This is a genomic window from Kitasatospora sp. NPDC036993 (assembly GCF_055607525.1).
This window is the reverse complement of sequence record NZ_JBVJRP010000009.1, coordinates 159,834-215,899: the sequence shown is the minus strand read 5'-3', so window position 1 is coordinate 215,899 and position 56,066 is coordinate 159,834. Positions and strand designations below refer to the sequence as shown.

Below are 56,066 nucleotides of genomic sequence, written 5' to 3'. Positions count from 1 at the left end.
TCCTGGTAGCCGCCGATCACGCCCACCACCGTGCCGTCCGTCGCGACCCACGGGCTGCCGCTGGTGCCGTCGGTGTAGCCGCCGCAGTCGAAGCGCTCCTGGGTGGTGCTCTGCTCGCGGGTCCGGACCGCGCAGGTGATCGGCTCGTCGCTCTCGTTCGGGTAGCCGGTCACCGAGACGGACAGCCCGAAGCCCTGGCCGGTGCCGAGCGGGTTGCCGCCGACCGCGTCCTCGACCTGCCGGCCGTCGACCGGCCCCACGGTGACGAACGCCACGTCGTACTCGGGGTCGTCGCCGGCCGCCCAGCGCGGGTCGACGGTGATCGCCTGTACCGGCCAAGTCCCGTACGGGGTTGATCCGTTGCGGTAGCCGGGGGTGAACACCAGGCCGTCCAGCAGACCGATCCGGCGGGTCTGCACGCAGTGCGCCGCGGTGACCAGCAGATTGCGCCGGGGGCTGTGCACCACGCTCGCGGTGCAGGCCCGGGGGCCCTGCGCGGTGTGGATGGAGAGGGTGCCGATCCGGTCCCGGGCGGGGCTCTGCTGCGCGACCTCGGCCGTGGGCGCCCCGTCCTGGCCGCCGCACGCGGTGCCGACGGCCAGCAGCAGGGCGGTCAGCGCGACCGTTCGTACCGTGCGCGCGGGCCGTGCCGGGCGGGAGGCCATCGGGTCTCCGTCTCGTTCCTCGGGGCGGGCACCGGGGCCGTGCGTTCCGCCGTTCGTGAGGAAGATCTACCAGGCCGTGCCCGGCGGCGCCACCGCCGGGTGCCCGGCAGGCCGGTGGTGTCGCCGCCGGTGTCCCACACGCCGTCATCCGCCCAGGCTGCCCGGGCGGGGAGCTCCGCCCGCCACCCGGGCTGCGCCGCCCGGAGCGGAGCGGACCGTCGCCCCGGCTGCGCCCCCGGCGCGCACCGCGGGTGATCGACCGGCTATGCTGCCCGGGACGGCCTCGCTGGGGCCGTCTGCTGCTGCCGTGCCGACGACCGGCGCGTGCGGCGAACCGGGGCGGTAGCTCAGCCGGTTAGAGCAGGGGACTCATAATCCCTTGGTCGTGGGTTCGAGTCCCACCCGCCCCACCTTCCTGCCCCCGGCTGTTGTCGGCCGCCTTCGAGAAGGCCCCTGACCAGCCCGAACGCCCGTTTCCGCCGAGTGGAACTGTAGGCCAGGATCTCGTCCGCCGGAGTTTGCCACGCCGCGTTTCACCCGGCCCGGGGACATCCGGCGAGGCCGGGCGACGGAGCCGGGCCAGGACTGTGGGGCCGTCACCGGCGAACGGTGACGGCCCCACAGTCGTCGGTGCGGCTCAGCGGAGGGCGACCGGCCGGATGCTCACGTCGCCGTTCTCGTAGTGCAGCGCGGAGACGGCCAGGTCCGGGAGCCTGCCCGCGGCTGCCAGCGCCTTCAGGTCGGCGATCAGCGGCGAGCCCTCGTCGACGTAGAAGCGGAGCGGGGTCGACGGCCGGGAGGCGGCGAAGTCCGCCATCTCCTGGGCGCTGCGGTGGCCGATCGCCCAGGCCCACAGCTCCCAGGTGCTGCCCTGGTTGCGGTTGAGCACGCTCAGCCAGAGGTTGTCCTCGACGCCGCTCCAGTCCGGGCTGGCCTCGCCCCAGGCGCGGGCGCCGGCGAGCGAGACCGGCAGCCGGCCGTCCTGAGGGTGGTCGGTGTTGAGGACGGCGATCCGCTGGGCCAGCTTGAAGTGGGCGCCGGCGCCGTTCAGCTGGAACCGCCCGGGGCTGCCCTCCCAGCCGGCCTTGCCGGAGTCGGGCTGGGCGTTGCTGAGGACGGCGAAGGCCAGGCAGCCCGCGACGGCGACCACGGGCACCCCCGAGCGGAAGCGGGACCGCACGCTCCGGCGCGCGCCGGGGGCCGGTGCGGTGCCCGGCCCGGCGAACACGCGGCGGCCGAACGCGGGCAGCAGGGCGGCGGCGAAGCAGATCACCCCGACGACCATCAGCTGATGGATCATCTTCTCGTAGAAGTACGAGGTGGTGCCCGCCGTGCGGAGCTGGTACTCCATCACGCCGTAGCAGAGCAGCGAGACCGTGGCGAGCGAGGCCAGCGCGACCCGGCGCGAGCGGTTGGCGCGCGCGCTGCGGGTCAGCAGGGCCAGGAACGCGGCCACCACGAGGGGGAGCAGCAGGTGCCGGCCGACCGGGCTGATGCTGCCGGGAAGGGTCAGCACGTCCGCCGAACCGGCCGACTTGGCGTTGCTGTACGGCGGGAACAGCGCGAGGAGGCCGGTCACCGCGGCGGTGGCCAGCACGGTCGGCCAGTGCCGGAAGCAGTTCCGCCGGTGCATGACGGCCCAGGCGAGCACCACGGCTCCGACGGCCGGCAGCAGCAGGTAGTGGCCGAAGGAGATGCCGACCGTCAGTGCGCCGAGTGCCACGACCTGCTCGTGGAAGCGGCTGAGCGGCCTGATCGCCAGGGCGAGCAGCAGGGCGAACAGCCCGAGCGCGAAGATCTCGCTCAGGAAGCCGCGGGCCTGTAGCTGCGGCACCTCGGCGACGACCAGGTAGACGGCGGTGGGCAGGGCGAGGGCCAGGCCGCGCCAGCCGCGCAGCGCGCGGCCGGCGACCCGCTGCACCGCCCACAGGACGGCGACCGCCAGGCCGGCCGCGGTCAGGGCGGACAGCAGGATGAAGAGCGACATCTGGGCGAGCGCCGGGCCCTGGGTGGTACCGCCCCGCAGGAAGTCGGTGATCACGGCCAGCGTCAGGTGACTGCCCTGCGGGTAGGTGTCGAGGCCCGTCGTGACGGAGACGGCGGCCTCGCTCTTGTGCAGGGAGGTCAGGCCGCCCACGCGCAGGATGGTGTCGTACAGCGCCGCGTGCCGGGCGAGGTCCTCGAAGGAGATGATCAGGCCCAGCCGCTCGGTGGCGTTCCGGATGACGACCGGGTACATCGTGAACGCGACGGCCGCGGCCGCCGGCAGCAGCAGCGCGAGGTCCCGGGTGGGGACCAGCCGGCGCAGCCGCACCCACGGCCGCTGGGCCCGCCCGGCGGGCCGGGGGCCCTGGAGGAGCAGGACCGCGGTCAGCGGCACCGCGGTGGCCTCGGCGAGCGCCACCGGGTGCAGGCCCCACGGCCAGTAGCCGGCGAGCAGGCTGAGGGCGCAGGTCCAGCCGATCAGGACGCCGCCGGAGACCATCAGCCGGTCGAAGGCGGTGGCCCGGGAGCGGATGAGGGTCGCGGCGGCGTACCAGATCAGTGCGAAGGTCAGCAGGTCGGCCGAGACCAGGTGGAACAGCGGCGGGAGGACCAGGAGGGCCGCGGCGAGCCGGAGCTGTGCCGCGTTCGGCCGTTCGAACCCGGTCCCCGGGCGGTGCCGCTCGGTCCCCGCGCCCGGGTTCGTTCTGTCCGGTATGTCGACAGATCCGGCAAGCGCTGTCATGGATGCGATTCCCCCACAAACGATGCTGAGTGTGCAGATGTCGGGTGGCACTTATGAACATTCGTACGGGTCGACAAGTCTGCCGCATCGGTGGCGGGTGGCCGGTGCCGGGGGTCGCCCCGTACGGCCGGATGGCGGCGGGTGGGAAAAAGTGATATCACTTTGCCATCGGATGAGAGTGCCTGCCGAAGGAGCCGCCCCATGACCACGCCGCGTACGACCGTCGAGGACGGCCCCGCCCTGGACCTCCCGGTCCCCAAGATCACCGAGAAGGTCATCACCGGAGCGGCCGGCCTGCCGGTGCTCGGCGGCACGCTGCTCGGGCTGCTCGCCGGGATCGGTTCCTTCGTCGGCGGTGCGGTCCAGCTGTCCGGCGGCAGCAAGGGGGCGGGCGTCGCGCTGATGGTCGTCGGGCCGCTGCTGCTGCTCGGCTCGCTGCTGCTGATGTTCGGGCTGACGGTGGTCTCGCCGGGCCAGGCCAGGGTGGTCCAGCTGCTCGGGCGCTACCGGGGCACCATCCGGGCCGAGGGGATGACCTGGCTGAACCCGTTCACCAGCCGTCGGCACATCTCGCTGCGGATCCGCAACCACGAGACCGAGACCAGCAAGGTCAACGACGCGGACGGCAACCCGATCGAGATCGCCGCCGTGGTGGTCTGGCAGGTCGAGGACACCGCGATGGCGGTGTTCGAGGTGGACGACTACGCCGACTTCGTCGCCATCCAGACCGAGACGGCCGTGCGGCACATCGCCACCAGCTACCCCTACGACGCCCACCACGAGGGCCAGTTGTCGCTGCGCGACGGCGCGGAGGAGATCGCCCGCAAGCTCTCCGCCGAGATCTCCGCCCGGGTCGCCGCGGCCGGTGTGCGGGTCGTCGAGTCGCGGATCACCAGGCTCGCGTACGCTCCGGAGGTCGCCCAGGTGATGCTCCAGCGCCAGCAGGCCGGGGCCGTGGTCGCGGCGCGCAGACTGATCGTCGAGGGCGCCGTCGGCATGGTCGAGGAGGCGCTGGACCGGCTCGCCGAACGCGATGTCGTGGATCTGGACGAGGAGCGAAAGGCCGCCATGGTGAGCAACCTCCTGGTGGTGCTCTGCGGCGAGCGCGGCACCCAGCCCGTCGTGAACACGGGTTCCCTCTACCAGTAAGGCGAGGCCTTGGCGACGGAACGGAAGAAGCTCCTGTTGCGACTGGACCCTTCAGTTCACGACGCACTCGCCCGATGGGCCGCGGACGACCTGCGCAGCACCAACGCGCAGATCGAGTTCCTGCTCCGCCGCGCCCTCGGCGACGCGGGCCGGATGCCCACCGGCGCGGCCCGGCTTCCCAGGCGCGGCCGCCCGCCCAAGGAGAGCCCGGAGAGCGTCGGTCCCGGCGAGGACTGACCGCGGGGCCGGGCGCTCAGAAGACCTTCGGAGACCGACATGGAACTGCCCGCCACCCTCCCCGAGAAGCTGTACCTGCTCGCCTACGACCCGCGGCGCGGGCGGACCACCCAGCACTCCTCGCTCAACCTGCTGCTCCAGGCGGCGGCGCTGACCGAACTGCTGCGCCGGGGCCTGTTGTACGAGGAGGGCCGCAAGGCCGTCGCCCGGGTCCGGGCCGGCGCCGCCGAGACGGGCCTCGACCCTTACAGCGCCCGCCTGTTGGGCCAGATCAGGGAGACCCGGCCGCACAGCTGGAGCTGGTGGGTCGGCCGTGCCAGGAGCTACGGGCACGACCAGCCGATCCGCCGGGTCAGGGACGGCCTGGCGGACTCCGGCCGGATCACCCTCCGGCCGCACCGGGTGGCCGGGCTGTTCCCGGTGACCCTGGTCGCCCCGGACGGCCCGGGGGCCCGCGAGGCGCTGGTGGCCTCCGTCACCGGGGCGCTCAAGGGACCGCTCAGCCGGGTCGACCCGGTCGACGCGGCGCTGACCGCCCTGGTCGCGGCGGGGAAGCTCCGTTCGGTCCTGAGCTCCGGGCAGCGCAGGGAGTACCGGGGCCGGATCGGGAAGCTGGCCCTGGCGGCCGGCCCGGTCCCGCGCGCGCTCGGCACGGCGCTGGCCTGGCGGATGGCGGGCCAGGCGGCGGAGAGCGCCTCGGTGGGCTGACGGGCCGTCCACGGGGGAGACGGCCCGGACAGGGGGCTGGAGCCCGGTCGCCGATCCGGCGGCCGGGCTCCACGCACACCCGTAAGCTGGCCGGGTGCTCGAACCCGCCCTGCTGCCGACCCCGCTGGTGGACTGCGCCGACGAGGCCTTCGCCCGGGCCGGGGTGGCGCTGCGGCTGAAGCGCGACGACCTGCTGCACCCCACCGTCCCCGGCAACAAGTGGCGCAAGCTGGCGCCCAACCTGGCCGCCGCCGTGGAGCGGGGCCACACCCGGCTGCTGACCTTCGGCGGCGCGTACTCGACCCATCTGCGGGCCGTGGCGGCGGCCGCCGGGGCGCTCGGGCTGGAGAGCGTCGGGCTGGTCCGCGGCGAGGAGCTGGCCGGCCGGCCGCGCAACTGGTCGCTGCGGGCCGCCGAGGCCTCCGGGATGCGGCTGGAGTTCCTGACCCGCGCCGAGTACCGGGAGGCCACCGGCCGGGCCGAGGGGGAGCACGGCACGGACGCCCTGCTCCGCCGCTGGGGCCGCTGCCTGGTGCTCCCCGAGGGCGGCTCCAACGCGCTGGCCGCCGTCGGCGCGGCCGCGATCCCGGCCGAACTGCCCGGGCTCGGCGAGCGGGACGTGGTCTGCTGCCCGGTCGGCACCGGCGGCACCCTGGCGGGCATCGCGGCGGGCCTGCCGCCGGGTGCCCGGGCGCTCGGGGTGGCCGTGCTGCGCGGCGGCGAGGGCTACCTGGAGGCGGAGGTCGCCCGGCTGCACCGGGCCGCCTACGGACGCGAGTTCGGCAACTGGCGGATCGACCACGGGCACCACGGTGGCGGGTACGGCAAGGTCCCGGCCGAACTGGACGGCTTCGCCGAGCGGTTCGAGCGCCGGCACGGCGTCCCGCTGGAGCGCCGCTACGTCGCCAAGCTGCTCGCCGCGCTGGCCGACCTGGCGGCGGCGGGCGCCTTCCCCCGGGGCACCCGCCTCACCGCCGTCGTCACCGGGCTGCCGGACCCGCGGTAGCGGGCGGTCAGCCGAAGGACAGCTTGGCGCACGGGTCGGTGTCGGCGTTGCGGGTGTTCTCCGCTATCCCGGTGGGAATGCCGCCCGGGGTGGCACCGGGGCCGGCGCCCGGGGTGGTGCCGGCCGGCGCGCCGGGTGCCGGGCTCGGGGCGGTGACCGAGTCGATCCGGGTGCCCGCCGTGGGGTAGTCGGGGCCGAGGGTGACGGTGATCGCCTCCGAGCCGGGCTCCTCGACGGCCTTGGCGCCGGGGAAGAGCGCCACCACCTGGTCGGCGGTGGCCTTCAGCGCGGGGTCGTAGGAGACCCGGGTGGCCTGCTGCCCGGGGGAGTTGGGGCCGAGCGTGATGTTCCGGAAGCCGCGCGCCTTGAGCGTCTCGGCGCCGGAGCCGGCCAGGCCGGGCGTGCCGACCCCGTTGACCACGGTGATCGGCGCCGCGGTCTGCTCCGGGGTGAGCGGGGTGCCCGGCGCGGGCGCGCCGCTCGGGTCGGCGCCGGGGGAGGAGGTCACCTGGCCGGTCCCCGCGGTGCTCTGGCCGTCCAGGGTGCGGTCCTCGCGCAGCAGCTTCCAGAGGGTGTCGGCGTCCGGCTGGACCAGCCGCACCCGGTCGCCGGCGTAGCGCCAGGGCGCGGTGACGAAGGAGACGTCGGAGAGCTTGATGTCCTGCACCGACCGGGCGAAGTCCACCAGCTTCATCGCGGTGCCCAGCCCCTCGTCCACGGTGAGCGACTTGGTGGCGGCGTCGGCCAGCGGCAGCAGGGTGGGCAGCGAGAAGCCCTGGCTCTGCACCTTCCTGATCATCGAGGAGAGGAAGGCCTGCTGGCGCATCATCCGGCCTATGTCGGAGTTGTCGCCGAAGCCGTGGCGGGCCCGCAGGTAGTCCACCGCGGACTGCCCGGAGAGCTTCTGGAGGCCCTTCTTGAGGTGTATGCCGTACTCGTCGACGTCGTTGGGCACACAGGCCTCGACGCCGCCCACCGCGTCGGACATCGCGGCCGCGCCCTTGAAGTCGACCACCATGGTGTGGTCGATCCTCAGCCCGGTGAGCTTCTCGACGGTGTTCTGGGTGCAGGCCGGGTTGCCCTGGGCCGCCAGGCCCACGGTGAACGCGGAGTTGAACATCTGGTCGGTCTTCGCCGTCGTCCAGTTGCCGTTCGGCAGCCGGCAGGACGGGATGGTGACCAGGGTGTCGCGGGGGATGGAGACGCCGACGGCGTGCTTGTGGTCGGCGTAGATGTGCACCAGGATCGCGGTGTCCGAGTGGCCGACGCCCTCGTCGCCGCCGCCCAGGACGTCGTTGCCGCCGTCGCGGGTGTCCGAGCCGAGCAGCAGCACGTTGACCGGGACGGAGGCGCCCGGGGTGGCCGGAACGGGGGCCGGCGGGCGCTCGGTGGCGACGCCGCCCGCGTCGAAGGTGGTGATGTTGTTGTCCAGCCGGTGGTAGAACCAGGCTCCCGCGCCCACGACCGACAGCACCAGTACGGCGGCCAGGCCGATGGCGGTCCGCAGGTAGCGGCGCCGGCGCGTGCTGCTGCTCATCCTCCGTGCCCCCCGTTTCAGATCTCTCGCGTTCGATGTTCGAACGTTAGACGTTCCGGAAGGCGGTTCGGTTACCTCCCCGGGACGGACGAATATCCCCCCGGGCCTGTGATGCTGGTCACGCGCCGGGCCCCGAGGCGCCCGCGAGCATCCGCCGGAGCAGGTCGCGCAGGGCGGTCCGCTCGGCCGGGTCGAGCGCGGCCAGTGGTTCGCGGGCGAAGTTCAGCGACTCGCGCAGTTCCGTGGAGGCGGCCGAGCCGGTGTCGGTGGCCGCGACCAGCTTGACCCTGCGGTCCTGCCGGTCGGCCTCGCGGGTGACGAAGCCGCGGGATTCGAGCCGGTCGACGATGCCGGTGATGTTGGACGGCTCGCAGCTGAGCGTCTGGGCGATCTGGCGCATCGGCATCGGCCCGCGCCGCAGCAGGGCGAGCACCTTGGCCTGGGCGCCGGTGAGCGAGCGCGCGGCGGCGGCGTCCTCGTACTCGCGGTGGAACAGCGCGACCAGGTTGGCCATCAGGTCGACGACCTCGCGGGTGATCTCGTCGGGCTGCGACGTGGCGTCCTGGATCGGCTCGGTGTCCATGGATCGAAGTCTACCTGAAAAGTTGACAAGGTGAACCTTTCATGTCCATCGTTACTTAAGTTGCTCAACCTTTCATGTGTCGAGCCGCACCCGAACCGCATCGCATCCGCACCGCACCGCACCCGAACCGCAAGGAGCGCCCGATGGCAGAGCAGACCGTCCCCGTGACCGCCCGCGAATGGCACCTCGCCGCCCGCCCCCAGGGCTGGCCGGTGCCGGCCGACTTCGCCCTGGTCGAGGCCCCGGTCCTGGCCCCGGGCCCGGGCGAGATCCTGGTCCGCAACGCCTACCTCTCGGTGGACCCGTACATGCGCGGCCGGATGAACGACGTGAAGTCGTACGCCCCGCCGTTCCAGCTGGGCCGGGCCATGGACGGCGGCGCCGTCGGCTACGTCGTCGCCTCCGGGGCCGAGGGCTTCGCCCCGGGCGACGCGGTGCTGCACGGGCTCGGCTGGCGCGAGTACGCGACCCTGGACGCCGGGCACGCGGTCAGGGTCGACCCGGCCGCGGCCCCGCTCTCCGCCTACCTCGGCGTGCTCGGCATGCCGGGCCTGACCGCCTACGCCGGACTGCTGGCCGTCGGCGGCCTCAAGGAGGGCGACCGGGTCTTCGTCTCCGGCGCGGCCGGCGCGGTCGGCTCCCTGGTCGGCCAGATCGCCAGGCTCAAGGGCGCCTCGCTGGTGGTCGGTTCGGCCGGCTCGGCGGAGAAGGTGGCCAAGCTGGTGGACGAGTACGGCTTCGACGCGGCCTTCAACTACAAGGACGCCCCGGTCGCCCAGCAGCTCGCCGAGGCCGCCCCGGAGGGCATCGACCTCTACTTCGACAACGTCGGCGGCGACCACCTGGAGGCCGCGATCGGAGCGCTGGACGTGCACGGCCGCGCGGTGCTCTGCGGCGCGATCGCCCAGTACAACGACACCACCGCGCCCGCCGCCCCGCGCAACCTCGCGCTCGCCATCGGCAAGCGGCTGCGCCTGGAGGGCATGCTGGTCCGCGACCACGCCGCGCTGCAGCCGCAGTTCGTCGCCGAGGTGGCCGGCTGGCTGACGTCCGGTGAACTGCGCACCGAGGAGACCGTGGTGGACGGTTTCGAGAACGCCGCCGAGGCCTTCCTCGACCTGCTGCGCGGCGTCAACACCGGCAAGATGGTCGTCCGCCTGGGCGACTGACGCCACGTCAGGAACGCCCACAGGAACGCCGACCGCCCCGCCGCCCCGACCGGGCGGCGGGGCGGTCCGTCGTCGGCGGTCCGGGGTCGGGTGCGGGGGTCCGGGGCGCACTACCGCATTCCGGCCCGATCCGAAAGTGCGTCATCCGCGCTGTGGCGACGCGCGGTACGGTGGTTCCGCCAGGCGATGGGGCCGTTCGGGGGAGAGATCCGGCCGAGGGGTGGACCTCGTTGAGGATTCGACTAGCATTGAGCGAAAGCCTGTCCGTTTTGCTCAATTTAGTAGCTTAATGTCGGCTAACGTGGGTAACTGCGGATCAACTGTAGGCACGAGGCAGCTGGGGAAGGCGACCCTCGTCCACAGCCTGGAGGTCCCGGTGACGACACGTGGAGTTCTGTACATCCACTCCGCGCCCCGCGCGCTGTGCCCGCACGTCGAGTGGGCCGTCGCGGGGGTGCTCGGTGTACGGGTGAGCCTGGACTGGATCCGCCAGCCGGCCGCACCCGGGCACTGGCGTGCCGAGCTCTCCTGGCAGGGGGAGCCCGGTACGGCTTCGAAGCTCGCCTCCGCGCTGCGCGGCTGGCAGCTGATGCGGTACGAGGTGACCAGCGAGCCCTGCGCCACGGCGGAGGGGGAGCGGTACAGCAGCACGCCCTCGCTCGGCATCTTCCACGCCGTCACCGGCATCCACGGAGACATCCTGATCCCCGAGGACCGGCTGCGCGCCGTCCTGCTGCGCGCCCGCAGCGAGGGGGCCGACCTGGAGGCCGAGATCGCCAGGCTGCTCGGCAAGCCCTGGGACGACGAGCTGGAGCCCTTCCGGTACGCGGGCGAGGGCGCTCCGGTGCGCTGGCTGCACCAGGTGGTCTGAGGCCGGCCCGGAGAAGTCCGACGGGCACCACGAAGGGGCCGGCGCTCGCGGAGAGCGCCGGCCCCTTCGTGCTGGGCGTCAGCGGCTGCGGAAGGCCAGCACCACGTTGTGGCCGCCGAAGCCGAACGAGTTGTTCAGCGCCGCGATCCGGCCCTCGGGCAGCGGGCGGGCCACGTCGCGGACGATGTCCGCCTCCACGTCGTCGTCCAGCTCGTCCACGTTGATGGTCGGCGGGGCGATCCGGTGGTGCAGGGCCAGCACGGTGGCGACGGTCTCGATGCCGCCGGCGCCGCCCAGCAGGTGGCCGGTCATCGACTTGGTGGCCGAGATGGCGATGTGGTCGAGGTCGTCGCCCAGCTCCTTGCGCAGCGCCTTCAGCTCGGCGGTGTCGCCCTGCGGGGTCGAGGTGGCGTGCGCGTTGACGTGCACGATCTCGGCCTTGTCCAGGTCGTTGCGCTCGAACAGGTCGGCCAGCGCGCGGGCCACGCCGGCGCCGGTCGGCTCGGGCTGGGCGATGTGGTGGGCGTCCGAGGACAGGCCCTGGCCCACGGCCTCGCAGTAGATCCGGGCACCGCGCGCCTCGGCGTGCTCGATCGACTCCAGCACGACCACGCCGGCGCCCTCGCCCAGCACGAAGCCGTCGCGGCCCTTGTCGTACGGCCGGGAGGCGCGCTGGGGGTCGTCGTTGTTCTTGGACATCGCCATCATGTTGGCGAACGCGGCGATCGGCAGCGGGTGGATCGCGGCCTCGGTGCCGCCGGCCACCACGACGTCGGCGCGGCCGGTGCGGATCATCTCGATCGCGTAGCCGATCGCCTCGGCGCCGGAGGCACAGGCGGAGACGGGGGTGTGCACGCCGGCGCGGGCGCCGACCTCCAGACCGACGTTGGCCGCAGGGGAGTTGGGCATCAGCATCGGGACGGTGTGCGGGGAGACCTTGCGGGCGCCCTTCGCCTTCAGCACGTCGTACTGGTCGAGCAGGGTGGTCACGCCCCCGATGCCGGAGGCGATGACGGCGCCCAGGCGCTCGGGGACGAGCTTGGAGGACTCGTCGGTGGCGGGGGTCTCGTAGCCGGCGTCGGCCCAGGCCTCGCGGGCGGCGATCAGCGCGAACTGCGCCGAGCGGTCCAGCTTGCGGGCCAGCGGGCGGGGCAGGATCTCGCCGGGCTCGACGGCGGTCTTCGCGGCGATCCTCACCGGCAGTTCCTCGGCCCACTCCTCGGTCAGGGCCGCCACGCCGGACTTGCCTGCGACCAGGTTCTCCCAGGTGCTGGCGGCGTCGGCGCCCAGCGGCGTGAAGGCGCCGATACCCGTGACGACCACGGTGCGGATTTCAGCGGTCACTGGTTTCTTCTTCTCTCACGTGTGCGGGGGTCGGCGGCGTGCCGAGGATGGGCCCGGCCGGGCGCCCCCGGGGTGGGGACGCCCGGCCGGCGGGTCGGCCTGACTCGACCGAGCCCGGCCGACCGGTCAGCCTTCGCCGGCGTACGGGACGCCGGACGGGCTGGCCGGGTCGAACGATTCGATCGCTCAGGCGTTGGCGAGGATGTAGTCCACCGCGTCGCCGACGGTCTTCAGGTTCTTGACCTCGTCGTCCGGGATCTTGACGTCGAAGCGCTCCTCGGCGGCCACGACGACCTCGACCATGGACAGCGAGTCGACGTCCAGGTCATCGGTGAAGGACTTGTCGAGCGCGACGTCCTCGGTCGGGATACCGGCGATCTCGTTGACGATCTCGGCGAGACCTTCCAGGACCTCGTCCTTGGTAGCCATACTGGCTGCTCCTCTTCGGTGTTGAACGCACCCGGCCGATCGGCCGGGCACAGGCTTGTGGATGTGGGCGAAAGCGCCTAGGGGAGAGTAACGACTGCTGCGGCGTAGACGAGACCCGCCCCGAACCCGATGATCAGGGCCAGGTCTCCGCTGTGGGCCTCACCGCTCTCCAGCATGCGCTCCATCGCCAGCGGGATGGAGGCCGCGGAGGTGTTGCCGGTCTCGGCGATGTCGCGGGCGACGGGCACCGACTCCGGCAGCTTGAGCGCCTTGATCATGGCATCCGTGATGCGCATGTTCGCCTGGTGGGGGATGAAGGCACCGAGCTGGTCGGCGGTGATCCCGGCGGCGTCCAGCGCCTGCTGGGCCACCTTGGCCATCTCCCAGACCGCCCAGCGGAAGACCGGCTGGCCGTCCATCCGCAGGGCCGGCCACCTGGTCTCCTCGCCCGCGCCGTTGATCGCGTCGGACTTGGCGAAGGCGGTGTCCCAGGCCTCGGTCTGGGTGATCAGGTCGGCCTGCGAGCCGTCCGAACCCCAGATCAGCTTGCCGATGCCGGGCGTGTCGGACGGACCGACGACCGCGGCGCCGGCGCCGTCGCCGAAGATGAAGGCGGTGGAGCGGTCCGACTGGTCGGTCAGGTCGCTGAGCCGCTCGACGCCGATGACCAGCACGTACTCGGCGTTGCCGCCGCGGATCATGCCGTCGGCCAGGCCGAGGCCGTAGCCGAAGCCGGCGCAGGCGGCCGAGATGTCGAAGGCCGGGGCGGTGCCGCAGCCGAGCCGCTCGGAGATCTCGGTGGCGATCGCGGGGGTCTGCTTGAGGTGCGAGACGGTCGAGACGATCACACCGCCGATCTGCGCGGCGGAGATCCCGGCCTGGGCGATGGCCTTGCCGGCGGCCTGGAGGGACATCTCGGCGACGGACTCGTCCGGGCCGGCCCAGCGGCGCTCGGCGATCCCGCTGCGGGTGCGGATCCACTCGTCCGACGAGTCGATCCACTCCAGGACCTCGGAGTTGGGGATCACCCGGACCGGGCGGTAGCCGCCGACGCCGAGGATGCGCGAGTACTGCGCGCCGCTCACCGGACGGATCTGGGGCTTGGTCATGCCTGGGTCTCCTGCTCCTGACCGCCGTGCTCCGCGACGAGCTCGCGGGCCCGGTCCAGGTCGGCGGGGGTCTTGAGGGCGAGCGTGGCCACACCCTTGAGGTTGCGCTTGAGCAGTCCGGTGAGGGTGCCCGCCGGGGACAGCTCGATCACGGCCGTCGCGCCCAGCCGCCCGAGGGTCTCCATGCAGAGGTCCCAGCGGACCGGGTTGGAGACCTGCGACACCAGGCGCGCGAGCACCTCGGCACCGGAGTCCACCACCGCGCCGTCCTTGTTGGAGACGTAGCGGACCTGCGGGTCGGCCGCCGTCAGGGTCGGGGCCAGCCTGGCCAGCCGCTCGACACCGGGGGCCATGTGCTCGGTGTGGAAGGCACCGGCCACCTTGAGGGCGATCAGCTTGGCGCGGGTCGGCGGGTCCGCCTTCAGCGCCTCCAGCTGGGCCAGCGTACCGGCGGCGACGATCTGGCCGCCGCCGTTGTTGTTGGCCGGGGTCAGGCCGTGTTCGGCCAGCTTCGCCGCGACCTCCTCCGGCTCGCCGCCGAGCACGGCGAGCATGCCGGTCTCGGTGACGGCGGCGGCCTCGGCCATGGCCCGGCCGCGCTCACGGACGAAGGTCAGCGCGTCGTGGGCGGTGAGCACCCCGGCGCCGGCGGCGGCGGTGATCTCACCGACGCTGTGGCCGGCCACGGCGCCGACCACCTTGCGGGCGAGGTCCTCGTCCGGGAACAGCTCCCGGGCGGTCATCAGGCCGGCCGCGACCAGCAGCGGCTGGGCGACGGCGGTGTCCTTGATGTCCTCGGCGGACGCCTCGGTGCCGGCGTGCACCAGGTCGAGACCGGCGACGTCCGACCAGCCGCTCAGGCGGTCGGCGACACCGTCGAGTTCCAACCAGGGGCTGAGGAAACCGGGGGACTGGGCACCCTGTCCAGGGGCGACGATTACGAGCACGGTTCAACCCTCTCTCGCCAGGCACCCAGGGGCGGGTAGGCGACGGTAACGAAGAAAACCATCCGGGATTGTATGGTCCCTACACTCCGGCTCAGCCGGGCTCGCTGTCGGCGTCCAGCCGGCCGAGGGCCAGGGCGATCCGCAGAGTGAACGCGGAACGTACATCGGAGGGGGCGTACCCCGTCACATCAGTCACACGTCGTAGCCGGTAGCGCACCGTGTTGGGATGGACGAAGAGCATCCTGGCCGCTCCCTCCAGCGAGGATGCCTGCTCCAGGTAGACGCTCAGCGTCTCCAGCAGGGCGGAGCCGGCCTCGTCCAGCGGTGTGTAGATCTCCTCCACCAGCTGACGGCGCGCGGCCTGGTCACCGGCCAGCGCCCGCTCCGGCAGCAGATCGTCGGCCAGCACCGGGCGGGGGGCGTCCGGCCAGGCGGCGCAGGCCCGCAGGCCCGCCGCGGCGGCGTGCGCCGAGCGGGTCGCGGAGAGCAGGTCGGGCACCGTCGGGCCGACCACCACGGGGCCCGGCGCGAACTGGCCGATCAGCGCCCGGGCCGCCTGCACCGGCTCCTTCTCGCCGCCGACCACGACCACCAGGCGCTTGCCCAGCACCCCGGTCAGCACGTGCAGCTTGGCGTACCTGGCGGCCCGGCGGATCGCCTCCACCACCAGCTCGCTGTCGCCGTCCGGCGCGCTGCCCATCACCACCCGGATCTGGCTGGGCTGGCCCCAGCCGAGCGCCGCGGCGCGCGAGAGCACGCCCTCGTCGGCGTCGCCGGACAGCAGCGAGTTGACCACCAGCGCCTCCAGCCGGGCGTCCCAGGCGCCGCGTGCCTCGGCCGCCTGGGCGTACACCTGGGCGGTCGCGAAGGCGATCTCCCGGGCGTAGACCAGCACCGACTCGCGCATGTCCGCCTCGTCGCCGGGGGCGGCCACCTCCTCGATGGCCTCCTCCATCACCTCGATCGTGGTGCGGATCAGCTCGACGGTCTGGCGCAGGGTGATCGCCCTGGTCAGCTCGCGCGGGGCGGTGCCGAAGACGTCGGTGGAGATCGCCTTCGCGGCCTCGGGGTGGCGGTACCACTCGGTGAAGGCGGCGATGCCGGCCTGGGCGACCAGGCCGATCCAGGACCGGTGCTCCGGCGGCATCCGCCGGTACCAGCCGAGCTGGTCGTCCATCCGCGAGATCGCGGCGGTGGCCAGCTTGCCCGAGGACTTCTCCAGCCGCTTGAGCGTCGCGGCCCGGCGCTCGGCGCGCTCGGCGACGTTTCTGCGCTCCTGCGCGGTCAGGCGGGGCGCCGCGCGGCCGGGGCGGTCGCGGCCCGACCGGGAGGCCGGGCTCTTCCCGGCGGCTGCGGGGCTGGGACTGGGGTCGCTCTTGGAGTTCGCGGAAGCGGCTGACACAAGGACAAGACTGCCTCACGCGAGTGACTGCTCGCGCACACCCCCCGGCGGAGCGGCGCGGTGGCAAGGATCACACCCGGGGCCCACCCACTACGGTGGGGGCGTGACCGAAGCCGCCGACCGCCCCCGTGCCGACCTGCGCCGCACCGCCGAGCGCTACCGCTCCGCCCCGGCCGAGGGCATCGAGACCCGGCACGCGTTCTCCTTCGCGGGCCACTACGACCCGAAGAACACCCACTTCGGCGCGCTGCTCGCGTGCAACGAGGAACTCCTCGCCCCCGGCGCGGGGTTCGACGAGCACAAGCACCGGGACACCGAGATCCTCACCTGGGTGCTGGAGGGCGCGCTGGCCCACCGGGACTCCCACGGCCACGGCGGGGTGGTCCGCCCCGGGATGGTCCAGTACCTGAGCGCCGGTTCCGGCGTCACCCACACCGAACGCAACGTCGGCGGCGCCACCGGGCCGGTGCGCTTCGTCCAGATGTGGCTCCAGCCGGACGAGTTCGACGCGCCCCCCGCGTACGGCCTGCGCAAGGTGGAACCGGCGGACGGCGGGTTGACGCTGCTCGCCTCCGGGCTGGAGCGCGACGCCGGGACGGACGCCCTGCGGCTGCGCCGCGGCGCCGCCGCGCTCTGGCTGGCCACCGCGGGGCCGTGGCAGCCGCTGCCGCAGCTGCCCGCGGCGCCCTGGCGGTACGCGCACCTGACGGCCGGCTCGCTGGGCTACCGGACGATCCCGGGGCCCAAGGGCGGCGGCCGCTCGATGGCCCCGGGCGACAGCGTGCGGATCACCGGGGAGGCCTTCGCCGACCCCACCGCGGGCGAGGCCGGCGCCGAACTCCTGCTCTGGGAGATGCACTCGCCGGTCTCGTACGGCTAGCCGTACGGTCCGGTCAGCCGCGCAGCTCGGCGAGCACCGCGTCCGAGAAGGCCGGCCAGGCCTCGATCGCCCAGGGCCCGAAGTCCCGGTCGGTGAGCACGACGCAGGCCGCGCCGGCCTGAGGGTCGACCCACAGGAAGGTGCCGGACTGGCCGAAGTGCCCGAAGGTACCCGGGGAGTTGGCGGTGCCGGTCCAGTGCGGGCTCTTGCCGTCGCGGATCTCGAAGCCGAGGCCCCAGTCGTTCGGGCGGTGGTGGCCGTAGCCGGGCAGCACGCCGCCGGTGCCGGGGAAGGCGACCTCGCGGGTGGCCTGCCGGACGGTGGACGGGTCCAGCAGCTTGGGCGCCTGCAACTCGGCGGCGAACCGGGTGAGGTCGGCGAGGGTGGACAGGCCGCCCGCGCCGGCCGGGGACCTGTGCGCGGTGTTGATCAGGGTGTCGGTCATGCCCAGCGGCTCGAAGACCGCCTCGGCGGCGTAGCGGGAGAACTCGATCCCGGCGGCCTCGGACAGCGCCCGCGCCAGCGCGTCGAAGCCCGCGTTGGAGTACAGCCGGCGCTTGCCGGGCTCGGCGAACACCCGGTCCTCGTCGAAGCCCAGGCCCGAGGTGTGTGCGAGCAGGTGGCGCACGGTCGCCCCGGGCGGCCCGGCCGGGTCGTCCAGCTCGAACACGCCCTCCTCGACGGCGACCAGCGCCGCGTAGGAGGTGAGCGGCTTGGTCACCGAGGCCAGCGGGAACAGGTGCTGCTGCGGCCCGTGCGTGCCCAGCACCGCGCCGTCCGCCCGGACCACCGCCGCCGCGGCGTGGGGCACCGGCCAGTTCTCGATCATCCGCAGGCTCTCCATGGGGTCCGACTGTAGTCGCCGGGAAACGCCCCACGGGAAGGTGGTGGTGGAGCCACCCGGATGACGGGCTTGCTTGGAGTGCACTCAAACTAGGTAGCGTCGTCCGTGTCGCCGAGGACAGGGCACCGAGGACAGGGCGCCGAGGACGAGGCCGCCGAGCACAGGGCGGCCGAGGACAGGGGAGACGAGCGATGACCGCACCCGCACGCATCGAGACGGACCTGCGCAGCTGCTCCGAGGTGTTCAGCCGCCCGACCGGCGACCCGGACCGGACGCCGAGGCACACCATCAGCGAGGTCGCCGCGGCGAGCGGGCTGACCGCCCACACCCTGCGCTGGTACGAGCGGATCGGCCTGCTGGACCCGGTCGGCCGGGCGTCGGGCGGACAGCGCCGCTACCGCGACGCCGATCTGCACCGGCTGGCCTTCCTGGGCCGGCTGCGGCTGACCGGCATGTCGGTGGCGGACATGCTCAGGTACGTGGACATGGCCCGGCAGGGCGAGCAGACGTACCCGGCGCGCCAGCGGCTCCTGGAGGCCCAGCGCGAGGAGGTCCGGCAGCGGATCGTCGACCTCCAGGCCACCCTCGCCGTCCTCGACCACAAGATCGACCTGTACGCCGGGAAGGCCGCCGGCATCGCCGGCACCCCGGCCGGACAGCAGGACCACCCCGTGGACAACCGTGTAGAGGAAGAGCAGAGCGCATGACTCAGACCGTCCTTCCCACCGTCGAACTCGGCACCGGCGGCCCGCTCGTGGGCACCCAGGGCCTCGGCTGCATGGGCATGAGCGAGTTCTACGGCCCCACCGACTCCGGCGAGGCACTCGCCACCCTGGACGCCGCCCTGGAGGCCGGCGTCACCCTCTTCGACACCGCCGACATGTACGGTTCCGGCCACAACGAGGAGCTGATCGGCCCGTTCGTCCGGGCCCACCGGGACGAGGTGGTGCTGGCCACCAAGTTCGCCATCATGCGCTCGGCGGAGGACGAGTCCGTCCGCGGCATCAGCAACGACCCGGCGTACATCCGGACCGCGGTGGACGCCTCGCTGCGCCGCCTCGGCGTGGACGTGATCGACCTGTACTACATGCACCGCCGCGACCCGGCGGTGCCGCTGGCCGACTCGGTCGGCGCCATGGCCGAGCTGGTCGAGGCGGGCAAGGTGCGCCACCTCGGCCTGTCCGAGGTGACCGGGGCGGAGCTGCGCGAGGCGCACGCCGTCCACCCGATCGCCGCGCTCCAGTCCGAGTGGTCGGTGTTCGCCCGCGACGTCGAGCGCACGGCGGTGCCGGCCGCGGCGGAGCTGGGCGTCGCCTTCGTGCCGTACTCGCCGCTCGGCCGGGGCTTCCTGACCGGCGCCTTCCAGGACGCCAAGGAGCTCTCGGCGGACGACTACCGCCGGAACCACCCGCGCTACAGCGGTGACAACGCGGCTTTCAACGGCGAACTGCTCGCCCCGCTGCGGGAGATCGCGTCGGCCCGCGGCGTGACGCTCGCCCAGGTCGCCCTGGCCTGGGTGCACGGGCAGGCCGAGGTGCACGGGCTGGCCGTCGTGCCGATCCCGGGCACCCGCAAGCGCGGCAGGCTCGCCGAGAACACCGCGGCGGCGACGCTGCGGCTGACCGCCGAGGAGCTGGCGCTGCTGGAGCCGGTGGCCGGCCGGGTCGCGGGGAACCGCTACGCGGACATGAGCTCCACCTCGGCGGCGCGCGAGTAGCGGGCACCGACGGCTGGGGGAGAGCGGGTGAGCCCTCCCCGGGCCGTCGCGGGCTCAGACCGTACGGCCCAACCAGGCGGCCAGCTCGGTCTGGGCGTCGGCGTCCTCGGGGGCCGGGCGGGCGTCACCGAACGGGGCGCCGGGCGGGCGCTGTCCGGCCGGCATCACGGACCGGGCGACGGCCAGCGCGGCCCGCGCCAGGTCGTCGTCCAGGGCGAAGCCGTTGCCGAGGGCGGTGGCGATGTCCCAGGAGTGGGTCGCCACCTCCATCAGGTAGCCGCCGACCGCCGCCGCGCCGGGCACCTCGCCCCAGGGGGCGACGGCCGGGCGGCCGAGCCTGGCGTCGTCCGCCCAGGCGGCGGTCACCCGGGCGCGGGCCCGGCCCAGCGCGGCCGGCCAGCCCTCGTCGGACGGGTCCTCGATGCCGGCCAGGACGTCCTGGGCGCGGCCGCCCTCACCCATGTACGCGAACCGGTGGATGCCGCCGACCACGTGGTCCAGCAGCTGACGCAGCGTGAACTCGGTGCACGGGGTGGGCCGGTCGAGGTCGGCCGGGGTGATCGTGGCGAACAGCTTCTCCAACTGGTCGAGCGCGGTCAGGTACTGCGGGCGGGCATCCTGGACGGCGGACATCTGTGCTCGACTCCTCGGTGGCGGACGGCTTTTCCGGCTCGGAGCGCAATCTTCCGGTAAAACCTGACAACCGCCGTCAGGATTACTGGGATTCTTGGACCATGAAGGCCGACCGCCTGCTCTCGATCCTGCTGCTGCTCCAGACCCGCGGCCGGGTGCCCGCCACCGAACTCGCCGCGCGGCTGGAGGTGTCCGTCCGCACCGTCTACCGCGACGTGGAGGCGCTCTCCACCGCGGGGGTGCCGGTGTTCACCGAGCGCGGCCGGCACGGCGGCATCAGCCTGCTGCCGGGCTACCGCACCGACGTGACCGGGCTGACGGCGGACGAGGCCAGGGCGCTGTTCGTGCTCTCCGCCCAGGGCGCGCACAGCGACCTCGGGCTGGACGGCGCGCTCGGTTCGGCGCTGCGCAAGGTGATGGCGGCGCTGCCGGCCCCGCACCGCCCGGCGGCCGAGCGGATCAGCGAGCGGATCCTGGTCGACCCGGCCCGCTGGATGCAGGCCCCGGCCGGCCCGGTGGCCGGCCCCGACCTCGGAGAGCTCCAGTACGCCGTCTTCGCCGACCGGCGGCTGCGGCTGCGCTACCGGCACGGCGGCGCGCCCGCGCCGGTGGACTACACCGTCGACCCGTACGGGCTGGTGAGCAAGGCCGCGGTCTGGTACCTGGTGGCCGACCTGCACGGCGAGCCGCGGCTGTTCAGGGCCGACCGGGTGCTGGTCGCCGAGACCGCGGAGGAGCCGGTGCGGCGCCGGACCGGGATCGGGCTCGGCGACGTCTGGGCGGTGCTGCGCGAGCAGGTGGAGCGGCTGCCTGTGGACCTGCCGGTGCGGGCGCGGGTGCGGCGCGCCAGGCTGGACATGTTCCTGCGCATCCACGGCGGCCGGGTCACCGCCCCGCTGCCGGAGGTGGGTGCCGGGCCGGCCGAGGAGTGGGTCGAGGTGGCGATGGCGTTCCCGGCGCCGGCGGCCGTCCGCGCGTTGCTGACCTTCGGCGCGGACGTCGAGGTACTGGCCCCGCCGGCCGCCCGGCGCGAGCTGGCCAGGGCGGCGGCGGACGCCCTGCGGCTGTACCAGGACGAGCTCTCCTAGGGCGCTCGCAGGGGAACCGCCCTGCGGCGTGCGGGACTTCAGGAGCCGGGGCTGGTCCGGATCACGGCCTGGTAGCGGCCGAGCGAGATCGCCGCGAAGTTGCGCAGGCTGTCGGTGCCCTCGGTGAAGTAGCCGTTGTGGCCGGCCGCGCGTGCCGAGGAGATCTGCTCGGAGCCGAAGCCGCTCGCGGCCGGGTCGGCGCCGTGGCCGAGCCCGCCGACTTCCAGGAACGGCACGTTGCCGATCCAGTCGCTGGGGTTGCGGGTCGCCCAGACGTGCACGCCGGTGCCCAGTTCGGTGGTGTCCTGCACGCCCATGCCGGGGCTGCCGAAGACCACCAGGTCGGTGATGCCCGAGGTGTCGGACGGTGAGGCGGCCGCGCGGGGGATCTCGGGGGCGGCGGTGCCGCAGACCACCGAGCCGTAGGAGTGGCAGAGCAGCGACGGCGGCGCGTCCGGCCTGGTGGTCTCCCTGAGCCCGGCGAGCAGCCGCTCCAGCCGGGGCGCGGCGACGTCGGCGAGCCGGGAGGTGGCCGCGTCGGGGCCGAGGCCGGAGGGGGTGACGTAGCCGGTCCAGGAGATCACGGCCGTCCGGGTGCCGGGCGCCTGGCGCCGTTCCTCGGCGAAGAGGGCGCGGGCCATGCCGGCCGGGGAGCGCAGCGGTTCGGCCGTCTGGTCGTGGTGGCCGAGGTCGGCGTCCGAGCCGGGGACGAGTACGGAGATCCGCTCGGCGTCGGCGAGGTCGCCCCAGACCTCGGTGACCAGGCCGCGGCCGCGCGGGTCGAAGGCCAGGATCTGCCGGCCGGGGGCGAGCAGGTTCTCGGCGTCGTTGGCGCGGGAGACGGCCAGCGCGCGGGTGTCGGAGTCCAGGTCGCGGTCGGCGGCGCGTGCCCTGGCCCGGTCGCGCTCGGCGGCCAGGGCGATCCGGTTGGCGCGGTAGCGCAGGTCCGGCGGGGCGCCGTCGTAGTTGCCGACGACCAGCGGGTACTCCTGGATCAGCCGGTCCAGCTCGGTGGGCGCGAGCGAGGCGAAGAACTGCGCGGCGGCGGCCGGGGTGGTGGTGGCCGGGTCGGGCAGCGAGCGGTCGAAGGAGTGGTCCTCGACCCAGGCGGCGCTGCCGGCCGGAGGCGTGGAGATCGCCAGCTGTTCGGAGGAGACCGCGGCCGCGGCGGCGGAGGCTCCGGCGTCGGCGAGCACCGCGCAGCCGGCGAACGCCCCGATCAGTACCCGCTTCCAGCGCCGACGGTTGCGCACCGCACCAACTCCCTTGGGGCCCGTCACCGTTTCACGGGCGGTGCCCGGAGGGTGCGATAGCTCTGCTGACTTCCCTGCGCAAGCCTAGGGGGACCGACGGGGTGACGGGAACGCCTAAACTGTGGGATGGATCACATGAACCGCGGGTGTCCTTCCGGCGTCCCTGAGCGGCCGGTTCGGCGGCCCTATCCGGAGTTCCGGGCGTCGAATTCGCGGACCAGGCGCTTCGGCGCCGTCCGCCGCCAGGCCTCGGTGACCAGGTCGCTCAGTTCGTCCCGGTCCACCGGTCCGAGTCGGACGCTCACCCAGCCGTGCCGGCCGACGTACGGGGCGGAGGAGAACACCTCGGGCTCGGCGGCGAGCAGTTCGGCCTGGTCCTCGGGGGAGGCCTTGACGGTGACGCGGTCCCCGTCGGGAGCGCCCATCGCGAAGATCCGGCCGCGGACCCGCAGCGTCTCGATGTCCCAGGTCGGCTCCTGGGCGGCCTCCGGCAGGGCCAGCGCCATCGCGCGGAACTCGTCGAACGTCACCATGGCGGCAGGGTAGGGCAGGGCACCGACATCGCGCGCCCCGGGGCGCAACGGCCGAGGGGCGCGGACCGACCGGTCCGCGCCCCCTACGTGCCGTGGACGACGGCGCGCGTCACACCACGCCCAGCGCGTACGCCGCGAACAGTGCCGCCGCGGCCCCGGCCACCGCCTTGCCACCCCGGGACAAGGACGTCCACGGCCCGTCGAAGCGGCGGGTGAACCAGCCGATCGCCACCAGCGCGGCACCGAACAGCGGCAGCAGCGCCAGCCGGGCGGCCACCCAGCCGAGCGAGTCCGGCGAGGTGGTCAGCCCGGGGACGGCGCCCAGGCCGGCCGCTCCCGGCACCGCGACCGCGAGCATCGCGCTCTGGTGCCAGCAGAAGATCGTCATCGCCGACAGGTTGACCAGCACGACCGGCAGCCAGAGCAGCGGGCGGCGGCTCAGCAGCCGGCCCAGCCGCTCCCGCAGCAGCACCGCGGCACCGCACTGGAACGCCGCCAGGGCGAGCACCAGCAGGGACGGCGGGTGCGAGTTGGTCCGCGCCGCCCCGGGCACGCCGACCATGCTGGCCGGGTAGTGGAAGACCAGCAGCAGGGCGGCGAACACCGCGCCGCCGCCGAGCAGCAGCACCCGGGCCGCCGGGCGGCCGAGCCGGCCCTGCGCCCAGAGCACGCCCAGCTGGTAGCCGAACAGCCAGCCCGGCAGGATGTTCAGCAGGGCGACCCAGGACGGCACCGCCCCGGCCCACGGCCCGTACCGCAGCAGGTCGACGGCGGCGACCGCGAGCGCCGGCAGGCCCGCCGACCAGCCGCCCAGCCGGCGCCCGGCGGCCACGCAGAGCGGGGTGAGCGCGGTCAGCCCCAGGTAGATCCCGATGTACCAGAGCGGCTGCACCACCAGCGTGGAGCCGGTGCGCAGGGTGTCCGCGGGGACGCCGAGCGCGGGCAGCAGCGGGACCAGCGCCGCCCAGACGGCCGCCACCCCGAGTACCGGGCGCAGCAGCCGGACGGTACGGGCCCGCAGCCAGCCGCCGAAGGTGACCCCCTTGGCCCTGGCCCGCTCCAGCGAGCTGACCGAGGAGTGGCCGCCGACCAGGAAGAACACCCCGAGCATCTGGAGCACCCAGCTGAGCGGGGCGAAGAAGCCGAGGGTGGCGAGCGGGCTGGCGTTGTGCAGGGCGCCGTCGGGGGAGAGGGTCAGGCCGCCGAGCATCCAGTGGCCGACCGGCACGGAGAGCAGGGCGAGGGCGCGCAGCCCGTCCAGGGCGCGGTCGCGGGTGGCGGGGGTCCTGGCGTCGACCTGGTGGGCGGCGCGGCGCAGGGAGGTGAGGGGGCTGGCCATGGTGGTGCTCCTTCCGGTGCGGGAGGTCAGGCGGCGCGGCCGAGGGCGACGGCGGCGTAGGCGGCGAGCGAGGCGGTGCCGGGGGCGAAGTAGCCGTTGTGGCCGTGGGATCCGGTGGCGGGCAGCGGGCGGGCGCCGAAGCCGGGGGCGGTCGGGTCGGCGCCGTGGCCGAGGCCGAACAGCCGGACGTTGGGCACGTCGCCGATCCAGTCGGAGCCGTTGCGGGCGGTGGCCCAGAGCGGGACGTCCGGGTCGAGGTCGGCGACCGAGCCGATGCCCATGCCGGGCGAGCCGAGCACCACGACGCCGGATGCCTGGGCGGGGGTGGGGCGGGCCAGGCCGCAGACCACCGAGCCGTAGCTGTGGCAGAACAGTGTGGGCGGGGCCTGCGGGCGGGTGCTGACGGCGAGTCCGTCGAGCAGCCGGGTGAGCCGGGGGGCGCCGGCCTCGGCCAGGTCCTCGGTGGCGGCGTCCGGGCCGAGGCCGAGCGGGGTGGTGTAGCCGGCCCAGGCGATCACGGCGGTCTGCCGGCCGGTGGCGTCCAGGAGCGCGCGGGCCATGCCGGCGGGGGTGCCGTACGGGTCGGAGGCGCGGTCGAAGCGGAGCAGGTCGATGTCCGAGCCGGGGACGATCACGGCGGTGCGGCGGGCGGTGGCGAGGTCTCCGTAGACCTCGGCGACCTGGCCGCGGCCGCGCGGGTCGAAGGCGAGGATCCGCCGGCCGCCGTCCAGCAGGGCGCGGTAGCGCTCGGCGCGCTCGCGGGCGGTCTCGTGGTCCTGCGGGGTGAGGGCGGGGTCGGCGGCCCGGGCGAGTTCGCGGGCGCGTTCGGCGGCGAGCGCCAGGGCGTTGGCCCGGTACCTGAGGACGACCGGGGCGCCGTCCAGGTTGCCGACCACCAGCGGGTGCCGGGCGGCCAGCGCGTCCTGCTGTGCCGGGCCCAGCCCGGCGAAGAACGCCGCGACGTGGGCGGGGGTGGTGGCGGCGGGGTCGGGCGGCCGCAGGCCGAGCGAGGTGTCGGCCGTCCAGGCGGCGCTGCCGGGCGGCGGGCCGGTGACGGGGGTCTGGGTGTCGGCGGCCCAGCCGCCCGCGCCGAGTACGGCCGCCAGCGCCACCGCGGTGGCGGCGAGCGCCCTCCTGGCCCGAAACCTGCGCATGTCCCTGCCCTCCCTTGTCCGTTCGGCAGCCGACTCGGTTCGGCTTCCGACGGAGAGGAAGGTAGGAATGCGACGGCCCCGCGGACGTCACACCGCGGGGCCAACTCCCGGGTGCTACCGGGGTATCAGGGGGATGTCCCCACCTACTGGCCGGGGGTCACCAGGCCGGACTCGTAGGCCAGCACCACCGCCTGGGCGCGGTCGCGCAGGCCGAGCTTGGCGAGGATGCGCCCGATGTGGGTCTTGACGGTCTGTTCGGCGAGCACCAGTCCGGCGGCTATCTCCTGGTTGGAGAGGCCGCGGGCGATCAGCTCCAGCACCTCGGTCTCGCGCGGGGTCAGGCCGTTGAGCCGCACCTTGGGGTCGCGGCGCCTGGCCGGGCGGGTGCGGGCGAAGTCCTCGATCAGCCGGCGGGTCACCGAGGGGGCGAGCAGCGCCTCGCCGGCCGCGACCACCCGGACCGCGGCGATCAGGTCGGCCGGCGGGGCGTCCTTGAGCAGGAAGCCGCTGGCTCCGGCGCGCAGTGCCTCGTACACGTAGTCGTCCACGTCGAAGGTGGTGAGCATCAGCACCTTGGGCCGGTGGGCGCCGGGTACGGCCGGGTCGAGCAGCCGCCTGGCCGCCTCCAGGCCGTCCATGACGGGCATGCGGACGTCCATCAGCACCAGGTCGGGGTGGGTGCGGCCGTTGACCTCCAGGGCCTGGGCGCCGTCCGCCGCGTCCCCCACCACGTCGATGTCGCTCTGGGCGTTGAGGAGGGCCGCGAAGCCCGCGCGCACCATGGCCTGGTCGTCGACGATGATCACGCGGATGGTCATGCGGTGGTCTCCAGGGGGGCGTCGGGGCGGTCGAGGGGCAGGACGGCGGCCACCTTGAAGCCGCCGTCCGGCAGCGGGCCGGTGTCCAGCCTGCCATCGACCAGCCGGACGCGTTCGCGCATTCCGACCAGCCCCTGCCCGGTGCCCTCGACCGAGGCCTCCAGCGACTCGGTGCGCACCGGCGGGGCCGCGTTGACCACCGTCACCCGCAGCGCCGGGCCGTCCTCGGCCACCGACACCCAGGTCCGCGCGCCGGGGGCGTGCCGCACCACGTTGGCCAGCGCCTCCTGCACGATCCGGTACGCGGACAGGCCGACGGCCTGCGGCACCAGGTCCACCAGGCCGGGCTCCACGGTCAGTTCGGCCGGCACCCCGGCCCGGCCCACCGTCTCGACCAGCTGGGCGAGTTGGCCGACCCCGGGCTGCGGGGCCTTCTCCCCGCCGGACTCCTCGCTGCGCAGCACGCCGAGCAGCCGGCGCATCTCGGCCAGTGACTCGCGGGCGGTGCCGGCTATCGCGGTGAACTCCTCGGAGGCCTCGTCCGGTACGCCGGTGATCCGGTACGGGGCGCTGGCCGCCTGCACCGCGATGACCGACATGTGGTGGGCCACCACGTCGTGCAACTCCCTTGCAATCCTGGCGCGTTCCTCCAGCAGGGTGCGGCGTTCGCGCTCGACCTCGCTGATGTGCTCCTGCTCGGTGAGCAGCCGGCGCGCCTCGGCGCGGTCCCGGACGGCCCAGCCGAGCAGCAGGGCGGCGCCGCTGAGCGCGATCAGCAGCATGGTGGTGCCGTCGCCGGAGCGGGGCAGGCCCAGGGTGGTGGTGAGCGCGGTGAGCGCGACGGTGGCCAGCCAGACCGAGACCAGGGTGGCCCGGCTCTCCCGCAGCGCGAGGGCTGCCAGCAGGAAGACGTAGGAGAGGATCATCGGCGCGGTCCACGGCCAGGTGCCGCCGTCCTGCTCGTACCGGGCGGTGACGGTCGCGGTGGTGACCAGGGTGGCCGCGCTGATCCACCAGGCGGCCAGCGGCCGGGTGATGGCGAGCAGCAGCGGAACGGTCTGGGCGACGGTGAGCGCGCCGGCCACCGGGAGCACCAGGCCGAAGGAGCCGACCAGGACGCCGATCCCGCTGGGGATCAGCGAGGACATCATGGCCAGGGCGACGGCGTACGGCAGCCGGCGCAGCCAGGGCCGGGGCGACTCCCCGAGCAGCGGGGTGTGGTTGTCGCCCGGAACGGTGAGGTGCTGCCAGAAGGTGCGCAGCAGGCGGCGGACGTACCGGCGGAGGTCGGCTGAGGTGAGGTTCTTCATCGCGGGCCAGCCTAGGAGGGCGGGGCCGCCCGGGCGTCGCACTGGGGCCCGAACTTCCGGGTGCCACCGGGGTATCGGGTGATACCCCGGTATGACACGGCGGTTCCGCCGGGTACTACGCGGGGTCGCGCCAGTGGCCGGCCAGGGCCGGTCCGAGCTGGTCGAAGTGACGCTCGATCACCGTGACCATGCCCTCGGGGCCGGCCGGTTCGAGTTCGGCGCTCCAGGACAGGTGGGCCGCCCGCAGCAGGCTGCCGAAGACGGCGGCGAGCACGGCGGGGCGCAGGTCCCCGGCCGGGTCCAGGCCCTCGCGTTCGGCGAGCACCTGGACCACCAGCCGCTCCTGCTCGGTGACCCGGCGCAGGTGGGCGGCGAGCAGCGGGGGCGTCTCCTCGATCATCCGCATGAGTTCGAGGGCGCTGTGGATCGAGTGGGGGCCGGAGGTCTCCGCGCTGCCGAGGTCGCGCCAGGCCTTGACGATCGAGGCGCGCAGGGCCTGGAGCGGGGTCTCCTCGGCCGGGCGGTGGCGCAGGCACTCGATGAAGTAGTCCTCGGCCACGGCCATCACGGCGAGCGCGACCTCGTCCTTGTTGGCGAAGTAGCGGAAGAAGGTGCGCTGGGAGACGTCGACGGCGGAGGCGATCTCGTCGACGGTCGTGTGGGCGAAGCCCTGCCGGAGGAAGAGCAGGTGGGCGGCCTGGATCAGGGCGTACCTGGTCTGCTGCTTCTTGCGCTCGCGCAGCCCCGGGGTGCGTCCGGGGGCGTCCGGGGCGTCGGTGGTGCGGGGGGTGTGAGCGGCCATGGCGGGGGCCTTCCGGAGCGCTGGGAGCGGCGGGTGGGAGCACAACCTTAGCGCTCTGACAAATGGCAGTAATGGCCAGAAGTCACTGTTTGCCGAATGTCAGCAGCTGACATAATCTGCCGAGGTGGCGCCCGTCGGGCCGGGGCACCTGTGGGGACGGGTGGGCCGGGGCGCCACCGCCGTGTCCCGCACCGAGCCATGCCCCCGGAGGGCCCCAGATGAGCCAGTCCGTCGTCAAGAACTCCGAGGCGGACGCACCGCCGCCGCCGAATCCGCGGTCGGGGGGCGGCCTCAAGGGGCACCCCTGGCTGACCCTGCTGACCGTCGCGGTCGGCGTCATGATGGTCGCGCTGGACGGCACGATCGTCGCCATCGCCAACCCGGTGATCCAGGAGAAGCTGCACGCGGCGCCCTCCGAGATCCAGTGGGTCACCAGCGGCTACCTGCTGGCCCTGGCGGTCTTCCTGATCACCGCGGGCAAGATCGGTGACCGCTTCGGCCACAAGAACACCTTCCTGGTCGGCGCCGTGGGCTTCGCCGTCACCTCGGCCGCGATCGGCTTCGCCGGCAACATCCAGACCGTGATCGCCTTCCGGGTGCTCCAGGGCCTGTTCGGCGCGCTGCTCCAGCCGGCCGCGCTCGGCCTGCTGCGCGGGGCCTTCCCGGCCGAGAAGCTCAACATGGCGATCGGCATCTGGGGCGGCGTGATCGGCGCCTCCACCGCGGCCGGGCCGATCGTCGGCGGCCTGCTGGTCGAGCACGTCAACTGGGAGTCGGTGTTCTTCATCAACATCCCGGTCGGCCTGATCGCGGTGGCGCTCGGCCTGTGGATCCTCAGGGACGTCCGGGCCGAGAACGCCGCCAAGTCCTTCGACCTGCCCGGCATCGCGCTGCTCTCGGTCGGGATGTTCGCGCTGGTCTTCGGCATCATCAAGGCCCCCGAGTGGGGCTGGGGCGACGGGAAGACGCTGCTGTTCCTGATCGGCGCGGTGGTCCTGATGGTGCTGTTCGCGCTCTGGCAGGGCAAGGCCCGCGAACCGCTGATCCCGCTCAGCCTGTTCCGCTCGGTGCCGCTGTCGGCGGGCGTGCTGCTGATGGCGCTGATGGCCTTCGCGTTCTTCGGCGCGATCTTCTTCGTGACCTTCTACCTCCAGAACGTGCACGGGATGAAGCCGGTCGAGGCCGGCGTCCACCTGCTGCCGATGACCGGCATGATGATCGTCGGCTCGCCGCTGGCCGGCCTGGCGATCGGCAAGCTGGGCCCCCGTATCCCGATCGTGGCGGGCATGCTGATCACCACCACCGCGATGTTCGGCATGTCCACCCTGGACACCGCCTCCGGCAACGGCGTGATGTCGCTCTGGTTCGTCCTGATGGGCCTCGGCATCAGCCCCGTCATGGTCGGCGCCACCGAGGTGATCGTCGGCAACGCCCCGCTGGAGCTGTCCGGCGTGGCCGGCGGCCTCCAGCAGGCCGCGATGCAGGTCGGCGGCAGCCTCGGCACCGCGGTGCTGGGCGCGCTGATGGCCGCCAAGGTCGGCGACGTGCTGCCCGGCAACTGGGCGAAGGCCGGCCTGCCGCCGGTCGAGGGCGAGGCGGGCGAGGGCCTGAAGCAGGCCGCCCAGCTCGGCATCGCGCCGCCGGCCCCGGCGGGCACCCCGCAGCAGGCGGTGGACGCGATGGCCGGCGCCGTCCACGAGTCCTTCGTCAGCGGCATGTCGCTCGCCTTCGCGGTCGCCGCCGTGGTGGCCTTCGGCGCCGCCCTGCTCGGTCTGCTCACCCGCCGCGGCACCACCGACGCGGGCCCGGCCGTGCACATCTGACGGAATCCCGGGCGATCGGCCCGGCAGCGCCACGGCCCCGGACTCGCTGGAGTCCGGGGCCGTCGTGGTCGCCGGGGCGATCGCCCGGGCCGAGGGTCGCCCGGGCCGTGCCGTCCCCGTCGGGCACACCCGGTCACGCCCGGGCGGGGCTGCGCGGGCCCGGCGAAGGCGAAGGGCCGGACCCCCGTCGGGAGTCCGGCCCTCAGCGCCTCAGTGCCTCAGCGGCTGATCAGGCGTCGCCGCCGGCGGCGCCCGGGTCGGCCGCGGCCACGTTCAGCAGCTGGTAGCGGTCGATCGCGTCCTTCAGCGCCGAGCGGTCGATCTTGCCCTGCTTGGCGAGCTCGGTGAGCACACCCAGGACGACCGACTGCGCGTCGATGTGGAAGAAGCGACGGGCCGCGCCACGGGTGTCGGCGAAGCCGAAGCCGTCGGCGCCCAGCGACTGGTACTGGCCGGGCACCCAGCGGGCGATCTGGTCCGGCACCGCGCGCATCCAGTCGGACACCGCGACGACCGGGCCCTCGGAGCCCTGGAGCTTCTGGGTGACGTACGGCACGCGCTGCTGCTCCTCGGGGTGCAGCAGGTTGAACTCCTCGGCCTCCACCGCGTCGCGGCGCAGCTCGTTCCAGGAGGTCGCGGACCAGACGTCGGCCTTGACGTTCCACTCCTCGGCGAGGATGCGCTGGGCCTCCAGGGCCCACGGCACGGCCACGCCGGAGGCGAGGATCTGGGCCGGGATCTGGCCCGCGGTGCCCGGCGCGTACTTGTGCAGACCCTTGAGGATGCCCTCGACGTCCACGTTCTCGGGCTCGGCCGGCATCTTGATCGGCTCGTTGTAGACGGTCATGTAGTAGAACACGTCTTCACCGTGCGGGTGCTCGGCGCTGGAGCCGTACATCCGCCGCAGACCGTCCTGGACGATGTGCGCGATCTCGAAGCCGTACGCCGGGTCGTACGCGACGACGCCGGGGTTGGTCGAGGCCAGCAGGTGCGAGTGGCCGTCGGCGTGCTGGAGGCCCTCACCGGTCAGCGTGGTGCGGCCGGCGGTGGCGCCGATCACGAAGCCGCGGGCCAGCTGGTCGGCCATCTGCCAGAACTGGTCGCCGGTGCGCTGGAACCCGAACATCGAGTAGAAGACGTACACCGGGATCAGCGGCTCGCCGTGGGTCGCGTAGGACGAACCGGCGGCGATCAGCGAGGCGGTGCAGCCGGCCTCGGAGATGCCGTCGTGCAGCATCTGGCCGGTCGGCGACTCCTTGTAGGCCAGCAGCAGGTCACGGTCGACCGACTCGTAGGTCTGGCCCAGCGGGTTGTAGATCTTCGCCGACGGGAACAGCGAGTCCATGCCGAAGGTGCGGTACTCGTCCGGCGCGATCGGCACGAAGCGGTTGCCGATGCCCTTGTCCCGCATGAGGTCCTTGAGCACCCGGACGAACGCCATGGTGGTGGCGATGGTCTGGTTGCCGGAGCCCTTCTTGACCGCCTTGTACGCGTCGTCGCCGGGCAGTTCCAGCTTGCGCGGGCGGACCTTGCGGGTCGGTACGTAGCCGCCGAGCTCCTCCCGGCGGTCGTGCATGTACTGGATCTCCTCCGAGTCGCGGCCCGGGTGGTAGTACGGCGGGAGGCCGTCCTCGAGCTGCTTGTCGGTGATCGGCAGGTGCAGCCGGTCGCGGAAGCGCTTCAGGTCCTCGACCGTCAGCTTCTTCATCTGGTGGGTGGCGTTGCGGCCCTCGAAGTTGGGGCCCAGCGTCCAGCCCTTGACCGTCTGGGCCAGGATGACCGTCGGCTGGCCCTTGTGCTCGCGGGCCGCCTTGAAGGCCGCGTAGACCTTGGCGTGGTCGTGGCCGCCGCGACCCAGGTGCTGGATCTGCTGGTCGGTCATGTTCTCGACCATCTTACGCAGCCGCAGGTCCCCGCCGAAGAAGTTCTCGCGGATGTACGCGCCGGTCTCGGTCGCATAGGTCTGGAACTGGCCGTCGACCGTGGTGTTCAGCTTGTTCACCAGGACGCCGTCGCGGTCCTGCGCGAGCAGCGGGTCCCAGCTGCGGTCCCAGACCAGCTTGATCACGTTCCAGCCGGCGCCGCGGAACTGCGACTCCAGCTCCTGGATGATCTTGCCGTTGCCGCGGACCGGGCCGTCGAGGCGCTGCAGGTTGCAGTTGACCACGAAGGTGAGGTTGTCCAGGCCCTCACGGGCGGCCAGGGAGAGCTGGCCGAGCGACTCGGGCTCGTCCATCTCACCGTCGCCGAGGAAGGCGTAGACCTGCGAGTCGGAGGTGTCCTTGATGCCCCGATGCTCCAGGTACCGGTTCATCCGGGCCTGGTAGATCGCGCCGAGCGGGCCGAGGCCCATCGAGACGGTCGGGAACTCCCAGAAGTCCGGCATCAGCCGCGGGTGCGGGTAGCTGGACAGGCCGTAGGGGGCCTTCGACTTCTCCTGGCGGAACGCGTCGAGCTGCTGCTCGGTGAGCCGGTCCAGCAGGAAGGCCCGGGCGTAGATGCCGGGGGAGGCGTGACCCTGGAAGAAGATCTGGTCGCCGGACTCGCCGTCGGCGTCCTTGCCCCGGAAGAAGTAGTTGAAGCCGACGTCGTAGAGCGACGCGGAGGAGGCGAAGGTGGCGATGTGGCCACCCACCCCGATACCGGGGCGCTGCGCCCGGGAGACCATGACGGCCGCGTTCCAACGCGTCGCGTTGAGGATCTTCCGCTCGATCTCCTCGTTGCCGGGGAAGAACGGTTCGTCCTTGGTGGCGATCGTGTTGACGTAGTCCGTGCTGCGCATCTCGGGCACGGCGACACGCTTCTCGCGGGCGCGCTCGATCAGCCGCAGCATCAGGTAACGGGCACGCTCACGCCCCCGCTCGTCGATGGCCGCATCGAGCGACTCCAGCCATTCCGCGGTCTCCTCGGGATCGAAGTCCGGGACCTGACTCGGAAGGCCGCCAATGATGATCGGGTTGCGATCGGATCCGGAAGCCACGCTGTTCCTTCACTGTCGGTCGAAACTGAGGTGTGTCGCGCCGCCTCCATCGTGCTACCGCGCTCGGAGATCCGTCATCTCTACCGATCGGTAACCGGTCCGCCTGGTGGGCGGGCCGGTCTGGCGGCGCGCGGTGCGGGCGTCTTCGTCCGCTCCGCACACCCCCGGGTGTTACGAAAAGAGGTGGTCCGACCTGGTGTCCCGTCCGCCCGATGGCGGGCGGCCGGGGTGAGGGCCAACAGGAGACTCTACGCCCGCGCACGCGCGGACCCGAATGCCGTTCGTATCTCGGGCACGCGTACGCCCTGTGGGCCGGGACCACCCGAAGCATCCTTGTCCCACGCAGAGAAGGGCAAATCGGTGTGATTCCCGACACGCGGAACGGCGTGTCCCCCTGTGCCACGTCAACCTTTGGGGGGGATCGGGGGTCGGGTACTTGCGCGAACCGCCGCTCCCGTGTGGACTACGGCCACAGCCTCGGCATGGACGCCGGGCCGAATACTGGAGGTTATTCCCGTGAGCGCGACCGCGGACCCCGCGGACAAGTCCAACCCGGTGACCCGTCTCGGCTTCGAAGAGGGCCAGATCATCCAGGAGCTGGGGTACGACGACGACACTGACCAGGAGCTCCGCGAACGCATCGAGGAGCTCACCGGGACGGATCTCGTCGACGAGGACTACGACGACGTCGCCGACGCCGTTCTGCTGTGGCACCGCGACGACGACGGGGACCTCACCGACGCCCTCGTCGACGCGCTGGAGTACCTGGCCGAGGGCGGTCTCATCTGGCTGATGACGCCCAAGACCGGGCGGGACGGCCACATCGAGGCCTCCGACATCAACGACGCGGCCAAGACCGCCGGTCTCTCCCAGACCAGCTCGATCAACATCGTCAAGGACTGGGCGGCCACCAGGCTCGCGACCAAGTCCACCGCGGCGAAGTCGGGCGGCAAGCGCTGAGCGGGCTCTGAAACCCCCGCACCGGGCCCCGCCGGAGGAACCCCCTCCGGCGGGGCCCGTCGCGTCCCCCGGCGCCCCTGGGGGCCCCGGTGCCCGGCGCGGCCGGCCCGGGCACCGGGGGCGTCGGGGAACGCCGGAGGGGCACCCCGGGCGCCCCGCCGGAGCCGTTCGCGGAAGGCGAACGGGGACCGCCGCCGCGGCCCGGCTCATCCGTTCGGCGGAACGCCCGTAAGCGAATGGGAGGATGTGGCCCGCCGCGCCCGCCGCGCGGCGCGGTCTGCGTCAGAAAGGTCCCGCACATGGCCATCGAGGTCGGCACCCAGGCTCCGGACTTCGAGCTCGGCAACCAGCACGGCGAGACCGTCCGGCTCTCCGACTTCCGCGGCGCGAAGAACGTCGTCCTGCTCTTCTACCCGTTCGCCTTCACCGGCGTCTGCACCGGCGAGCTGGGCGCGGTCCAGCGCGGGCTGGCGGGCTTCCAGAACGACACCGTCCAGGTGCTCGGCGTCTCCTGCGACTCGCAGTTCTCCCAGCGGGTCTTCGCCGACCGGGAGGGCCTGGAGTTCCCGCTGCTCGCCGACTTCTGGCCGCACGGCGAGGTCACCCGCGCCTACGGCGTCCTCGACGGGGAGCGGGGCTGCCCGCTGCGCGGCACCTTCGTGATCGACACCGCCGGCCGGGTGCGCTGGAGCGTCGTCAACGGCCTCCCGGACGCCCGGGACGAGCAGGAGTACCTGAAGGTCCTCGCGGGGCTCTGAGGCCCCCGCCCGGGCCTCTGGCGGGGGTCCGGGCGCCCGCGCGGCACCCGCCGGCCGAGTGCCGCGGGGCCGTGTCCGGGCTGATCAGGGGTGCGCTCGGGAACCGCGTACTACGCTCGGGCCGTTGGCGGGGTGGGGTGCGGGAGCCGATGCGTCTCCCGTCGCCCAGGACCGCACCACCGGGGGCACCACTGGACGTGCCTCCCGATTCTTGGAGGACTAGTGGGAGTCAGCCTCAGCAAGGGCGGAAACGTCTCGCTCACCAAGGAGGCCCCCGGCCTCACCGCCGTGCTCGTCGGTCTGGGCTGGGACGTCAGGACCACCACCGGTGCGGACTTCGACCTGGACGCCAGCGCCCTGCTGTGCAACGCCCAGGGCAAGGTCGCGTCGGACGGCAACTTCGTCTTCTTCAACAACCTGAAGAGCCCGGACGGCTCGGTGGAGCACACCGGCGACAACCTCACCGGTGAGGGCGAGGGCGACGACGAGGCGATCAAGGTCAGCCTGGTCGGCGTGCCGGCGGACGTGGACAAGATCGTCTTCCCGGTGTCGATCTACGACGCCGAGACCCGCGGCCAGAACTTCGGCCAGGTGCGCAACGCGTTCATCCGGGTGGTGAACCAGGCCGACAACACCGAGCTGGCCCGGTACGACCTCTCCGAGGACGCCTCCACCGAGACCGCGATGGTCTTCGGCGAGCTGTACCGCAACGGCGCGGAGTGGAAGTTCCGCGCCATCGGCCAGGGCTACGCCTCCGGCCTGCGCGGCATCGCGCAGGACTTCGGCGTCAACGTCTGAGTCCTCGTCGGCGGCCTTCGCCGGCGGCCCGCGCGCCGTTCTCCCGGGGCGGTCCCGGACCTCCGTGGTCCCGGGGCCGCCCCGGCCGCGTTGCCGGGCTCGTTCCCGGCCGCGTTCCCCGGCGGGGGCGGGCCGCGGACCGGTTCGCCCGACCGGGTGCCGCGCCGGTGCGCCGCGCTGCGAGGATGTGAGTTCAGGAAGTTCAGCCGACCGGAGCCGGTCGGCCGGGGCCGCGGGGGATACACCTGGATGGCGCCCCGGGAGAAGCATGGGAGGAAGAACGTCATGGTGGTCACGCTCGCCAAGGGCGGCAACGTCTCGCTCACCAAGGCCGCGCCGAACCTGACGCAGGTCCAGATCGGCCTCGGCTGGTCCGCCCGTTCGACCACGGGCGCCCCGTTCGACCTCGACGCGAGCGCCCTGATCTGCGGTGGCGGGCGAGTGCTCGGCGACGAGTACTTCGTCTTCTACAACAGCCTCAAGAGCCCCGAGGGCTCGGTGGAGCACCAGGGCGACAACCTCACCGGCGGCGACGACACGGGTGACGACGAGGTGGTCGTGGTCAACCTCGACCTCGTCCCGGCACAGGCGGACAAGGTGGTCTTCGCGGTCTCGATCTACGAGGCCGAGGCGCGGCTCCAGAACTTCGGTCAGGTCCGCAACGCCTACATCCGGGTCGTCAACTCGCTCGACGGCCAGGAGATCGCCCGCTACGACCTGTCCGAGGACGCGTCCAGCGAAACCGCGATGATCTTCGGCGAGCTGTACCGCTACGCGGGCGAGTGGAAGTTCCGCGCGGTGGGCCAGGGGTACGCCTCCGGCCTGCGCGGCATCGCGCTCGACTTCGGCGTGAACGTACAGTAAGGGCGGAAATCGGACTCGTCGCACCCGACCCGATCATGAGAACCGAGGGCAGTGCGGGGGAGACCTGACCGGGCCGGGCCCGGTCAGGGCGTCTCGGGGACGAGGCCGCCCCCGACACGGCCAAAACCCGAAAGGTAGCCAACTCCCGTGTTCCTCCGCACATTCGGCTGGTCGTTCGCGATCACCGCCATCGGTCTGGTCGCAGCCGGACTGCTCTGGGGAGCCCAAGGCTTCGGCATCGTGCTGATCCTCTCCATCCTGGAGATCTCCCTGTCGTTCGACAACGCTGTGGTCAACGCCACGGTGTTGAAGCGGATGAACCCGTACTGGCAGAAGATCTTCCTGACCGTCGGTGTGCTCATCGCGGTCTTTGGCATGCGCCTGGTCTTCCCGCTGCTGGTCGTCGGCCTCACCGCGAAGCTCAACCCCGCGACGGTCATCGACCTCGCGCTGCACTCCGACAAGACCCACGACGGCCTCACCTACGGCCAGTACCTGGAGGCGGCCAACCCGGCCATCGCGGCCTTCGGAGGCGTCTTCCTGCTGATGATCTTCCTCGACTTCCTCTTCGAGGAGAAGGACCACAACTGGCTGGCCTGGATCGAGCGCCCGCTGGAGAAGGTCGGCAAGCTGGAGGCCTTCTCCAGCGTCGTCGCCCTGGTCTCCCTGCTGCTGGCCGCCAACTTCTTCGCCGAGGAGCACGCGGAGACCGTGCTGCTCGCCGGCGTCCTCGGCCTGGTCACCTACCTCACCGTCAACGGCCTCTCGTCGATCTTCGAGTCGGGCCTGGAGGCCGAGGAGGAGCGCGAGGAGGCGGCGGAGAAGTCCGGCAAGTCGATCGTCCAGGTCGGTGGCAAGGCGGCGTTCTTCCTCTTCCTCTACCTGGAGGTCCTGGACGCCTCGTTCTCCTTCGACGGCGTGGTCGGCGCGTTCGCCATCTCCAGTGACATCTTCATGATCACCCTGGGCCTCGGCATCGGCGCGATGTACATCCGCTCGCTGACCGTCTTCCTGGTCCGCAAGGGCACCCTGGACGACTACGTCTACCTGGAGCACGGCGCGCACTACGCGATCGGCGCGCTGGCGGCGATCCTGCTGGTCGGGATCAAGTACCACATCCCGGAGATCGTCACCGGCCTGATCGGCGTCGCCTTCATCGGGCTGGCGCTCGGCTCCTCGATCCTGCGCAACCGGCGCGAGGGCTCGGACGAGGAGCAGCCGGATCCGGTCGGCAGCGGCAAGTAACCGTCCGACGGACACACGCGCGACGGCCGCCCCGGGAATCCCGGGGCGGCCGTCGCGCGTTCGTGGTCCGCCGGGTCGCGGTCCGGTGCGGCCCGTCCGGAGCGCGGACCGGCCGCCCCGCTGCGGAGGCGGGGCCGGCCGCCCCGGGATGCTCCTGCGGACGTCAGCCGAGCTGCTGCTCGATCGCGCGCAGCTTGCGCTCCAGCGAGTCCAGCTTCGGCATCGACAGGGTGTCGTCGTCCGCGGTCAGGTCGACGGTCGAGCCGCTGCGGGACGACCCGGTGCCGGAGGCCGAGGAGTACGAGGAGGACGAGTAGGTGGAGGACGAGTAGGAGGAGCTGACCGCGGCGCGGGGGCGGCGGCCGGCGTCCAGGGCGGCCGGCTCGAGCGGGTCGGTGGACCGGAGCGAGGCCGAGTAGGACGAGGACGGGGTGGTGGCGTCGGATTCCGCGGCTAGGGCAGGCTCCGTAGTGCTCGGGCCGTCTCCGGCAGCCGTGAGGGCGGGCACCTGGCGGCCACCGCGGGCCCGGGCGAGCATGCCGCCCTGGCGGGAGATGGCCTTCAGCTCGGCCCGCTCGCGGCGGTCGGCGGTACGGGCGCGGGCCTTGGCGTCCAGCTTCGACTGGCGCTCCTCGCGGACCTCCTCGACCGCCTCGTCCAGGCTGCGGACGTTCTCCAGCAGCATCAGCGACCAGGCCGCGTAGGTCTCGCGCGGGGCGCGCAGCCAGCGGACGATGCGGATCTGCGGCAGCGGACGCGGCACCAGGCCCTGCTCGCGCAGCGCGGCCTTGCGGGTCTGCTTCAGCGCCCGGTCGAACAGGATCGCCGCCGAGATCGACATGCCGGAGAAGAACTCGGGGGCACCGTCGTGCGAGAGGCCGCGCGGGGCGTGCACCCAGTTGAACCAGGCCGAGGCGATCGCGAACACCCAGACCAGCAGGCGCGAGCCGAGGGCGGCGTCACCGTGGCTGGCCTCGCGGACGGCGAGCACCGAGCAGAACATCGCGGCGCCGTCCAGGCCGAACGGGACCAGGTACTCCCAGCCGCCGGACAGGCCCAGGTTCTCCTTGCCGAAGCCGACCAGGCCGTGGAAGGAGAGGGCGGCGGCGACACCGGCGCAGCAGAACAGCAGCGTGTACGAGGAGATGCCGTAGATCATCTCCTTGCGGCGGCGGCGCTCCTCGCTGCGCTCCCAGGAGTCGCCGGACTCGTCCTTCTTCGAGCTCTTGAAACGCAGCGTCGCCATCAGGACGGCGACGAACAGCAGGGCTGCGCCGCCGACGACGGTCCAGACCAGCTGTATGGAGGTCAGGTTCATTGCGGGTCGGGCCTCGGGTTTCCGCAGGGGACAGGTACACAGCGAGACACAGGCGGTCAGGACCGGCCGGGCGGGCATGGCCTGACGGTTCGTTCGTCGCCGCACGGCGTGCCGCCGCGCCCGCGCAGGGGCGGACGGGACACCTGTGCGGCTAGACGATATCGCGTCCGAGAGGGCGGCATGTTACGGGAGGGGGCTGGCTCCGGCCAATCGACCCGCCGGTCCGGCCGACCTGGGTAGCGGAAGGGCCGGACGGGGTATCGCCCGGCCGGGCCGATGCCCGATCATTGGTCGGCGGACCGTCAGACCGCCTGGCGGGAGCAGGGGGAGAGGACGGCATGGTCTCGATCTGGGAGTACCTGCGCGGGGACCGGAGCTACACCTTCGACAACCCCGGCGGTCAGCACAAGGTCACGCTCACCAAATCGTCCCCGCAGCACGCGATCACCGGGCCGGCCGCCACCACCGGCTACCTCTACGTCAACCTGCACTGGACGATGAGCTCCGGTGGCGCCCGGCCGAGTCCCGGGGACTCCTTCAAGCGGTTCTTCAGCCCGCGGATCCTGCGGCCGCAGGAGCCGGACTCGGCGCAGGGCACCGAGCCGATGAACGTCGACCTCGACCTGGCCTGCATGTACGAACTCTCCGACGGCTCCACGGGTGTGGTGCAGCCGCTCGGCGGGCTCTTCGGCGACCTCCAGAGCGCGCCGTACATCAAGCTCAGCGGCGACGACCAGTACGGGGCGCCGTCCGGCGAGACGATGTACGTCAACCTGGAGAAGAAGGACAAGTTCAAGCGGCTGCTGATCTTCGTCTACATCTACGACGGCACGCCGGCCTTCGAGCAGTCGCACGCGGTGGTCACGATCGTGCCGCAGACCGGGCCGCGGATCGAGATCAAGCTGGAGGAACGGGCCAGGGCGGCGCGGTCCTGCGCGGTGGTGCTGATCGAGAACGCGGGGGACAACCAGCTGAGGGTGCGCCGCGAGGTGCGGTACGTCAACGGGTTCCAGGCGGACATCGACCGGCTGTACGGGTTCGGGATGCAGTGGCAGCGCGGGTACAAGGGGGACTGACGCCGGTTGGTGACCGGCGGTCCTCGCGGCGGGGGCGGGGTGCCGTCGGACCCGGCTGGGTCGGGCCGGGTCGGGGTGGCGGGTGGTCCCGCCGGGGCGTCAGCGGGGCTGGAACTGCGGGCCCTGCGGCGGCAGCGCGAACTCCTCGCCGACGAGCGCCGGGGGCTGGGCCGTCGGCGACTGCGGCGGGACGGGCGGCTGCTGGCCGGTGCCGGACTGCTGCGGGTAGCCGTAGCCGGCGGGGCGCTGCGGCGGGGCGGGCCGGTCGGGCTGGGGGTAGCCGTAACCGCCCGGCTGCTGCTGGTAGGGCTGCTGGCCGGGGCCGGGCTGCGGGTAGCCGTAGCCGCCGGTCGGCTGCTGCTGGGGGTAGCCGTACCCCGTGCCGGGCTGCTGCTGGGGGTAGCCGTAGCCGGCGCCGGGCCGGTGGCCGGGGGGCACGGTGGGCGGCGGGGGCATGGTCGGCGGGGCGGCGGGCGGCGGCGGGGTCACCGGTGCGGGCGCCGCGGCGGGCGGAGCACCCACGGCGGCGGCCGCCTGGGGCCGGACCGGCTCGGGCGTCGGCTGCGGGACGGCCGGGGCCAGGGTGAAGGTGCCCGGCTCGGGGGTGGTCGAGCGCGGGTCCGGCAGCGGGGTGCTGCGCGGGTCGAGCGCGCCGGACGGGGAGGCGGCGGACCCGGACTCGGAGGCCGCCGCCAGGTCGGCCTCCGCCTCGTCGTCCACGGTGATGCCGAAGTCGGTGGCGAGCCCGATCAGCCCGGAGGTGTATCCCTGGCCGATCGCCCGGAACTTCCAGCCCCCGGCCCGGCGGTACAGCTCGCCCGCGACCAGCGCGGTGACGGTCTCGGCGTCCTCGATCCGGAACTCGGCGAGCGCGGGCGCGCCCTCGCCCGCCGTGGCGTCGAAGAGCAGCAGACGCAGCCCCGGCACCGCCCGGAACGGTCCGCCCTCGGAGGAGCCGGCCAGCACCACGCGGTCCACCTCGGCGGGCAGCTTGCCCAGCTCGACCTCGACCGTGTCGATGATCTCGGAGCCGCCGGAGGTCTGCTGCTTGGGCAGGTGGCGGACCAGGCCGGACGGGTGACGGGGCTGGTTGTAGAAGACGAAGTCGGCGTCCGAGCGGACCTTGCCGCCGGCGCCGAGCAGCAGCGCGGACGCGTCCACGTCCGGCGCACCGGGCGTGGCGCTCCAGCGCAGCACGGCGCGGACCGCCGCCGCCGGCAGTGCGATGTTGGCGCCCTTGGCCATCACGTGCGTCATAGCCGACCATCCTGCCTGTTCGCCACCCCTTCGGACAACGTGACCGGACCGGTCCGCGCCGGGTCGGACTTTGCCAAGACTTGCGCTTTCCGAGGTTTGCCGCCGTCGTTTCCGAAGTTCGCCGACGTCGCGCCCATGATCGTCCAAGTGGACCGGGATGTTCCGGGAGTTCAGTGCCGGGGAACCGGGAGCGGCCTGATCCCGTCCGTACGATGGGCGGTCGAAGGGTCCCCGGAGGGTTCGGCGGCAGGGCGTCCGGCGGAGGCGCGTCCGGGGAACCATGGCGCCCGGTCGGCAGGTTGACCAGGGTGTCGTCGGCAACGGGCCGGCGGTCGGTCCACTTCCTGGAGGAGAGCACATGCGCCATTTCGGCCACCTCGCCGAGGACGTACGCGGCCGGCTCTTCCTGGAACAGCCGCGCCCGTTCACCGCGCGCAGTGAACCGGCGGTGCTCGCCACCGCGCTCGGCGGCACCCTCTACAGCCCGGCCACCAGGCCCGCCCTGGCGGCCGACATCCGCAAACAGGCTGGTCGGGGCGTGGTGTCGATGGTGCTCTGCCTGGAGGACGCGATCGCCGACCACGAGGTGGACGCGGGCGAACGGAACCTGGTCGAGCAGCTGACTGACCTGGTCAATGATTTCACCGACTGTGCACAGAGTCACCCCCTCCTCTTCATCCGGGTCCGCACCGCCGCCCAGATCCTCGACCTGGCCGAACGCCTCGGCCCGGCCGTCGAGCTGCTCAGCGGCTTCGTGCTGCCGAAGTTCACCCCCGCCAACGGTGGCGCGTACCTGGCCGCGCTGGCCGCCGCCGAGGCCGCGACCGGGCGGCGGCTGTTCGCCATGCCCGTCCTGGAATCGCCCGAACTCGCCCACCTGGAGACCAGGCGGGAGCAGCTGTTCGGTCTCGCCGAGCTGCTCGCCGGGTACCGGGAGCGGGTGCTCGCCGTCCGCCTCGGGGTCACCGACCTCTGCTCCGCGTACGGCCTGCGGCGCTCGCCCGACCTCACCGCGTACGACGTCGCGCTGGTCGCGGCGGTGATCGGGGACGTGGTCAACGTGCTCGGCCGGGCGGACGGCACCGGGCACACCATCACCGGGCCGGTCTGGGAGTACTTCCCGGTGCAGGAGCGGATGTTCAAGCCGCAGCTGCGCCGCACCCCGTTCGCCGGGGCCGCGGTCGGCGCCGCCGCCGGGGCGGCCAGGGCCTCCGGGGAGGAGGTCCGCCGGCGGATCATCGAACACGACCTGGACGGGCTGATCAGGGAGGTCGAGCTGGACCGGGCCAACGGCCTGCTCGGCAAGACCTGCATCCACCCCAGCCACGTGCCCGCCGTGCACGCGCTCTCCGTGGTCACGCACGAGGAGTACTGCGACGCCCGCGACATCCTCCGGCAGGAGCAGGACGGCGGAGGGGTGCTGCGCTCGGCGTACACCAACAAGATGAACGAGGCCCGGCCGCACCGGGCCTGGGCGGAGCGGGTGCTGCTGCGTGCGGAGGTGTTCGGGGTGGCCAGGGAGGACGTGAGCTTCGCGGAACTGCTGTCGGCCTGCCTGTGCGGCTGATCCCGTGGGCGGGTGGCTGCCGTGCGGCCGGGTGTCGTGGGGCGGGCTGCGGTGGGGCCGGCTCCCCGGACTCCCTGTGCTCCCCGGACTCCCCGTGCTCCCCGGACGACCGCCGTACGACCGATTCTTCGCGCCGTCGAGGCCCGGCCGTTCCCTCCGGTTCCCGTAGGACGGATATGACGAACGCACCATCGCACCATCGAAGGCAGGACCAGCAGTGACAGCAACACCGCAGACGTGGACCGGCCGCTGGGTCGCCGACCGGGCCGGGATCGCGCTGACCGGCTCCGAGCGCCTCCCCGAACTCGTCGGCCTGGCGCTGCGCGCGGGGAACCCGAAGCGCGCCCACCTGCTGGTCTCCAACGTGCTCGGCAAGCACGTGCCGCAGCGGCCCTCGGTGGTCCACGGCACCGGGCTCGAACTCGGCCGCCGGGTCCGCGGACTGCTCGGCGCGCGGGCCGCCGCGCGGGCCGTCGTGCTCGGCTACGCGGAGACCGCCACCGGCCTCGGCCACAGCGTCGCCGACGGCCTGGACGCCCCCTACCTGCACTCCACCCGCCGCCCGGTGCCCGGCCTGGCCCCGGTCGGCGGCTTCGAGGAGGAGCACTCGCACGCCACCTCGCACCTGCTGCTCCCCGCCGACCCCGGACTCCTCGCCGGGGACGGCCCCCTGGTGCTGGTGGACGACGAGTTCTCGACCGGCAGGACGGTGCTCAACACCATCCGCGACCTGCACGCCAGCCACCCGCGCGGCCACTACGTGGTGGTCGCCCTGGTCGACCTGCGCTCCGCCGCCGACCGGCGCCGGCTCGACCGGGCCGCCGCCGAACTCGGCGTCCGGCTGGACCTGGTGGCCACCGCGAGCGGGGCCGTCGAACTGCCCGAGGACGTCGTGGCGCGGGCCGAGCGGCTGGTCGCCGAGGCTGCGCCGGCCGAAGCGCCCCCGGCGGCCGCCCCCGCGCCGCTGACCAGGGTCGGGCTGGACTGGCCCGCCGGGCTCCCGGACGGCGGCCGGCACGGCTTCACCGCCCACGACCGGGCCCGGTTGGACGCCGCGCTGCCCCGGTTGGCCGGGCAGCTGGCCGAGGCCCTGCCCGCCGGGGCGCGACGGGTGCTGGTGCTCGGCTTCGAGGAGCTGATGTACGCGCCGCTGCGGCTGGCCGGCGCCCTCGCCGAGCGGCTCGGCGGCGACCGCGTCCGGTTCTCCACCACCACCCGCTCGCCCGTCCTGGCGGTGGACGACCCCGGCTACGCCATCCGCACCCGGCTCGCCTTCCCGGCCCACGACGACCCGCGGGACGGCGGCTCGGCCGAGCGCTACGCGTACAACGTCGCGCCGGGCAGCGACCCGGCGCGGCGCTTCGACGCCGTGGTGCTGGTGGTGGACGACGTGGCCGACACCCCGGCGCTGCACGAGGGGGAGCGCGCGCTGCTCGGGCAGTTGCGGGGGGTGACCGACGGGGTGGTGCTCGCGGTGCTGCCCTCGCACCGGCCGGTGGCCGTGGCGGCCTCGCCGCCGGTGCCTTCTTCCCTGCCCGTGCCGCCCGTGTCGCCCGTGCTGCCTGTGCTGCCCGCGCGGTCCTCGCTGCCCGTGCCGCTGTACGGGCCGGCGTTCTCCTCGTACCGGGCCGAGGAGGTGGCCTGGCTGCTCAAGGACCTCTCCGGGGTCGCGCTCGAAGCCCCCACCGAGGAGCGCGAGGAGGCCGTCCAGAACGGCGGCGCGCACTACGCCGAGTCGCTGCCGGTGGAGTACCAGCCCAGCCCCGCCTACCAGGACCTGTTCCACCAGGCGCTGCGCGGCTCCGCCGGCCGGATCGCGCTCGCCGTCGGCACCGTCGCCGAGACGCTGCTGCGCGAGCGCGGCCCCGGGCTGGTGCTCGCCTCGCTGGCCAGGGCCGGGACGCCCGTCGGCATCCTGATCCGCCGCTGGCTGGCCTTCGCGCACGGCCTGTCCGTGCCGCACTACGCGGTCTCGATCGTGCGCGGCCGCGGCATCGACCCGGTCGCGCTGCGGTACCTGGCGGCCCACCACCGCCCGCAGGACGTGGTGTTCGTGGACGGCTGGACGGGCAAGGGCGCGATCACCCGCGAACTCGCCGACGCGCTGGCCGGCACCGGCTTCGACCCGGACCTCGCGGTGCTCGCCGACCCGGGCCGCTGCGTGCGGACGTACGGCACCAGGGACGACTTCCTGATCCCGTCCGCCTGCCTCAACTCCACGGTCTCCGGGCTGGTTTCGCGCACCGTACTGCGGGCCGGGCTGATCGGTCCGGACGACTTCCACGGCGCCAAGCACTACGCCGAACTGGCCGGGAGCGACGTCTCCGCGGCCTTCCTGGACGCGGTGGCCGCCCGCTTCGGCGAGGTCCGCGCCGCCGCCGTCCAGGGCGCAGGCCGGCTCTCCGCCGACCCGGACCGGGTGCCCGACTGGGCCGGCTGGGCCGCCGTGGAGCGGATCAGCGCCGAGTACGGCATCGACAACGTCAACCTGGTCAAGCCGGGCGTCGGCGAGACCACCCGGGTGCTGCTGCGCCGCGTCCCCTGGCGGATCCTCGCGCGGCGCGGCGCGGGTGCGGACCTGGACCACGTCCGGCTGCTCGCCGCCCAGCGCGGCGTCGGGGTCGAGGAGGTGGACGGGCTGCCGTACACCTGCGTCGGGCTGATCCACCCCCGCTACAGCCGCGGGGCGACCGGGGGAGACGGGCGGGCCGTGACCGACGGGTCGGCCGTGACCGACGGGCGGGCCGTCGCCGATGAGCGGGCCGTTACCGAGACTACGGGGAGGGATTCCTGATGGGTGTTCTGGTGGCCAGCGACCTCGACCGGACGCTGATCTACTCCGAGCGGGCCATGGCCCTGGGCGTGCCCGACCGGCTCGCGCCGCGGCTGCTCTGCGTCGAGCTGTACCAGGGGCGCCCGCTGTCCTTCATGACCGAGCGGGCCGCCGGGCTGCTCGCCGAACTCGCCCGGGAGGCCTGCTTCGTCCCGGCCACCACCAGGACGCCGGAGCAGTACGGGCGGGTCAACCTGCCGGGCCCGACGCCGGACTGGGTCCCCGCGTACGCGATCTGCGCCAACGGCGGACAGCTGCTGGTGGACGGCGTGCCGGACGGCGACTGGCGGGCCGAGATCACCGGGCGGATAGCCGCCGGCTCGGCCCCGCTGGAGGAGGTGGTCCGGCGGCTCGCGCTGTGCGCCGACCCGGAGTGGACCCACAAGCGGCGGGTCGCCGACGAGCTGTTCGCCTACCTGGTGGTCGAGCGCGCCGCGCTGCCCGAGGGCTGGCTGGCGGACCTGACCGGCTGGTGCGCCGAGCGCGGCTGGGCGGTCTCCCTGCAGGGCCGCAAGGTGTACACGGTGCCGGCGCCGCTCACCAAGAGCGCCGCCCTGGCCGAAGTCGTCCGGCGCAGCGGTGCGGACACCGTGCTGGCCGCCGGGGACTCCCTGCTCGACGCGGACCTGCTGCTCGCGGCGGACGCGGGCTGGCGCCCCGGGCACGGCGAACTCGCGGACAGCGGCTGGACGGCCCCCGGCGTCACCGCCCTGGCGGAGGTGGGGGTGACGGCGGGGGAGGAGATCGTCCGGCGGTTCCTGGCGGGGGCGACGGCCCTGCCGGTCGGGGTCTGACCGGGGGCCCGACGGCTACCCGCAGCAGCCGCCGCCGCAGCAACCGCCCCCGCCCCCGGCGGCGGGGGCCTGCTGGGCGCCGGCCGCGCCGGTGACGGCGACGGTGGACAGCAGCTTCACGGTGTCCTCGTGCCCCTGCGGGCAGACGGCGGGGTCGTTGGCCTGGGCCATCGGGCGGCGGAGCTCGAAGGTGGCTCCGCAGGAGCGGCAGCGGAAGTCGTAGCGTGGCATACCGGCAGGGTACCCAGTGGGGGTGTCCGCGGGCCGCCTGTTCTGTCCGGTCGTCCGGTCGTCCGGTCTTACTACCGTCTGCTCCGTCGCTACCGGTGGCCGCCGAGGTCCCCGCGGATCAGCCCGATCACCTGCGCCGCGGTGTCCCGTACCGCCGCGAGCTCGGTCAGGAAGTGCCAGTAGTCGGGGTGCCGGCCGGCCTCCTCCAGCGCGGCCACCGCGCGGTCGAGCCGGGCCACCGCCTCGTCCAGCGGCGCTGCGTGCCGCGGATCCGGCGCGCTGCGCCCGGCCATCGCCAGCCGCTGGGCGTCCCGGATGGCGAAGCGGGCGCGCTCGATCTCCTGGTGGGGGTCGTGCTGCACCTCGTTCAGCTGCCGCAGTCGGTCGTTCACCGCCAGCACCGAGCCGTCGGCGGTCTCCAGCAGCGCGCGGACCGTACCGATCGCGCCGGTGGCGTCCGCCCAGCGCTGCTCGTCCCGGGCCGTGGCGGCCTCGGCGAGCTTGCGCTCGGCGGCGCGGCCGGTCTCCGCGACCTGGTCGGGCACCCGCTGGAGGTCCTGCCAGCAGGAGGTGCTGAACCGGCGGCGCAGCTCGCTCAGGGCGGGCGCGACCGTCTCCGCCTTGGTCTCCAGCGCCTGGATCCGGGTCCGCAGGCTCGCCACCCGCCGGTCGATCTCCCGGGCCCGCTCCGGCAGCTGCCCGGCGTCGGCGGCGATCGCCTCGGCGCGCTGCTTCACGTCGTCCGCGCGCCGCAGGGTGTCCGCGACGCCGTGCCGGGCCGGGCCCTCGTTCAGCCGGCCGAGCTCGGGCGCAAGTTCCGCCAGCCGGGCCGCCAGGTCGTCCGCCCGCAGGCCGGCGCCGCGCACCTCGTCCAGCGCGTTGCTGGCCGCGAGCAGCGCGCGCTTGGCCTGCTCGACCGCCGGGGTGACCCGCATCAGCTGCTGCTCGGCGTGCTGGAGGGTCGGCTGCAGTCGGCGCAGGAAGTCGTTCAGCTCCGCCTTGGCCGAGCCGAGCTGTCCCTTGACGTCCTCCAGCTGGCGCTTGGCCTGCGCGGCGGTGCCCGCGTCCAGGGTCTCGCTGTCCAGGTTGTGGGCGTCGAGGGCGGCGAGGTAGTTCACGGTGACCTGATCGACCCGGCCGGAGATCGCCGCCAGGTCGGTGAGCGCGCCCTGCGCCGTCCGGCCGTCCGCGGCCGCGCGGACGGTCTCCACCGCGAGCTGCACCTCGCGCTGGGTCTCCTCCAGCTCGTAGAACGCCTCCTGGGCCGCCGCCCTGGCCTCCCGGGCCTGCGTCCGTCCGCCCTCACCGCCGCCGCGCCGGCCCCACCAGCCGCCGGTCCCGGCCGACGCCAGCCCGACCGCCGCCAGCGCACCGGCCAGCACCACCGGCAACACCAACGCGTCGGCCGGCGCACTCCCCGCCCGACGCCGCCCCCGCCCGCTCCCGCCGGCCACCGTCACTGCGCGCTCCCTGCTCCGACCCGCTGATCCGGCCTCCATTCTCCCCGATCCCCCCGCCGGCCCGTCACCCCCTCCCACCCCACCGGCCCCGCCCCGCCTCCGCCCCACCGGGCACCTGGCCCCCACCACCCCCCTGGACCAGGTACCCTGGGCTCTCGTCGTGCGCCCACCGGCCCACGACGGGGGGCGCGTAGCTCAGTGGTAGAGCGCTGCTCTTACAAAGCAGATGTCGGCGGTTCGAAACCGTCCGCGCCCACCCATAACGGACATATTTTCAGGTTGAAACGGACAATCGGGGCGCGTATTCTTCGCCCTCGCACTTGTGGCAACGTTGGCCCTTGTTCTGTATCGCCGCAGGTCAGAGCCACTTTGGTGCTCATGATGACATCTGCCCCCAGAAGGCGGCACTCAGGCCCGAATCAGGGCTTCTCGTTGGAGAAACAGCAGGTCAGGGTAGGTCTTCTGGTCAATTGACCGCTCTGTGCGACCTCTGCTCACGCAGACTGTGGGTCGCCTCTCTGGCCCTATGTGAAGTCGCAGGTCAGGCTGGGCGCAACAGAAGATGCGGGGGCCTCCAGCACGCATTCAGCACACACGGCAACCGATCACGGCGACTCCCACGCCTGTTACGGTGCCGGCTTGCTGTCCTCGCCGGCGCCCTCGCCGACCGCGACACCACTGCCCTGCTGGCCGCCTCCCCGAATGTGCCTGACCCGCCCTCACAGCAGCCCTGTGCCGCGCTGAGACCGCTGGCTACGGGCCCGCCGCAAGGTTGCGCCAGCTGCCGAACGGCGTCGCTCACTATCGCCGACAGCCTCAGCCAGGTTCTCGCACGGCATATCGGCTGCCACCTGGCCACGACGGCCCCAGAGGTGGCGAACCCACGCCTGAACCCCCTCAAGGCCATCGAGAACACCGGCGCCACTTCGGAGACCGCCCTCGCCGAGGTGACCGGCCGCACTGCCCTGCCCGAACTGTTCCAGCACGCCCAACAGCAGGTCCTCGTCCACGCCCGCGGCGCCGGACCGGATCAGCTCCGTGCCGCGCTCCACTGCGCCCAACCCGCGCCACCAGACAGCGCCGCCCTGATCGCCGACCGGCTCTCCTGCCCGCCGACCGGACCGTGGAGACCCGCCCGGAGTGTGGAGCCTGACCCTCGGAGTAGCTTCGCAGGAGCCCAACCAGCGCACCCAACGGCAGCAAAAGCTCGCCCTCGTCGCCGCCTACCGCGACCAGTGCAAGGTCACCGACGAAAACGTCGCTCAGCCCGCTGGCCCCTACATCGAGGAATCCAGCACTAGTAGGGCTTGGTCAGGTTTGTATGGATGTGGGTATGTCGCGGTGGCAGGTGGGGCAGGCGCCGGCCCAGGTTGCGAGGAGGAACTGCATTTCGCGGACGACCTGGTAGAGACTCAGGCCGGTGCTGTTTCTTTTGGGGCACGGGCCAGCCTCCGCAGGGTGCAGAAGGCGTGGGCGAGGGCGACGAGGGTGACATGGTGGTGCCAGCCGTTGAAGGTGCGGCCCTCGAAGTGGGCGAGTCCCAGGGCCTGTTTCATCTCCCGGTAGTCGTGCTCGATGCGCCAGCGGAGTTTGGCCAGGCGGACCAGGGTGGTCAGCGGGGTGTCGGCGGGCAGGTCGCAGAGCCAGAACTGCACCGGCTCGGGCTCCTTGGCGGGCCACTCGGCCAGCAGCCAGCACTCGGGCGGTTCCGCACCGTCGGCCCGGTCGCGGATCTCCCGTCCGGCGGGTCGCACCCGCAGCGCGACGAACCGCGAGTACATGCGCTTGCACCCCGTGCGACCCCTGCCCGGGCGTGAGCCCTCGCGCCAGGACACCGGCCTGGCCGCACCGCGTCCCGCCTCGATGACCAGCGCCTTCACGCTCTTCGCCGGATCGGGATACCGGGCCACCGGCGGCCGTCCGGTCCCGCTGTAGGGCGGGGTGAGGGGCCGGGCGGAGCCCGGCTGGGCGCTGAGGGTGGTGGAGATGCCCACGACGTAGTTCATCCCGCGCTCGTTCACGCCCAGCCGGAACGCGGCCGTGTCGCCGTAGCCGGCGTCCGCGACGGCCAGCGGGACATCCACGCCCCAGGAACGGGTCTCGTCGATCATGTCCAGGGCGAGCTGCCGCTTCTCCACATGCCCCAGGTCCGCCGGGATGCCGCACTGCTGGCGGCGGGCCACCTTGAGCGGATCGGCCTTGTCGGAGGCAGGATCCCAGGACCTGGGGAGGAACAGCCGCCAGTCGACGGCGGAGGAGGCTTGGTCGGTGGCCAGGTGCAGCGAGACGCCCACCTGGCAGTTGGTCACCTTGCCCGCGGTTCCGGTGTACTGCCTCGACACGCACGCGGAGGCGTCCCCGTCCTTGAGGAACCCCGTGTCGTCGATGATCAGCGCCGTCGGCTTCAGCTCGGCTTGCATCCTCCAGGCCAGCCGGGCCCGCACATGCGCCGGGTCCCACGGGCTGGTGGTCACGAAGTGTGCCAGCGCCTGCCGGTTGCCGTCCTCACCGAGCCGCGCGGCCATCGGCTCCACCGACTTGCGCCGCCCGTCCAACAGCAGTCCCCGCACATACGCCTGCCCCCAGCGATGCTGATCCGCGCGCGTAAACGCCTCGAACATCTCCGCCGTGAACGCCGCCAGGTCCTCCCGGACCCCGGCCATCTCCTCAGGTGTCACACACTACCAACGACACAACCCACCAACAGACACGCCACTACCGCACAAACCTGACCAAGCCCTACTAGCAGCGTGGCGGACAGCCCACCCGGACCGCCAGCCACGGACTGTTGGCCCGCCTATCGGAGGCCGTTCAGAACAAACTAGCGCAGGTCCGGGCGGGTCGGGCTCCGACCAGCACGGAACGCTCCCACCCGGCCCGCATGACCCGTTTGACATCATCCATGCCCGGTAGGACGTCAGCAGTCGGATTCACCCCCGATCCGGCCTGCCAGCCGTCGATCGCCGTGGCCAGGGTCGCGGAGGTGGTTGCTGCGGCACGGCGCTCCATAAGCACCGCGGCCGCTTGTGCGGTGAGGAGAGACTGCGAGATCCGCCCCCCGTACTGGCTCATTGCCACAGCGATGGCCTCCCGCCGACGGGAGTTCTCCGCGATCCAGCTGCCGGTCACCACCAGACAGCCCGCCGTGGGAACGACCGAGCCCCCCCGGAAACGGGCACCAACGAGGTTGCCTACCTCGGCAAGCGGCCCTGCCCCGTGCAACAGGAGCCGGGCGACGAGCTGCACCGTCTCGGCGTCGTCCGGGGTTTCCAGTCGGAGCGGGACACCGACGAACACCCGGCAGTCGGCTCCGGGCACGTCTCCGCTTGGCCAGGGTAGGTCGTCCCCGGGAGCGTGAACCGCAGGACTAGTTGCCAGACCATACGGCATCACGGCGTCGACCAGGGCGGGCCATTCCTCCGCCGGCCTCGGACCGACGATCACCAACCGCTCGGGAAGAGCAGCTGCCCGACGGGCGGCGTGTGTGCGAAGGTCCGTCGTCGCTATGGCTGAGCTGGCTCCGATGCGGCACTCGTCGAACCTGGCTGGCCCGGGCCTCTGCGTGGCCAGAGCCGCAAGCTTATGGCCAGCGAGAAGCAGCGGGTTGCCGAACCACTCCGACAGCTCGACGTCGATCGCGCGGCACTCCCTCATCCGGATGCCCTCGTCGACCTTTCCAGCCGCAAGCAAGCGAGGAGTCTCGGCCAGCGCCCCCACCAGCTCCTGGTCCGCGTCCGACAACACCGTCGCCGAGATGGACATCGTGTCTGCACGGGTTTGTGCCTGGACCACCACTGGGGTGGTCATGAGCCCGCGCAGCGTCGCCAAATAGAGGTGTTCGTACAGATGGGCCAAGCCCGGTGCGTGGGAGGGGTCGTGGCCGAACCCGAGCCCGTACGTCGCGATCACTGAGGTCGTCGTCCCGGGTCTGCACACGACGATCGTTCCGCCGCCCAGGCTCGGCAGACGCAAGACATCACCATTCACGAATGGCCTCGCGCACTCTCGCAACAGTCCCTTCGGGGAGTCGGCCGATCACCGCGACAGCGGGAACGGCTGGTTGGACGGGTCGATCCTCCGCCTGGCGGTCGAACGGACCGCTCGACGGATGGACGGCCTCGTAGAGCTCGGCACTGGCCCGCAGGCGGTGTAGTTCCTGGGCTGGCATCCCGGACCGCCGAAGGCATCGGAGCACGTCTCGCACGGCCTCCAAGAGCCCGACCACATGGTCCGCTACGGTGCTGAGGCCGATGCTGAGGCACGGGACGCCGTGCTCCACGACGGGCGTTGCCGCGGCCGCGTAGTACGGCACCTGGCGTTGCGCGAGCACTTGGACGAGGCGACCGGGTGCGCCCACCCGCCCCAGGTAGGTCGCCGCGATCAGTGCTGACTCCCCGTCGGACGGCTCCGAGGGCCAGGGCATCTGCACACCCATCGCGACCCGGTGGTTGTCACGGGCGCCGTAGTACAGTCCACCGCGCCAGGTCAGCGTGTCCGAGCTCGTGACCAGCCCCACCCCGCTGGCGAGGAACTCCTCCACCGCGCGAGCGTGTTCCACGATCTGCCGGTCCGTGATCGCCGCCGCCGCGGCCTCACCGGGAATCGCGTCGAGGCAGGCCTCGCCCCAGGCCACCCGGTGAAGTGCGCGCCGGACCAGCCAACCCCTGTCACCCAGCCTGTGAGCCCTTTCAGTCACGAGCGTGCGGCGAAGTGCGCCGAGATCGACGTTCGCCAGCCGCCGGTCTGGCAGGACCCCTGCCGGTCCTATGGGCCTGGTGATCCCGGAGCACCGGTGCCCGACCCGGAAGGTGTCGGTGCCGAAGAGCGCGGCACACGTCAGGGCTGTCAGTCCGGGTGCGTCGGGTGGCTCGGTGGCCACACCCCACGGAATCCAGTCCACTATGGGAGGGGCGGGCGGCAGGATGCTCACCCGTCCCAGGTGCACCACGCTAGTCACCTCTGGCACTCTTGCTGTCACTGAGATATGGGGCCAACAACAGAGTGCTGACCACGAGGTTAACCACGCCTGCGACCAGCAGTACCGTTGCCGGGTGGGCGGTAAGCTCCCCGGCGAACGGAACGACGATGTACGACACCGTCATGAGCAGGTTGAGCATCGCACGGCGGAACGCGAAGATACGGCCGATGACCTCGTTGGACGTCAACTCCTGGTAGACCACGGTCGACGCACCGGCGATCATCACGTTGCCCGCGCCGCCGAGCAGACCGACCACGACGACGGTGGCCCAGCTCCAGGAAGAGCCGCTGAGCACCAGCGCGGCGGTCGCCACCGTGGACACCGCCGCGCCGGCCCAGATGACGAGGGGCTGCCGATTGAATCTGCGAACGACCAGGGACGACCCGGCGATCCAGCCTATCCCGGCCAGCGTCTGGTACCCGGCCGCCGCAGCGACTCCCACCGATTGCTTGAAAACAGCCAGGGCTATGACCACTTCGGAGCCCAGGAAGAGGAAGTACGACGCTTCGGCGAGCGCGACGCGTCGCAACCGCAGGCCGATGCCGCTCCAGCGCAGGGGTGCCACCCGTCCCCGTGGTCGGTCGTCGGTGCGGGGCAGAGCAGGGCTCTCGGCTCCAGGTCGCCGAAGCGCCAGCGCGAGGATCCCGGACACCAGGAACGACGCGAGGTTGACCCACAGCGCCCCTTCGATACCGACCCCGTCCGCGAGTGCCGCACCGACCAATGGGCCAAGGCTCATAGCACCGCCGAATACCACTTCGAACTTCGCGATGACCGGGCGGGCCTGGTCAGCGGGCACCCGCTCCTTGAGCAGCGCCTGCACCGCAGGAACAGATGCGCTGCCGATGGCCTTGAGGAGGGCCGAAGTGACGTAGACGACAGTCAGGTTCTCTGCGCGCACTCCCATGACCATGACCAGGACCAGCGTCGCGCAGAGGAGCTCGCAGGCGATGAACACCCGGAGCCGGTCGTATCGGTCGACGATGCGACCCGCGAGCGGTGCGCAGAGGACCACGGGAAGGGTGCCGACCGCGAAAGTGACGCCTGTGGCGGTGTAGGAACCGGTCACCGACAGTACCCAGAGTGGCAGCGCGAGGTTCTGCGCGTAGTTCCCCAGCAACGAGCACGCGTTCGCCAGCAGGAGGATACGCCAACTCTTCCATGGGCCCAGCGTGTGCTTCTGGGACTCAGCCGCGAGCACCTGACTCTCAGTAATCATGATCGAGTCCACCCCAGACGAGCGGCGGCCAGTTGCGGCTTCGTCGCCTGCGTGGCCGGGAGCGCGAAGTGCGAAGAGAATGTTGCGGCCACATCCGCCAGCACGGCCAGGTCAACTCGGCTCGCCTGGTTCGCTTCCAGTTCCACCACCACAAACGCGTCCACCGGTCGCGACGCCGGATCCCGCAGTTCCACCGCGTCACAACTGACGGCGATGAGCGCTCCGTCCTCGGTGAGCAACGCCGCCTTGGTCCGTCGCTGGGAGAGGTAGCCGAACACACGCAGGTCCCCCAGCGTGGGAACCCGGCGGGACAGGTACTGTCCCGGCCGGCCGGCGAGGACCTCTGTACCCGCCAGGTTCTTGGTGTCCGGAACGTACTCGGTCATTTCCAGCACGTCGCGACGCCCGTCGACCCACTGGACGGTCTCCTTCGCCACCAGCCAGGACGGCCCTCGGTTCGTGTTCACGAGCATCGTCAACGAGCAGTTGGCGCTCGACAGCGACCACCTGGTGTCGTCGAGGCACAGTGTGTGCTGCGAGACGACGGCCTGATCCGAGAGACGCAGTCCGGACATCTGGACCAGTTGGTCGCGCAACGTGTCGTGAGTGGCCGCGTCGGCCGACGAATCCGCTCCCATCACCCATCGGTACTCGTGTTCCACCCCGACCCGGGGTATTCGCAGGACGTGCTCGAGGTTGTTCATGGTGTCGCTTCCACAAGTCGATGGGTGGAACCGGCGTACTCCTGATCGGACAGACCTCCCACAGTGAAGACGTCGATCCGATCACCCGGCACCGAGAAAAGGTCCGTGCACACGTCGCGTACGACAGCTTCCGTCGAGGGCGGCGGACGGAAGTGACCGGACTTGGTGTTCGCCACGATGGCATGGACGTGCGGGAATCCGATCAGGACGATCTCACCCGCCGTACGGACCCGCAGCCGGTCGGGCACCAGCATGGGGTGGGCGACCGGAACACCGTCGATGTGTGACTTCGCGCGCCCGAAAATGAGCTCACGGAAGTTGAACCGGCGTCGCCAGATGAGCAGGCGTCCCAGGTCGTCTATCACGAACATGTGCGGTGCACCCGTGGCGAAGTCGGAGGGCACCTCGGCGCCACGGACGTGCCAGGTCTGCTCGACCGCAGTACGGGCCACCCCGGCGTAACGGCCCTGGAACACAGCACGATCGAACTCGATGACTAGCGGGTCCTCACCTACTACACGAGTGGGATGCTCGTGTCGAACCGTGAGTTCACGTGCATATGCCGCGCGGATCTCCGCAGCGGCACAGGCCAGCCGTTCACGCAGAGCGGGGACGGGCCCGACGCTCAGGTGAACGTGCCACAGACGGATCAACTCCTCGTACTTGAGGAAGACCACCGCCTGCGAGGAGGGACCATATCTGACGGCTGCCTGCTCGGCAGCGGCCATTAGCCTGTCGGCCTCGGTGAGGTAGTGGTGGTTGTCACCAGCCATTGTTTGAGCGCTCCTTGACCGTGAAGGAGGCACCCGGCCCGCGAGGGGCCGGGTGCCAGTTAAGACCTGAACCTCGATCTCAGCTCCAGGTCTCGCCGGCCTGCACGGACGTCAGCGCGTCCAGGCCGCCCTCGGTCTCCTCGAGGGACTCGATGACCTCGATGATCTCCACA

General features: G+C 72.7%; 49 protein-coding genes and 2 tRNA genes (1 of these 51 only partly in view). 22 read left to right on the top strand and 29 right to left on the bottom strand.

All coding sequences use genetic code 11. The features are described from left to right. Nucleotides 1-665 carry the 5' portion of a trypsin-like serine peptidase gene (locus ACZ7C5_RS20855; protein ID WP_470323182.1) on the bottom strand. Its footprint begins 82 nt before the window's first position, so the window shows 665 of its 747 coding nt (coding positions 1-665); its start codon is at nt 663-665; its stop codon lies off the left edge, out of view. Nucleotides 666-1,001: 336 nt separating this feature from the next. Between ACZ7C5_RS20855 and ACZ7C5_RS20850 the strand changes: the two genes are divergently transcribed. Then, nucleotides 1,002-1,075, top strand: a tRNA-Ile gene (locus ACZ7C5_RS20850). Nucleotides 1,076-1,302: 227 nt separating this feature from the next. On the opposite strand, the gene ACZ7C5_RS20845 is transcribed toward ACZ7C5_RS20850, so the two are convergent. Then, nucleotides 1,303-3,393, bottom strand: a complete 2,091-nt coding sequence (locus ACZ7C5_RS20845) for a hypothetical protein (RefSeq protein ID WP_470323181.1) — start codon at nt 3,391-3,393, stop codon at nt 1,303-1,305. Nucleotides 3,394-3,594: 201 nt separating this feature from the next. On the opposite strand from ACZ7C5_RS20845, the gene ACZ7C5_RS20840 reads away from it, so the two are divergent. The 4 genes from ACZ7C5_RS20840 (at nt 3,595) to ACZ7C5_RS20825 (ending at nt 6,493) form a co-directional block, all read left to right on the top strand. Next, entirely contained in the window at nt 3,595-4,542 is a 948-nt protein-coding gene (locus ACZ7C5_RS20840) for an SPFH domain-containing protein (protein WP_188296471.1), read from the top strand. 9 nt (nt 4,543-4,551) lie between these two features. Continuing rightward, nucleotides 4,552-4,779, top strand: a complete 228-nt coding sequence (locus ACZ7C5_RS20835; RefSeq protein WP_401078201.1) for a type II toxin-antitoxin system antitoxin — start codon at nt 4,552-4,554, stop codon at nt 4,777-4,779. A gap of 39 nt (nt 4,780-4,818) precedes the next feature. Continuing rightward, the gene (locus ACZ7C5_RS20830; RefSeq protein WP_401078204.1) at nt 4,819-5,487 is read left to right on the top strand and encodes a GOLPH3/VPS74 family protein; all 669 of its coding nucleotides are present in this window, start codon (nt 4,819-4,821) and stop codon (nt 5,485-5,487) included. A 94-nt stretch (nt 5,488-5,581) separates the two neighbouring features. Then, the gene (locus ACZ7C5_RS20825; protein WP_401078207.1) at nt 5,582-6,493 is read left to right on the top strand and encodes a 1-aminocyclopropane-1-carboxylate deaminase/D-cysteine desulfhydrase; all 912 of its coding nucleotides are present in this window, start codon (nt 5,582-5,584) and stop codon (nt 6,491-6,493) included. A 7-nt stretch (nt 6,494-6,500) separates the two neighbouring features. Here the strand turns inward: ACZ7C5_RS20825 and ACZ7C5_RS20820 are convergent, their stop codons facing one another. Continuing rightward, entirely contained in the window at nt 6,501-8,030 is a 1,530-nt protein-coding gene (locus ACZ7C5_RS20820) for an LCP family protein (protein ID WP_401078210.1), read from the bottom strand. Between the two features lie 118 nt (nt 8,031-8,148). Further along, on the bottom strand, nt 8,149-8,613 hold the full coding sequence (locus ACZ7C5_RS20815) for a MarR family winged helix-turn-helix transcriptional regulator (RefSeq protein ID WP_188296476.1): 465 nt from the start codon (nt 8,611-8,613) through the stop codon (nt 8,149-8,151). 143 nt (nt 8,614-8,756) lie between these two features. On the opposite strand from ACZ7C5_RS20815, the gene ACZ7C5_RS20810 reads away from it, so the two are divergent. Together ACZ7C5_RS20810 and ACZ7C5_RS20805 are read left to right on the top strand one after the other, a co-directional pair. Beyond that, nucleotides 8,757-9,782 (top strand): NADP-dependent oxidoreductase, encoded by a 1,026-nt coding sequence (locus tag ACZ7C5_RS20810; RefSeq protein ID WP_401078213.1) that lies wholly within the window; start codon nt 8,757-8,759, stop codon nt 9,780-9,782. A 376-nt stretch (nt 9,783-10,158) separates the two neighbouring features. Further along, nucleotides 10,159-10,653 carry a DUF3145 domain-containing protein gene (locus tag ACZ7C5_RS20805; protein ID WP_188296478.1) on the top strand — a complete coding sequence of 165 codons (495 nt, stop codon included), beginning with the start codon at nt 10,159-10,161 and terminating at the stop codon, nt 10,651-10,653. Between the two features lie 78 nt (nt 10,654-10,731). Here the strand turns inward: ACZ7C5_RS20805 and fabF are convergent, their stop codons facing one another. The 5 genes from fabF to ACZ7C5_RS20780 all read right to left on the bottom strand — a co-directional run bounded on the left by fabF (nt 10,732) and on the right by ACZ7C5_RS20780 (nt 15,770). Next, entirely contained in the window at nt 10,732-11,997 is a 1,266-nt protein-coding gene (fabF, locus tag ACZ7C5_RS20800) for a beta-ketoacyl-ACP synthase II (protein WP_188296479.1), read from the bottom strand. A gap of 186 nt (nt 11,998-12,183) precedes the next feature. Continuing rightward, a complete protein-coding gene (locus ACZ7C5_RS20795; RefSeq protein WP_401078217.1) occupies nt 12,184-12,426 on the bottom strand; it encodes an acyl carrier protein in 243 nt (80 codons plus the stop codon). Nucleotides 12,427-12,503: 77 nt separating this feature from the next. Further along, nucleotides 12,504-13,535 carry a beta-ketoacyl-ACP synthase III gene (locus ACZ7C5_RS20790; protein WP_188296481.1) on the bottom strand — a complete coding sequence of 344 codons (1,032 nt, stop codon included), beginning with the start codon at nt 13,533-13,535 and terminating at the stop codon, nt 12,504-12,506. Next, nucleotides 13,532-14,482, bottom strand: a complete 951-nt coding sequence (locus ACZ7C5_RS20785) for an ACP S-malonyltransferase (RefSeq protein ID WP_188296482.1) — start codon at nt 14,480-14,482, stop codon at nt 13,532-13,534. Before ACZ7C5_RS20785 ends, ACZ7C5_RS20790 begins: the two co-directional genes overlap by 4 nt. A 91-nt stretch (nt 14,483-14,573) precedes the next feature. Continuing rightward, entirely contained in the window at nt 14,574-15,770 is a 1,197-nt protein-coding gene (locus ACZ7C5_RS20780; RefSeq protein WP_188296505.1) for a PucR family transcriptional regulator, read from the bottom strand. Between the two features lie 217 nt (nt 15,771-15,987). Here ACZ7C5_RS20780 and ACZ7C5_RS20775 point away from each other — a divergent pair, with 217 nt between their 5' ends. Continuing rightward, complete coding sequence (locus ACZ7C5_RS20775) at nt 15,988-16,764, top strand: pirin family protein (protein WP_470323180.1); 777 nt, start codon at nt 15,988-15,990, stop codon at nt 16,762-16,764. Between the two features lie 13 nt (nt 16,765-16,777). Here ACZ7C5_RS20775 and ACZ7C5_RS20770 read toward each other — a convergent pair whose 3' ends face one another. After that, nucleotides 16,778-17,608 (bottom strand): serine hydrolase domain-containing protein, encoded by an 831-nt coding sequence (locus tag ACZ7C5_RS20770; protein WP_470323179.1) that lies wholly within the window; start codon nt 17,606-17,608, stop codon nt 16,778-16,780. A 191-nt stretch (nt 17,609-17,799) separates the two neighbouring features. On the opposite strand from ACZ7C5_RS20770, the gene ACZ7C5_RS20765 reads away from it, so the two are divergent. Together ACZ7C5_RS20765 and ACZ7C5_RS20760 are read left to right on the top strand one after the other, a co-directional pair. Beyond that, nucleotides 17,800-18,315, top strand: a complete 516-nt coding sequence (locus tag ACZ7C5_RS20765; RefSeq protein WP_401078227.1) for a MerR family transcriptional regulator — start codon at nt 17,800-17,802, stop codon at nt 18,313-18,315. Then, a complete protein-coding gene (locus tag ACZ7C5_RS20760) occupies nt 18,312-19,325 on the top strand; it encodes an aldo/keto reductase (protein ID WP_401078230.1) in 1,014 nt (337 codons plus the stop codon). Before ACZ7C5_RS20765 ends, ACZ7C5_RS20760 begins: the two co-directional genes overlap by 4 nt. A gap of 54 nt (nt 19,326-19,379) precedes the next feature. Here ACZ7C5_RS20760 and ACZ7C5_RS20755 read toward each other — a convergent pair whose 3' ends face one another. After that, nucleotides 19,380-19,958 carry a TIGR03086 family metal-binding protein gene (locus tag ACZ7C5_RS20755; protein ID WP_401078232.1) on the bottom strand — a complete coding sequence of 193 codons (579 nt, stop codon included), beginning with the start codon at nt 19,956-19,958 and terminating at the stop codon, nt 19,380-19,382. Between the two features lie 101 nt (nt 19,959-20,059). Here ACZ7C5_RS20755 and ACZ7C5_RS20750 point away from each other — a divergent pair, with 101 nt between their 5' ends. Beyond that, nucleotides 20,060-21,046, top strand: a complete 987-nt coding sequence (locus ACZ7C5_RS20750; RefSeq protein WP_401078235.1) for a helix-turn-helix transcriptional regulator — start codon at nt 20,060-20,062, stop codon at nt 21,044-21,046. A 38-nt stretch (nt 21,047-21,084) separates the two neighbouring features. On the opposite strand, the gene ACZ7C5_RS20745 is transcribed toward ACZ7C5_RS20750, so the two are convergent. The 7 genes from ACZ7C5_RS20745 to ACZ7C5_RS20715 form a co-directional block, all read right to left on the bottom strand. Beyond that, complete coding sequence (locus ACZ7C5_RS20745) at nt 21,085-22,299, bottom strand: alpha/beta hydrolase (protein ID WP_317620048.1); 1,215 nt, start codon at nt 22,297-22,299, stop codon at nt 21,085-21,087. 185 nt (nt 22,300-22,484) lie between these two features. Next, a complete protein-coding gene (locus tag ACZ7C5_RS20740) occupies nt 22,485-22,832 on the bottom strand; it encodes an MmcQ/YjbR family DNA-binding protein (RefSeq protein ID WP_188296490.1) in 348 nt (115 codons plus the stop codon). A gap of 109 nt (nt 22,833-22,941) precedes the next feature. Continuing rightward, nucleotides 22,942-24,171 (bottom strand): acyltransferase family protein, encoded by a 1,230-nt coding sequence (locus tag ACZ7C5_RS20735; protein WP_470323178.1) that lies wholly within the window; start codon nt 24,169-24,171, stop codon nt 22,942-22,944. 26 nt (nt 24,172-24,197) lie between these two features. After that, nucleotides 24,198-25,325 (bottom strand): alpha/beta hydrolase, encoded by a 1,128-nt coding sequence (locus ACZ7C5_RS20730; RefSeq protein ID WP_470323177.1) that lies wholly within the window; start codon nt 25,323-25,325, stop codon nt 24,198-24,200. Between the two features lie 143 nt (nt 25,326-25,468). Continuing rightward, nucleotides 25,469-26,143 carry a response regulator gene (locus ACZ7C5_RS20725; protein ID WP_188296493.1) on the bottom strand — a complete coding sequence of 225 codons (675 nt, stop codon included), beginning with the start codon at nt 26,141-26,143 and terminating at the stop codon, nt 25,469-25,471. Beyond that, nucleotides 26,140-27,453: a sensor histidine kinase gene (locus tag ACZ7C5_RS20720; RefSeq protein ID WP_470323176.1), complete on the bottom strand. Its 1,314-nt coding sequence runs from the start codon at nt 27,451-27,453 to the stop codon at nt 26,140-26,142. Before ACZ7C5_RS20720 ends, ACZ7C5_RS20725 begins: the two co-directional genes overlap by 4 nt. 115 nt (nt 27,454-27,568) lie before the next feature. Then, entirely contained in the window at nt 27,569-28,255 is a 687-nt protein-coding gene (locus tag ACZ7C5_RS20715; RefSeq protein WP_188296495.1) for a TetR/AcrR family transcriptional regulator, read from the bottom strand. 218 nt (nt 28,256-28,473) lie between these two features. On the opposite strand from ACZ7C5_RS20715, the gene ACZ7C5_RS20710 reads away from it, so the two are divergent. Continuing rightward, a complete protein-coding gene (locus ACZ7C5_RS20710) occupies nt 28,474-30,078 on the top strand; it encodes an MFS transporter (protein ID WP_470323175.1) in 1,605 nt (534 codons plus the stop codon). 229 nt (nt 30,079-30,307) lie between these two features. On the opposite strand, the gene aceE is transcribed toward ACZ7C5_RS20710, so the two are convergent. Next, nucleotides 30,308-33,058 carry a pyruvate dehydrogenase (acetyl-transferring), homodimeric type gene (gene aceE / locus ACZ7C5_RS20705; protein WP_401078252.1) on the bottom strand — a complete coding sequence of 917 codons (2,751 nt, stop codon included), beginning with the start codon at nt 33,056-33,058 and terminating at the stop codon, nt 30,308-30,310. Between the two features lie 516 nt (nt 33,059-33,574). Between aceE and ACZ7C5_RS20700 the strand changes: the two genes are divergently transcribed. From ACZ7C5_RS20700 to ACZ7C5_RS20680, 5 genes are all read left to right on the top strand, one after another. Further along, nucleotides 33,575-34,018, top strand: coding sequence for a DUF3052 domain-containing protein (locus ACZ7C5_RS20700; RefSeq protein WP_401078255.1), 444 nt, complete (start codon nt 33,575-33,577; stop codon nt 34,016-34,018). Between the two features lie 299 nt (nt 34,019-34,317). Then, complete coding sequence (locus tag ACZ7C5_RS20695) at nt 34,318-34,776, top strand: peroxiredoxin (RefSeq protein ID WP_401078257.1); 459 nt, start codon at nt 34,318-34,320, stop codon at nt 34,774-34,776. Between the two features lie 222 nt (nt 34,777-34,998). Beyond that, nucleotides 34,999-35,574: a TerD family protein gene (locus ACZ7C5_RS20690; RefSeq protein ID WP_188296500.1), complete on the top strand. Its 576-nt coding sequence runs from the start codon at nt 34,999-35,001 to the stop codon at nt 35,572-35,574. A 285-nt stretch (nt 35,575-35,859) separates the two neighbouring features. Next, nucleotides 35,860-36,438 (top strand): TerD family protein, encoded by a 579-nt coding sequence (locus ACZ7C5_RS20685; protein ID WP_401078261.1) that lies wholly within the window; start codon nt 35,860-35,862, stop codon nt 36,436-36,438. Between the two features lie 147 nt (nt 36,439-36,585). Further along, nucleotides 36,586-37,683, top strand: coding sequence for a DUF475 domain-containing protein (locus ACZ7C5_RS20680; RefSeq protein WP_470323174.1), 1,098 nt, complete (start codon nt 36,586-36,588; stop codon nt 37,681-37,683). Between the two features lie 163 nt (nt 37,684-37,846). Here ACZ7C5_RS20680 and ACZ7C5_RS20675 read toward each other — a convergent pair whose 3' ends face one another. Then, nucleotides 37,847-39,001, bottom strand: coding sequence for a DUF2637 domain-containing protein (locus tag ACZ7C5_RS20675; RefSeq protein ID WP_401078267.1), 1,155 nt, complete (start codon nt 38,999-39,001; stop codon nt 37,847-37,849). Between the two features lie 338 nt (nt 39,002-39,339). On the opposite strand from ACZ7C5_RS20675, the gene ACZ7C5_RS20670 reads away from it, so the two are divergent. Continuing rightward, nucleotides 39,340-40,077, top strand: a complete 738-nt coding sequence (locus ACZ7C5_RS20670; protein WP_401078270.1) for a Tellurium resistance — start codon at nt 39,340-39,342, stop codon at nt 40,075-40,077. A 99-nt stretch (nt 40,078-40,176) separates the two neighbouring features. Here the strand turns inward: ACZ7C5_RS20670 and ACZ7C5_RS20665 are convergent, their stop codons facing one another. Beyond that, entirely contained in the window at nt 40,177-41,334 is a 1,158-nt protein-coding gene (locus ACZ7C5_RS20665; protein WP_470323173.1) for a TerD family protein, read from the bottom strand. 358 nt (nt 41,335-41,692) lie between these two features. Here ACZ7C5_RS20665 and ACZ7C5_RS20660 point away from each other — a divergent pair, with 358 nt between their 5' ends. The 3 genes from ACZ7C5_RS20660 to ACZ7C5_RS20650 all read left to right on the top strand — a co-directional run bounded on the left by ACZ7C5_RS20660 (nt 41,693) and on the right by ACZ7C5_RS20650 (nt 46,528). Beyond that, nucleotides 41,693-42,901 carry an HpcH/HpaI aldolase/citrate lyase family protein gene (locus ACZ7C5_RS20660; RefSeq protein WP_188300569.1) on the top strand — a complete coding sequence of 403 codons (1,209 nt, stop codon included), beginning with the start codon at nt 41,693-41,695 and terminating at the stop codon, nt 42,899-42,901. A gap of 217 nt (nt 42,902-43,118) precedes the next feature. After that, nucleotides 43,119-45,695: a phosphoribosyltransferase gene (locus ACZ7C5_RS20655; protein WP_401078279.1), complete on the top strand. Its 2,577-nt coding sequence runs from the start codon at nt 43,119-43,121 to the stop codon at nt 45,693-45,695. Continuing rightward, nucleotides 45,695-46,528, top strand: a complete 834-nt coding sequence (locus ACZ7C5_RS20650; protein ID WP_470323172.1) for an HAD family hydrolase — start codon at nt 45,695-45,697, stop codon at nt 46,526-46,528. Before ACZ7C5_RS20655 ends, ACZ7C5_RS20650 begins: the two co-directional genes overlap by 1 nt. A 15-nt stretch (nt 46,529-46,543) precedes the next feature. On the opposite strand, the gene ACZ7C5_RS20645 is transcribed toward ACZ7C5_RS20650, so the two are convergent. Together ACZ7C5_RS20645 and ACZ7C5_RS20640 are read right to left on the bottom strand one after the other, a co-directional pair. Beyond that, entirely contained in the window at nt 46,544-46,759 is a 216-nt protein-coding gene (locus ACZ7C5_RS20645; protein WP_401078285.1) for an FmdB family zinc ribbon protein, read from the bottom strand. Nucleotides 46,760-46,848: 89 nt separating this feature from the next. Beyond that, complete coding sequence (locus ACZ7C5_RS20640; RefSeq protein ID WP_401078287.1) at nt 46,849-48,144, bottom strand: coiled-coil domain-containing protein; 1,296 nt, start codon at nt 48,142-48,144, stop codon at nt 46,849-46,851. Between the two features lie 259 nt (nt 48,145-48,403). Between ACZ7C5_RS20640 and ACZ7C5_RS20635 the strand changes: the two genes are divergently transcribed. Beyond that, nucleotides 48,404-48,475, top strand: a tRNA-Val gene (locus tag ACZ7C5_RS20635). 1,156 nt (nt 48,476-49,631) lie between these two features. Here ACZ7C5_RS20635 and ACZ7C5_RS20630 read toward each other — a convergent pair. From ACZ7C5_RS20630 to ACZ7C5_RS20605, 6 genes are all read right to left on the bottom strand, one after another. After that, nucleotides 49,632-50,882 (bottom strand): IS701 family transposase, encoded by a 1,251-nt coding sequence (locus ACZ7C5_RS20630; protein ID WP_470323171.1) that lies wholly within the window; start codon nt 50,880-50,882, stop codon nt 49,632-49,634. A gap of 148 nt (nt 50,883-51,030) precedes the next feature. Then, a complete protein-coding gene (locus tag ACZ7C5_RS20625; RefSeq protein ID WP_470323170.1) occupies nt 51,031-52,191 on the bottom strand; it encodes an insulinase family protein in 1,161 nt (386 codons plus the stop codon). 4 nt (nt 52,192-52,195) lie between these two features. Next, nucleotides 52,196-53,167: an insulinase family protein gene (locus tag ACZ7C5_RS20620; RefSeq protein ID WP_470323169.1), complete on the bottom strand. Its 972-nt coding sequence runs from the start codon at nt 53,165-53,167 to the stop codon at nt 52,196-52,198. Between the two features lies 1 nt (nt 53,168). Further along, nucleotides 53,169-54,416 (bottom strand): MFS transporter, encoded by a 1,248-nt coding sequence (locus ACZ7C5_RS20615; protein WP_470323168.1) that lies wholly within the window; start codon nt 54,414-54,416, stop codon nt 53,169-53,171. Next, a complete protein-coding gene (locus tag ACZ7C5_RS20610; RefSeq protein ID WP_470323167.1) occupies nt 54,413-55,120 on the bottom strand; it encodes a hypothetical protein in 708 nt (235 codons plus the stop codon). Before ACZ7C5_RS20610 ends, ACZ7C5_RS20615 begins: the two co-directional genes overlap by 4 nt. Continuing rightward, a complete protein-coding gene (locus ACZ7C5_RS20605; protein WP_470323166.1) occupies nt 55,117-55,893 on the bottom strand; it encodes a hypothetical protein in 777 nt (258 codons plus the stop codon). Before ACZ7C5_RS20605 ends, ACZ7C5_RS20610 begins: the two co-directional genes overlap by 4 nt. Nucleotides 55,894-56,066: the final 173 nt, after the last annotated feature.

Excerpts from the sequence above, each read along its gene's own strand:
- ACZ7C5_RS20760 (WP_401078230.1), top strand. The coding sequence starts at position 18,312 with ATGACTCAGACCGTCCTTCCCACCGTCGAACTCGGCACCGGCGGCCCG.
- ACZ7C5_RS20740 (WP_188296490.1), bottom strand. The coding sequence starts at position 22,832 with ATGGTGACGTTCGACGAGTTCCGCGCGATGGCGCTGGCCCTGCCGGAG.
- ACZ7C5_RS20675 (WP_401078267.1), bottom strand. The coding sequence starts at position 39,001 with ATGAACCTGACCTCCATACAGCTGGTCTGGACCGTCGTCGGCGGCGCA.
- ACZ7C5_RS20830 (WP_401078204.1), top strand. The coding sequence starts at position 4,819 with ATGGAACTGCCCGCCACCCTCCCCGAGAAGCTGTACCTGCTCGCCTAC.
- ACZ7C5_RS20765 (WP_401078227.1), top strand. The coding sequence starts at position 17,800 with ATGACCGCACCCGCACGCATCGAGACGGACCTGCGCAGCTGCTCCGAG.
- ACZ7C5_RS20650 (WP_470323172.1), top strand. The coding sequence starts at position 45,695 with ATGGGTGTTCTGGTGGCCAGCGACCTCGACCGGACGCTGATCTACTCC.
- ACZ7C5_RS20715 (WP_188296495.1), bottom strand. The coding sequence starts at position 28,255 with ATGGCCGCTCACACCCCCCGCACCACCGACGCCCCGGACGCCCCCGGA.
- ACZ7C5_RS20630 (WP_470323171.1), bottom strand. The coding sequence starts at position 50,882 with ATGGCCGGGGTCCGGGAGGACCTGGCGGCGTTCACGGCGGAGATGTTC.
- ACZ7C5_RS20670 (WP_401078270.1), top strand. The coding sequence starts at position 39,340 with ATGGTCTCGATCTGGGAGTACCTGCGCGGGGACCGGAGCTACACCTTC.
- ACZ7C5_RS20815 (WP_188296476.1), bottom strand. The coding sequence starts at position 8,613 with ATGGACACCGAGCCGATCCAGGACGCCACGTCGCAGCCCGACGAGATC.
- ACZ7C5_RS20665 (WP_470323173.1), bottom strand. The coding sequence starts at position 41,334 with ATGACGCACGTGATGGCCAAGGGCGCCAACATCGCACTGCCGGCGGCG.
- ACZ7C5_RS20840 (WP_188296471.1), top strand. The coding sequence starts at position 3,595 with ATGACCACGCCGCGTACGACCGTCGAGGACGGCCCCGCCCTGGACCTC.
- ACZ7C5_RS20615 (WP_470323168.1), bottom strand. The coding sequence starts at position 54,416 with ATGATTACTGAGAGTCAGGTGCTCGCGGCTGAGTCCCAGAAGCACACG.
- ACZ7C5_RS20750 (WP_401078235.1), top strand. The coding sequence starts at position 20,060 with ATGAAGGCCGACCGCCTGCTCTCGATCCTGCTGCTGCTCCAGACCCGC.
- ACZ7C5_RS20645 (WP_401078285.1), bottom strand. The coding sequence starts at position 46,759 with ATGCCACGCTACGACTTCCGCTGCCGCTCCTGCGGAGCCACCTTCGAG.
- ACZ7C5_RS20605 (WP_470323166.1), bottom strand. The coding sequence starts at position 55,893 with ATGGCTGGTGACAACCACCACTACCTCACCGAGGCCGACAGGCTAATG.
- ACZ7C5_RS20845 (WP_470323181.1), bottom strand. The coding sequence starts at position 3,393 with ATGACAGCGCTTGCCGGATCTGTCGACATACCGGACAGAACGAACCCG.
- ACZ7C5_RS20610 (WP_470323167.1), bottom strand. The coding sequence starts at position 55,120 with ATGAACAACCTCGAGCACGTCCTGCGAATACCCCGGGTCGGGGTGGAA.
- ACZ7C5_RS20735 (WP_470323178.1), bottom strand. The coding sequence starts at position 24,171 with ATGGCCAGCCCCCTCACCTCCCTGCGCCGCGCCGCCCACCAGGTCGAC.
- ACZ7C5_RS20710 (WP_470323175.1), top strand. The coding sequence starts at position 28,474 with ATGAGCCAGTCCGTCGTCAAGAACTCCGAGGCGGACGCACCGCCGCCG.
- ACZ7C5_RS20725 (WP_188296493.1), bottom strand. The coding sequence starts at position 26,143 with ATGACCATCCGCGTGATCATCGTCGACGACCAGGCCATGGTGCGCGCG.
- ACZ7C5_RS20790 (WP_188296481.1), bottom strand. The coding sequence starts at position 13,535 with ATGACCAAGCCCCAGATCCGTCCGGTGAGCGGCGCGCAGTACTCGCGC.
- ACZ7C5_RS20770 (WP_470323179.1), bottom strand. The coding sequence starts at position 17,608 with ATGGAGAGCCTGCGGATGATCGAGAACTGGCCGGTGCCCCACGCCGCG.
- ACZ7C5_RS20660 (WP_188300569.1), top strand. The coding sequence starts at position 41,693 with ATGCGCCATTTCGGCCACCTCGCCGAGGACGTACGCGGCCGGCTCTTC.
- ACZ7C5_RS20695 (WP_401078257.1), top strand. The coding sequence starts at position 34,318 with ATGGCCATCGAGGTCGGCACCCAGGCTCCGGACTTCGAGCTCGGCAAC.
- ACZ7C5_RS20810 (WP_401078213.1), top strand. The coding sequence starts at position 8,757 with ATGGCAGAGCAGACCGTCCCCGTGACCGCCCGCGAATGGCACCTCGCC.
- ACZ7C5_RS20820 (WP_401078210.1), bottom strand. The coding sequence starts at position 8,030 with ATGAGCAGCAGCACGCGCCGGCGCCGCTACCTGCGGACCGCCATCGGC.
- ACZ7C5_RS20685 (WP_401078261.1), top strand. The coding sequence starts at position 35,860 with ATGGTGGTCACGCTCGCCAAGGGCGGCAACGTCTCGCTCACCAAGGCC.
- ACZ7C5_RS20795 (WP_401078217.1), bottom strand. The coding sequence starts at position 12,426 with ATGGCTACCAAGGACGAGGTCCTGGAAGGTCTCGCCGAGATCGTCAAC.
- ACZ7C5_RS20730 (WP_470323177.1), bottom strand. The coding sequence starts at position 25,325 with ATGCGCAGGTTTCGGGCCAGGAGGGCGCTCGCCGCCACCGCGGTGGCG.
- ACZ7C5_RS20720 (WP_470323176.1), bottom strand. The coding sequence starts at position 27,453 with ATGAAGAACCTCACCTCAGCCGACCTCCGCCGGTACGTCCGCCGCCTG.
- ACZ7C5_RS20755 (WP_401078232.1), bottom strand. The coding sequence starts at position 19,958 with ATGTCCGCCGTCCAGGATGCCCGCCCGCAGTACCTGACCGCGCTCGAC.